The organism is Hallella faecis (assembly GCF_018789675.1).
Taxonomy (GTDB): domain Bacteria; phylum Bacteroidota; class Bacteroidia; order Bacteroidales; family Bacteroidaceae; genus Prevotella; species Prevotella faecis.
This window is the reverse complement of the sequence record NZ_JAHKBE010000001.1, coordinates 57672-115342: the sequence shown is the minus strand read 5'-3', so window position 1 is coordinate 115342 and position 57671 is coordinate 57672. Positions and strand designations below refer to the sequence as shown.

Genomic DNA, 57671 nt, shown 5'->3' with positions numbered 1-57671 from the left:
TACGAGTTGTACATCAGCACCTTCTTGTAGAGATTGGCGGCCTCGCGATAGTTGTGCATATTAAAGAGCAACTCCGCCTTATTGCGATAATAGATGATCGAGTCCACCAAGGCCAGGTTCTCATTGTTTTCTATCGTATCGACGTCGCTACACTCGGTAGCCACTTCAAACTGTATGCGCGCCTCGTTGTAGTTCATCTTCTTCAGTTCCTCCAAGCCTCTGTTTCGGTGTCCACGGTAGCATCCAGCGTCCACCATGCTATTTGGGTCGACAGCCAAGAGCGTCACCGCCTGCTTTGGCTTGAGGTCTTCGAGGCTTATGGTCACGGTGTTGTAGCCTGGCGATTTGATGCTGAGTTGGCGTCCACGATAACGCGAGCCCGTGGGAAACTCGATGTAATAGATGGAGTCGTTACCCTCGGCGAGGGTATTGTACGGATTGGCTGTCTTGTCCATGGTCGACTCGAGTATCGGTTGTCGGCCAGCACATTCATCAACAGGTTGACGGCGCTCTCCATGGGGAAGCGCTTGCTGAAGATGGGCTTGCGTGTAGCGGCGTCGATGAAAACATCCGAACGCAGCGCGTCGATTTGGAACGATGTTCCCCGCAACAACATGACGCCCTCCTCGCGGGTTGGCGAGAGCAGGCTGTCAGGCACCGTCAGCGGTGGAACTATGAGTTGTCCGCCCGAGTAGGCGGCAAGCTGCCGAAACACCTGTTGGTCGGCCTCTGCCTTGTCGGCAGTCACCGTCTGCATGGCTACTGGCTTCGTCTGCGCCCGTAAGGTGTGGGTGGCCGACAGGGCCAATGGCAGAAGGGCCACAAGCGCGCTTCTCATTATGTTTGTTTTCATGGGGCTTAATATAATAAGGTGGAAAGTGTCAGTGTTTGGTATTCAGAACGGTGCGTGCCACCCCAACCCTGACGCGCGCTCCATCGGCCTTCCCTGCCGTGATGGCGTTCATCAGAATGCTGAAGTTGACTGGCGTTTCGGTGGCCACAAGCACAAAGGCGTCGGTCGACGGCGTGTCGGAGGTGATAAACGGGTCGGCCTTGAAACCCACGGTGGCATTGGCCGGAACGAGCAGGTTGGCACATGTGGCGTCCTCATCCATGGGAAGCACCATGTATTTGTTGCCTTGGGCATCGATGTTCAGCACGTTGACATACAGGGGTTCCGAGGTGTTGTTCTTTACGCGCACATAACATGCTGTGTTAGGCGCCACATGGGCGCCAACGGGACGCCCGGTCTGCACGTCCACCAACTCAAACTGCACGTCCAAGTCAGAGGCAATAAGATTGGAGCTACTGAACAGTTGCTGCTCCGTGGTGCCCTCCGGCGCCGTTCCTTCAGCGGCTATCCGCACCACACGCGCCGCCATAAGCGAGTCGGTTGCCTCGGCGCGGTAGCTGGTTCCCGTAACCTGCATGTAGGCGTCAGGATGAAGCATCTTCTTTCCGTTGCTATTAAACAATTGTTTCACCAAGTAGCTCATGTATTGCTTCGTCAGGCTTTTGGTGCGTTTGGAGGATAGGTCGATGAGGCTCCCCACGGTATTAACGCCCGGTCGTGTGAAGGAGAACATCTTCAGCTTGGCTTCGTCGATGATGGTAACAGCGCTCTCCTCGGTTATCTTCAGCCTACTTTTGGGAGTGAGATACCTACGCGCAGCGATGGGCTCAAATCTCTCTCCATGCTGCACATAAGCCTTGCCCACCACCGAATAAACCACGTATTTCTGGGCCCGGGCTGTCGTCGCGCCCATTGCCATACAGACCGCTACGACCAGTGTGAGCACGAATCCTGTGTGTAAGTGCTTATTTCTCATAATTGAAATGGTTGAAATGTTCTATGCCGTTAGGATTGATAAAGATGGGGGTCTGCTTGTAATTGGTTATCTTGCGCACCTCCTTATAGAGGAAATGTTCCAATTCCTGCGTCGAAAGTCCCTCGGCATGATCTTCGCGCGCAGCTCCGTTGATGGCCTCCACCAAAGCCTTGGTGAAAGCTCCGTTGCCCCACGACTCATCCTCCTGCGACTTGGTGTCGCTCGAACTTGAGGCGTAGAGCAGCATGCCGTTCTTCGACCGCTTCAGCTGCTCAATGAAGTGGGCCGTGGCTGCCGAGCGTGTTCCGCCAAACAAGGCGCCCGAATAGCAAGCGTCGACGAAGGCTATAAACTTGCCGTTGATGTCTTCCGCCTCGTTACGGAAGTCGGAAGCCGAGAAGCAGTCGTAGAGCTTGTCTGAGGAACATCCGTGGGGAATAAAATAGAAGCGGTCTTTCTCATCGCGAAGGCCATGGCCTGCGTAGAAGAACACGCACACATCGTTGGGCGACGACTCCTGCTTAAGCCATTCCATGGCCTCGAAGATATCGGCGCGCGTGGCCTCACCATCGCAAAGCACCTTCACCTGAACATCCTCATAAGGCAACCCTTTCTTGGTGGCGATGGCACGCGCAAAGTCCTGCGCATCCTTGGTGGTGAGCTTCAACTTGGGCAACTTGGGGTCCTGATAGTCGCCCACGCCAATGGCCACAACGAAAAGTTTGGGCAATTCGAACGAGGTCGACTCGCGTATGAGACGTATCGTGGATGGCTCACTGTTGCCATATTTGTTCTGTGCATACATCATCACCGTGCAGTCGTGACGGGGCAGGTCCACATCGATGGTGTTGGCGGCACGCACGGCGCGTGTCTGTGGCTGGCGCTGGCCGTCGACGGTCACCACCACGCGGGTACTGTCGGCTGCATTGCCTGCTATGAGTTGATACTTCACCTTCACCTGATCGGTGTGGAACATCGACTGATCCTCGGGATACAGGATGCGAAGAACGGGAGTGGTTGTGGGGTGCACAGAGGCGGCCTGCGCCTGTTCGGCGGCTTTTAATTGCTTGGGACCCAATATTACATTGGGCTTCGTGGCCTCCGTCGGCGTTGCATCGGCCACATTTTCTTGCCTCGCCTTGGGTTCCGCTTCTGCGACAACAGTCTCGCCTTCCTCGCCAGGCAATGTGACATCAATGGAGAAATCGCCCTCCAATGTCTCCTTTTGGCTAATGGCTTTCTGAGCGTTGACTGCCGCTTTAATCACGTTGGAAGGTGCCGTTGCAGGCTTATGGGCTATGGGGTGTTGTGCTTTCGCCTGTGCTTTGGCAGGAATTGCGTGGCCCACAGGCTGCTCACCTTTAGTGTCACCCACATTTGCCTTTTCTTTTTCCGCCACTGGGGACACGGCTGGTCTTACGCCTTGGTTGTCCTCGGCACGCAGTTTCCAACGCCCACTCTCAGCCTCGTCCTGTTCCACAAGGATGCCCTTGGCGTAGCAGTCGGCCAAGGTCAACTGGGCCCGCTTATAATTGTTCTCAGCAGAGCTATGCAACAGGTCAGACGCCTTGTCGTAATCGCGTGGCACTCCACGCCCATTCATGTAGCAATAAGCCAAATTATACTGGGCTTTGGCAAACTGCTGACGCGCCGCACGCTTAAACCACATGGCGGCCGATGTATAGTCGCGGTCGGTGCCTTCACCATTATAACAAGCGTATCCCATGTCAAACTGAGCCTCTGCATTGCCCAGCTGAGCCGCCTGCAGATAAACAGGCACCGCCTTTTCAAAATAACCCAATCGGTAAAGTGAGTCGGCTTTTGCCAAGAGAGCCTTGCCCTCGTCGTCGACAGGGGCTCCTTTAGCCAACAAAGAGGGCGTAACCAACGCTAACATGAGCGCAAATATGAGCGCAAACTTATGGTTCGACATAATATATTGACTTTTTGATGAATTTCCAGTGAGTGTGTTTCGACAGCATCATCACTATCCATTTGTACTGCAAACGCGATGTCTCGACCAATGCCAAGCCCACCAGCGGCAGCAATAGGCTGATGTAATAATTGAAGCGAGAGAAAAGCAAGAAGCTGGCTCCAACCAAGAACGCCGTCATGGCAAAATAGTAAACCTTAATCCAATAGATATAAGTGAAGGGATAACGGCGCATCAATTCAACGCCCACCCATGCGGAGAAATAACACACCAAGATTGTCAGCAATAGGCTAATGGCACCGCTTGCTGCCAACACGCGGTGATGAGCCATGCTCGAAAGCATGGCAAACGCCTGTATCTTCATGCCTGGCATCTTGCCCAAAGGGGTGATATGGGTGTCGGCCTCCTCATTGATGGTACCAAGGATTACGATTTTATCTTTAATGACATTGCGGTATTTCATCACGTCGCGGTGCGAGATCGTGAAGAAATCGGTATGCGAATATTCAATGTTACGCTGCTTGGGCGTCTGCTCAGTGGGTTGCACACCCGTATAACGGCATACTGCCAAATAAGGCAACGAGTAGACGGTGGTGCCCATAAGATGCTCGTTCTGAGAGTATTTGCGTATACATCCATAGCCCTCTCCTGAGATAACGTTGCTGAATCCCCAACTAAACCCAGCGTCTTCCATACCCTCAAAGAACGAGCGTCGCGCACCTCTGAATGCATCATTCTTGCTGTCATAATTGATGAGTTTGCACGACACGATGCCATTCTTTATCTCCGAAACAGCATTGATGAGGCACTCGTTCTCCTCCTCGTCATAGCTGGGGCGTTCAAAAATGAGGTCTATCACAAACACCTTAGGCTGGCAACTTGCGATATCGCGAATGCTTTGGGCGATCTTGCGGCGATCATACAGTTCTGTCATGTCAACCAAAACAATGTCGTTATTGAACTCTTTCACGCCACTACTATTCTGTATCTCATAGAAGATGTCGGTCATGGAAAAGTCGGCAAAAGCCTTCTTGACGGGATTGAAAACCGTGAGGTTAATGGAAGCAAACGCCAACAACCACCCCAGGAATAACACCAAAAGGGTGACTATCAGGTGGTCGACATTAACCCACCCGGCCAACTTACGAAAAGACATGGCACGAAGTTTCTTCACTTGTGTGTCAATTTTAATATGTTTCAACGCAAAAATGCTTATAGTAAAAAGTTCCCCCTGTCAGCACACAGCATAGGTTTATAGTCTGCAATGAACATCAAGGCCCGTGAAGGAAATACAAAATTTTCTTAATGTTTGCAACATTTAACAATAACATACGTATTGACGGCAGTAAAAGTGTTGCAAAAATGAGACACCACAACGTTTTTGCCGTGAAACGAATTGATAGGAAGAAAAACACCTCCAATCCGACATCAAACCGCAACAAGCTAAATAGCCAAAGACCTATTGTCGCCTCTTACTCTTTTAGGCGTTTCGTTCAACCTCTCGTTTCCGCCCTCATTTCGCCATAGAACGCCACATCTTCAACACATTATCAGCAGTAGCGTCCCGTTCCTTCTTGCCTCGTTCTGTCATAGCACGCTATGTCTTCATTGCAGGCCTCGCAAGCATCACAACACAAACAAGAAGGGAAAATGAAGCCCCATGCCCATTAGAAGATCGCGGAAACTATTGCAAAACGCACCACCAATTAGGAAAAACAATAGAGGGTGAAAGCATTGAGAAAACAGAGACAACCCTAATATGGCAACAACAGATAACAAGAAGCCATGTTACAAAAGCAGAAGATAGCGTCGGAGCAGCTCCAAGATAGTAACAACATAAAGAAAAGGCACCATGAAACAGAAACGGAGAAAATATCGAAGCAACATAAAAAGAAGCATACGCAGGCCATTCCATTCCGCCTATTCACCCCTATCGGGTTCGGCAGCCATGCTTCCGCCCCACTCTTCCTCAAGTCGGCGATAACCAACGGCATGGTCGCGGAGATAGAGATGGTTAAGCGTGAAGGCCAAGTCTTTTAGCGTTTGGTCTCTCATTGGTTTCTTCAACTGGCACTCCCACACCGTAATGCAATGCCAGCCCATGGTTGCCAATCGTTGTTGCACTTCCTTGTCGCGCTGCTTATTGCGCTCTATCTTGCTTCTCCAAAAGTCGACACGTGTCTTGGGGAGGCGAAAAGCGCCACAATCATGGCCATGCCAGAAGCAACCATTCACAAAGATACAGGTGCGGTATTTTCGCAACACAATGTCGGGATGACCAGGCAACCGACCAAGATTGACCCGATATCGAAATCCCTGGCGCCACAGGTAATGCCTCACAAGGATTTCAGGCCGCGTACCATTCGATCGTATCGCAGCCATGATTCGCGTTCGTTGTTCCTTGGAAAAGTGGTCCATCGCATCATTGGTTTTCATCCTTCGTTTTCTCGTCAAGCCAAAGCTAAGACAAGCTTCGTTCCGCTCATTTGCCTTTACGAGAACGTTCCTTTGCAGCAAAAGTACAAACAATCCATCAAACCACCATCAACAACCGCCAACTTTTACTATTCATCGACACAACAAACATCAGAATGGGCTTGTTCAACCCTCATCTGAAAGAACAGGGTTACACCCGCACACCCCCAACAAACAAGCGTTTTCCCACAAACAACCACTACTACCGAGCCTGATGATTGCAAGCTCATCTACTATATAATAAGGTAAAGATCTCGCCCAACTATCACAACCGAGCCTGATGATTGCAAGTCCATCTACTATATAATAAGGTAAAGATCTCGGGCAATCGACAATGCGGAGTTTGGCTTTTGCGGGTTTTCAACTCCTCGATCCTTACTCTGTGGTTGACTAACTGCCATTGCCGAAATAAGGGTAAGGCGCATACTAAACTTAAAACCCTCACAGATGAATATCTGCGAGGGGTTTTAAGGGTGGATGGTGGGACTCGAACCCACGACATTCAGAACCACAATCTGACGCTCTAACCAACTGAACTACACCCACCGTGTATCGATTGCTTGGTGTTTCAAAGCGAGTGCAAAGGTAAGGGATTTATTCGAATCCACCAAATAAATCCCTAACTTTTTTCACCTTTCGCTTTAATTTTGCGGAGCCTGAGGCTGAGCGGGGGCATTCTGAGCGCCCTCAGCACCCTTCTGAGCACCTTGAGCGGGAGCCTTCTGCTGCTGTCCAGCCTGGAATCCTTGTGTATTGGTCGGGTTTGTTGTCTGCGTCTCGGTAGCAGCCTGCTCAAGCACACTCTGGCTTGTTGACGACTGGGGTGCAGTGTAAGCGCAAATCACGCTGACGATAACCATGATAGCAGCGAGCCCCCACGTAGCCTTCTCAATGAAGTCAGTGGTCTTGCGCACACCCATGATAGCATTGGATGAAGAGAAGTTGCTTGCGAGACCGCCTCCCTTCGACTCCTGGATAAGCACGACGAATATCATCAGCACCGACACCAGGACGATGAAAACTACAAATAATGTGTACATAATTCTTTACTTATTGTTTTTATTGTTTAATATCAACTTTTGCAAAAAGCGTATTTGATCTGCAAAGTAAGCATTTTTTTTCGGATAATTCAAATATAATCGCTGAATAATTTCAAGTGCTTTACCATATCGGCCTTGTTTGATGTAAATCTTTGCCAACGTCTCCGTAAAATAGCTTTCTTCTCCGTTTTTTCCTTCATTTGAGCCTGTTTGCTCATCTTCGGGCTTAAATTCCACATCGGCCTTCAATTTGATCTTTCCGCTTTCATTGTTTATGAAATTATCTATCAAATCTTGGCCTTTCAGTTGTGGTGCATCCTTCTTGTCGGCTTTGTTATCCTCTTCGTTCTCAACCTCCAACAGATACGACACATAATCGACAGCGGCGTCGGCCGGTGTGGGCTTTCGTTTGGGCTTTTTCTCCTCCTCCTCTTTCTCTTCAGGTATTGACTCGAGGAAGGTATCGATGAGCGATATGGTGCGATTGGAGGTAGGTTTCTGCTTATTTTCCTGTGGCTTGGCTACCGAATGCCTCATTTGGTAGTGAGCAGCCTCCACCAGATTGAATATCACCTTACGGTCGGTAATGTAGATGGCGGCTCTCCGCAGTTCCTCGTCGAAGGTAGGATCATGCAGCAAGTAGAGGTTTTGCAGCAATAACAAGCGCGCTGTTTGATAATACGGATACAGCGCCAGCAGACTGCGGAGATCGTAAAGTGTCTCGCGGTCGAGCAGTTCCGGCTGTTTGATGAGTTGCGCTATGTCCATATTTTATTGTTGTAATGGATTAATTATTACCTTGTTTCTATTGTCACCAGATGCTCGACCGCCCACGTTCTGAACACAACGGGGCATCCATGCACCTTGCTTTTGTTGTCTTTCAGAAGTCGATTGCTCCACGTTTAGCTCCCAGTTGGCCACCATCGACCACTCGTTAGCCTCCTATAGACAGGCCACTGGCTACTACATGAGATCCAGCGGCTCGCTACATGAGCTCCCGTTGGCTTCCATAAGACTTTCCACTGGCTGCTATAAGAGCACCAAGTGGCTGACCCAAGGTTACCCGCGGGCATCTGTAAGACTTACCAGTTGGCTACCGTAGCGTTGAAGATTTGGTCTGTGAGATCCTTACACATCTGCGTCACGAGTTCCTCTTGCACGCTGTTCAGGCTCTTCGTAGTCTCATAGCTCTTCGATGCGGTAAACGTTCTCTCGAAGTCCTCGTTGTGGTTCTTGTTATTGGTGAACCTCACGTTAACCGTTATCGAGAGTTCCGTTTGTGCCGAATAGCCCTCGCTCGACACCGACTTGTTGCGTTGCGAATATTGCGTAATCTCACCCTCGATGACCAGGTCGCCATTACGTTTCACCTGCTGCAAGCGTGTGTGATTGGCAAAGACATCCTTCAGCTGGTTGTTGAAGATGGGCCCCATGGGACCCCACACATAACTGCTTCGTATGGGGAAGTCGGCAATTTGTATGGTCTTGGTCGTCGTATAGTCAATGCTGGCACCATTGAACTTATAGCTCACGCTGCACGCTGTGAGTAGCACAAGCGTTACAATGGCAAGATATGACAGTATTCGTTTCATTTCACTTTCTTCGTTATTTATTTCTTATCCAGGCCATATTGCTTAATTCGTCGATAGAGCGTACGGTCGGAAATACCCAGTTCCTGTGCGGCTTTCTTTCTGCTTCCATCGTTTCGCTCAAGGGCTTTCTCCACCATTTGTCGCCCCAGGTCGTTGAGATTGAGGCTCTCCGGCTCGGTTTCAATCTCCTCGGCCTCTGCGTCCTCTGCCGATGGTGTGTACGTGGCGATCGGACTCTTACGAGGAGACACCATCGGCACGTTCGTCTTTCCTGTGCTGATGATGCTCGTTTGCAAGCTACTGGCAGCCTCCTGCAAGTTGCGCGACTCATCCAACTGCTTGCGCAGGTTCATCATGTCGCGCCTGAGGTCGGTAATGTTTCCCCGCAACTCATAGAGGATCTTATAGAGAATCTCTCTCTCGCTCTCGTAAGAGTGCTGGCCTGGCTGGCCTACCGTGGTGAGCTCCATGCTTTCAGGGTCTTGCGGAATGAATTGTCTCAGGGTTTCGGCCCCAATTTCCCGTTTCTCGCTCAGCACCGACATCTGCTCCGTGATGTTCTTCAACTGACGGACGTTGCCCGGCCATTTATATTGCAGCATCATGCGCTTGGCCTCATCGGTCAGCGTGATCTTTGGCAACCGATACTTGTCGGCCATCTGCATGGCGAAGAGTCGGAACAACAAGAGGATGTCCTCTCCCCTGTCGCGCAACGGCGGCATTTGTATGGGAATGGTGTTCAAGCGGTAATAGAGATCTTCGCGGAATCGTCCTTCCGATATGGCTTTTCGCATGTTTACGTTGGTAGCGGCCACGATGCGCACATCGGTCTTGCGAATTTCCTGGCCTCCCACCCGGATATACTCACCCGTTTCGAGCACCCTCAAGAGTCGGGCCTGCGTAGCAATCGGTAACTCACCCACCTCATCGAGGAAGATTGTACCCTTGTTGGCCACGCCAAAATAGCCTTCGCTTTCGCCCACGGCTCCTGTGAAGGCGCCCTTCTCGTGTCCGAACAGCTCACTGTCGATGGTTCCCTCAGGAATCGATCCACAGTTGATGGCAAAGTATCGTTCTCTCCTTCGTGGCGAGTTATCGTGAATAACCCTGGGCACAATTTCCTTGCCCACGCCACTCTCTCCGACGATGAGCACGCTCAAGTCGGTGGGAGCCACCTGCAAGGCCACATCGAGGGCACGGTTGAGCCCATCGCTATTGCCCACGATATTATACCGTTGTTTTATTTTTTGCAGTTCAGACGTATTCATTGGATGACAAAATTACATATTTTTCGAGAAATCTGCAACATTGCGCGCCATTTTATTCTTTCTCTTTCTTTCCAAGCTTAATGAGCAACAGACCGATACCAGTCCACACCAGTTCCCTCATGCGCACAATGAGCGCGACGAAGATACCTGCGCTGGCGCTGATTCCCAACGATGTGGTCGACATGAGAAATCCGCCCTCGCGCCCTCCGAGTTGCAACGGCATGAAGAACAGCAGGTTGGCGAAGAGCGACGTAAAGGCGAGCACCAAGATACAGTTGAGATAGTTGACACTGGGCATGAGCACCAGCAAGACGAAGAATATCTCTAACGCCGAGCAGATGCGGCAGCCCAACTCCAGGACCACAGCCCCAATGAAGTTGTGTGGGTTCTGACTGTGGAGCGCCGCTATTTGCTTGTCGATATCGTCGAGTTGCTCCCGATGGCGCTCCACAAACGGCTTTGCCCATTTCTTCACAAACGGCACATGCCTCAAGAGGTTCATCACTCTGTTGGCCAGTCCCTTGCGGTATCCGGCAATGAAAAACCAGATGCCCAGCAGGCAGAAGGCCGCGATGGCCGCCATGAGCACCCCCTCAAACAGGCTGATATGCTGTGTGCAGAGGAAGAGCACCACCGACACGAGCCAGAACCAGAAGTGGCTGAAAATGTGGGTCATGGCGTAGAGGATGACCGACGACGAGGCCCTTTCGGTGCCAATCTTCGGTGCCAGTTCCATGATACGGTAGGGTTCGCCTCCCATGAGACCACCCGGGGTGGCATAGTTGAGCGCAAAGCCCGACACGGTAACCTTATATAGCCAAAAGAACGATATTTTCTTAGGAGCCTTGCCGCCACCATCCTTTCCACCGCCAACCTGCTGACTGCACACTCCCTTGATGATGAGATACCACGCAGCCGTGTTGAAGATGTAGAGGAAGGCCCACAACCCGATAACCGCCCCAAACCAATAGCCCGCATGGCAAAGTCCTTGCCACACCTGAGCGAAGTCGAGTTGGGTTATCATGACGATGAGCACCAACAAGCCGAAGACGAAGAAACCGTTCTGATATTTTTTCTTCATTCGCTGAGTATGTTCGTAAACACTTGATGCAGAGCAACCTGCGTTGCCCCCATCATTTACTTATGCTGTTCCTTGGCGCCAGCCTCGCGCTTCTTAGGGATGGCAAATCGCACCTTCTCACTCTCGTCCTTGCGCTCATGATAGAGCTTGGGCAGCGGATGAGCCATGGGCTCATCATAGTTGATGCGGTCGCGGAAGGCGTCGATGGCCTGCCAGATGGCATGTCGGAAAGCGGTGGCGTCGGCCTTACCCTTGCCCGCAATGGCATACTCGGTGCCCTGACAAGAGGCCGCACACACCAACGGCAGTCCGCCGAGGTAGTGGATGCTGTCTTGCGGCAACAGCGCGTTGAAGGGCGCTATGCCTTGGTCGTGATACATGGCGAGGATGCCGTCGAATGCGGCAAAGTCGCCATTGCCAAAGAACTCATCGGCGCGATATGGGCCAAACACACAGATATCCTCCTCGGCCGTCTGCTTGATGGCGGGAATGATGGCCTCAGCCTCTTCCTTGCCAGGATGGGCAGCGCTATGGTTCGGGTTGAGCGCCAACACGGCGATGCGAGGACTTGAGATGCGGAAATCGCGACGCAGCGTCTCGGCAAACGTTCTGATACGACAGGCCACAGCCTCCAGCGTAATGGCCGAAGCCACATCCTTCAGGGCTACCTCGTCGGTCATGAGCGCCACGCGCAGGTCGCCGTTCACCATGATATCGAGAGCTTTCTGACCCTCACTGATGCATTGCTCTATAAACTTGTCGCTGTTTGGGAACGCGAATCCGTCGATGTGCATGTTGTCCTTGTTGATGGGACAGGTCACCAACACGTCGAACAGTCCGTCCTTGTAATCGGTGATGGCCCTATCGAGCGCCTTCACAGCCGTACGGCTTGCCTCCTGCGAGGGCACGCCAAACTCCACCTTCACCTCCTCGTCGAACACTGGCAGCAGGTTGACCTTGCCGTCCTGCGCATCGTCGGCGCTGCTGATGATGGTGAAATTGCTGTTGATGCTGAGTGCCTTGGCATGGTATGTGGCAATCTTGGGCGACCCATATATAATAGGTGTGCACATGTCGAGCATCTCGGGCTCTTCGAAAGCCTTGAAGATGAGTTCATATCCAATGCCATTGGTGTCGCCGTGGGTAATGGCCACGCGTATTTTCTTGTTGTCCATTTATGGGTTATTCTTGATGTTTATATTCTTGTTAATTGTTTCTTTTCCTGGTTGGGTGCCCTTGATGGGCTTGCTTTCTTAGTGTTCGCTCCATCGCAGGGTGTAGAGCACAGCCTCGAGTCGGTGCATGGCGTTGCGCTTTTTCTGGCCTGGCGCAAACACGAAACCTTCCACCACAACGGCCTTCCCGTCGGCTTTCGTCGCCCTTGCCGAGTCGATTGGCAGCAGGACCCTACTGACAAACGGCCCACCCATGTCGTCGCCGCGCATTTCCCACAGACCTCGGTAGATCGTCATGGGAGCGTGCTGCAGACTCTTTTGGTTCAGCCAAAGGCTGCGGTCGTCGGCGTTTTTGAACACCAGTCGCCTGTCGACCGTCGGCTCCACGGTGGTCATCCACATAGAGTCGGTTTCGCCCTTGATGGCCCGTCCGAGCACCTCATTGCGCTGGGCCACGAAGCGAGCCACCTCGGCATTGACGGCCGAAACCGTCGGCGACAGGGTCGGCACCCGGTAAACCACGATGTTCTGCATCGCTGCCGTGGCATTGTTGCTCAGCCACACAAAGTTGTCGCCCTGCTTGCTGGCCACCATGTCGACCGGTATCCAGAGGTCGACGCCAAACCGCTGCCGGATGGCTTGTTCGGCCTTGGTGTTTCGTTTGTGGCGCATCATGGCGAGCGTCTTGTTGATCTCGGCGCGATTGAGCAAGGCGCGCAACGCCGAGGCGATGGCTGGCGCGTTCCGCCTCAGTTGGCTGAGCGACGGCGCTCCTACCCGAATCACCATCTGGGGCTTGGCCCACACGTTCTTCTCGTAGCCCACATGGGGCTTGGTGTAGACGGTGGGGTCGACGTTCACCATGACAATGTTGCGCGAGAGGCGCAGTGAGGCGTCAAACCGGGCGCTGTCGACAACCGACACATCAAACGAGGGCTCGCTCTGAGGCAGCCCCTCCACATCGGCCGTGAGCATCTGCCTGACCAGGCCTTCGTGGTCGCCCACGAGCAACACCTCGTAGAGCCTACCGCCCGAAGGGGGCAACACGCCATTGCTACCCGTGCAGGCCACGAGCAGCCAGCAACCCAACAGCCAGGCGGCTACCCTTGTCATCGCTCCTCCTTGTGCCTGATGGCGCCAATCTTCTTCGAGGTGCTGAGCAGTCCGCAAGCGGCGAAGATGTCTTGTCCGCGCGAGGCGCGTATGGTGGTGAATATGCCATGGGCCGTCAGATAGTCGCGCAGCTCCTCCATCTTCCGCTCGTCGGTGCCATGCAGGGGCACGTCGGGTATCTGGTGGAAACGAATGAGGTTGATGCGGCAGTCGAGGCCCTTGAGCAGCTTAACGATCTGGCGGGCGTGGGCTGGTGTGTCGTTGACTCCTCCAAACACGATATACTCGAACGACAATCGGCGCTGATGGGCGAAGTCGTAGTTGCGCAACAGCTCCACAATGTCCTCGATGGGCATGCCTTTCTCGGCCGGCATGAGCTCAGCGCGCAACTCGTGGTTGGGTGCGTGCAGACTGATGGCCACATGGCAATCGCTCTCCTCGATAAACCGCTTGAGCTTGTCCTTGATGCCCACCGAACTGACGGTGATGCGCTTAGGGCTCCAGGCCCACCCGTAGTCGGCGGTGAGGATCTCCGTGGAGCGCAGCACGTTGTCGAGGTTGTCCATCGGCTCGCCTTGGCCCATATACACCACGTTGGTCAGCTTGTCCACCTCGGGCAGGCTGTATATCTGGTTAAGTATGTCGGCTGCGGTGAGATAGCCCTCAAAGCCCTGCTTGCCGGTTTGGCAGAACAGGCAGTTCATCTTACATCCCACCTCACACGACACGCAGAGCGTGGCGCGGTCGTCGTCGGGGATGTAAACCGTCTCAACAAACTTCACGGGCTGGCTGTCATCGGGGCGTGTGGTCTGCACGGGGAAGAGATACTTGATGGTGCCGTCTTTCGAGTGCTGCGCGTCGATGGGGGCGGTGCAACCCACCTCGTAACTCTCAGCGAGGCGTGCGCGGTTGGCCTTCGAGATGTTGGTCATCTCGTCGATGGTGCGCACATGGTTTCCGTATATCCATTTGGCCATCTGCCCTCCTGTGAAAGCGGGCATTCCCAATGAGGTGGCCACGTCTTTCAGTTCGGCGAGCGTCATGCCGAGTAACGATTTCTTCTTCATATTGTGCAAAGATACGAATTTTTTGAAAAAGGCGTGTCGATTGTGCCCTAAAATCTTATTTCTTCGCGCACACGAGGGGTGCCGCTACTGTTCGACGTATCGGCATGAGGCCCCAAAAGCGCCATCCAGCGCGGAACGAGGGTGGCATGCGGTGGTGGTGGGGAGGAATGGCAGACGGCTGCGATGAGGACCATTTGTTTGGTTTATTCTGAAAAAACAGGTGTCTCCAAATGGCGCCTTTTAGGAGACGAAAATGTGATTCTTATGGATTTTTGGCAGCGCTAACAAGCCTCGCAGTTGCGAAAGGGCGCGTTTCGAGTTGCCGAAAGGCATGTTTCGCAACGCGGTTTGGTAGGTATCGAGTTGTAAAAAGGCATCTTTCGCATTACGAAAAGGCATCTTTCGCAACGCAGCCTGTGGAACGCTGAGCAGAAAAAGCCAACCCAAGAATATAAGATATTGATTATCAATATTTTGCAAAAATGCGTCGAGAATCGCGTATTTGCGCCAAATATTTGTTTCGTGGAAAAGAAGTGTGTAGATTTCACTATAGGTTGTTGTTATTTTTACATACCAAATATGAGCGCACAAGGAGCGACGCGCAGAATGGCTTGGGGTGGACGGCCTGGCTTGTGGCGTGCCATTTGGATAGGTTTTTACTTTATCGATGAACGATTTTCAACTTTATGTTGTATCTTTGCATAAGATAGGCTGCGCTCGGCCAAACGAATGCAGTATCCTCATTTCCCATACGATCATGAAGCATCATCCTACAAACTCAAGCATACGCACCTCAGAGGCCAGCCCCTTGGCCACCAACCAACAGGAGCCCAACGTCACGGTGGGCATCGTCAGCGGCGAACGGATAGCCTTCTCCCTCAACCATCCGTATGAGGTGGAGGGCCAACAGGCCACGGGCGACCAATGGGTGGAACTGGCCAACGGAGCCATCCTCTGGAACGGCAACCGCTACAGCGAGCTGGTTTTCAGGCCCACCGACGAGGGAGCGTCGTTCTCGCTGAAGGATGTAACCATCGGAGTCAACTTCCATTGGGAGCGCAAGGAGACGCAGACCTTCCTGGGCATACTGCGACTGGTGATAGACGGCAACAAGGTTCTGGCCATCAACGAGTTGCCTGTAGAGCGATACCTGGAAAGCGTCATATCGAGCGAGATGAGCGCCACGTCGAGTCTGCAACTGCTCAAGGCGCACGCCGTGATATCGCGGTCGTGGCTATTGGCGCAGATGGAGCGGCGTAAGGCGGAACCCGAAACGGTGGCCCACCGACCGGAGTTTGTGAAAACCAACGACACGCTCATCCGTTGGTACGACCGTGAGGACCATACGCGCTTCGATGTTTGTGCCGACGACCACTGTCAGCGCTACCAAGGCATCACAAAAGAGACGAGCCATCATGTGGCCGAGGCCATCAGCCAAACGCGCGGCCAGATTCTGACGGCCGACGGTGAGATATGCGACGCGCGTTTCTCGAAATGTTGCGGAGGAGCCGTTGAGGAGTTCCAATATTGTTGGGAGAACACGCCCAAGACGTATCTGAGCGCCGTGCGCGACCTACTGCCGCCCCGAGTGGCCCAACGGGCAGCCGTCCATCACGTCACCGTCGACCTGCCCGACCTCACCGACGAGGCGCAAGCGGAGCGATGGATCAGGACGCGCCCCGACAGCTTCTGCAACACCAACGACCGCGGCATCCTATCGCAGGTGCTCAACGACTACGATCAGGAGACCACCGATTTCTACCGGTGGCAGGTGGATTACACGCAAGAGCAACTGGCGGCGCTCATCAGCAGCAAGTTGCAAGTGGACCTCGGGGAGATCGTAGACCTGGTGCCCATGGAGCGTGGCAAGAGCGGACGCATCGTAACGCTGAAGATGGTGGGAACGAAACGCACGCTCACCGTGGGCAAGGAACTGGAGATTAGGCGCGCGCTGAGCAAGAGCCACCTGTATAGCTCGGCCTTCGTGGTCGACCGATATGACATCGACAGCCATGGCGTGCCACAACGATTTAGGCTCACGGGAGCCGGATGGGGCCACGGCGTGGGCCTCTGCCAGATAGGCGCAGCCGTGATGGGCGAACAGGGATTTGCCTACGACGAGATTCTCGCCCACTATTATCCCGGGGCCGACATCACAACATTGTATCAGTAAGGACTATCATCAATATGAAAATATTCAAACGATCACCATGGCTATGGGTGCCGACGCTGGCCTTCAGCGACGGATTTCCACTCGTGGCCGTCATGACCCTCTCTGTTATTCTCTACAAGCAGCTCGGACTGAGCAATGCTGCCATCACCTTCTACACCTCGTGGCTCTACCTGCCATGGGTGCTGAAACCGGTGTGGAGCCCCTTTGTCGACCTCATCAAGACCAAACGGTGGTGGGTGCTCACAATGGAGGTGCTGGTGGGAGCGGCCCTCGGAGGCATCGCCTTCACCATACCCACGGTGTTCTGGTTGCAAGGCACGCTGTTCTTCTTCTGGCTGCTGGCGTTTGCGGGAGCATGCCATTGCATTGCGGCCGACGGATTCTACATGCTGGGGCTCGACGGGCACCAGCAGGCATGGTTTATGGGGATCAGGTCGGTGTTCGACCGATTGGCCACTATCTTCGGACAAGGAGTGCTGGTGATGGTGGCGGGAAACCTGCAGTTGGTGTTCCGAAACAGCATCCCCTACTCGTGGAGCCTCATGTTCTATGGCGTTACGGGATTGTTCCTGGCCTTGTGGCTATGGCATAGCTACGCCCTGCCCCGCCCCACGGAGGATGTGGTGAGGCCGGGCATCAACACCCATACAATATGGCGAGAGATAGCAAACACGTTCCGCACATTTGTGAGAAAGGAGCAAGTGGTGGCCGCCCTGATGTTCATCTTGCTGTTCCGACTGCCAGAGGGACTTCTGTCGAAGGTGTCGGCGCTCTTCCTCATCGACTCCGGGCACAACGGCGGACTGGGACTGTCGCCGCAGGAATACGGACTGGTGCAAGGCACGGTGGGCGCCATTGGCGTGGCCTTAGGTGGCATATTCGGAGGCATTGCGGCCAGCCATGGCGGACTGCGCAAGTGGCTTTGGCCCATGGCGTTCGCCTTCACATTGCCCAGCTTGGTTTACGTCTTCCTGAGTTATGCGTTGCCATCGAGCCTGCTCGCCATCAACCTATGTGTGTTCCTGGAGCAGTTTGGCTATGGTTTCGGACTGACGGCATACATGCTTTACCTCATTTACTTTAGTCGTGGGGAGTTTAGGACGAGCCATTATGCCCTGGCCTCGGCGCTGATGTCGCTATCGATGATGCTGCTCGGACTCTTTGCCGGCGCATTGCAAGAGACGATGGGCTACCGACATTATTTTATCCTCGTCATTCTGTGTTGCACGGTGACCTACCTCGTGACGGCCTTTCTGAAGATCGACCCGCAGTTCGGAAAGAGGGAAGATGATGAAACCGAATAAGTATTACGCCATCTGCGACTGCGATAGTTGTTACTGCTCATGCGAGAGGGTGTTCAGGCCCGACCTCAATGGCAAGCCCGTGGTAGTGCTGAGCAACAACGACGGCTGTGTGGTGGCACGCTCCAAAGAGGCCAAGCAACTGGGCATACCAATGGGCATACCCTATTATCAGTTGGCAGAACGCTTTCCCGGAAAGGAAATCGGCGTGTTCTCGAGCAATTATGAGCTCTATGGCGACATCACCCAGCGCGTCATGGAGATCATACGGGACGCATGCCCCGAATTTTACCGATACAGCATCGACGAGGCGTTTTGCGTGCTCGACAACCTTCCCTACGACGCATTGAAGACATGGGGTGAGGAGCTATGCCTGAAAACCAGGCAGTGGGTAGACATGCCCATCAGCATCGGCATAGCCCCCACGAAGACGCTGGCTAAGTGTGCCGACCGGTTTGCCAAGGATTATCCGGCGTTTAAGCATTGCTGCGTGATCGACACGGAGGAGCGACGCATCAAAGCGCTCAAGCTGTTCCCGCTGAAAGAGGTGTGGGGAATAGGTCGGAGATACCTCGAACGGTTAGAATCGTACGGCATCAGGACGGCCTACGACTTTGCCATGAAGCCGCGGGCGTGGGTGAGAAAGGAGCTGCACGTAACGGGCGAACGCACATGGATGGAGCTCAACGGCATCGACTGCATACCCACCGAGCAGCTCGCCACGAAGAAGAGCATCTGCACAAGTCGCTCATTTCCTGGCATGATAGAAGATCTGTTGGGCCTGCGGACGCAAGTGAGCAACTATGCGGCACGGTGTGCGGAGAAATTGAGAAGGCAGCATACCGTATGCGCCAACATCATGGTGTTTATCGATACAAACCGCTTTCGCGACGACCTGCCGCAATATAGCAACTCGGCCATGGAGGTGCTGCTCACGCCAGTAAACTCCACACAGGAGGTGGTGGATGCGGCCCTGAGGGCGCTGAAGCGTATCTTCATTCAGGGATACAAGTATAAACGGGCCGGCGTCATCGTGTCGGCCATCAGCGATGAGGGAAAGGTGCAAACCAATTTCCTCGACTTCAACCCAGAGAAACACGAGAAACTGAAAAGACTGACGGCATCCATCGATAAGATCAACAAGCTGAATGGGGCCGAAACGGTGGTGTTGGGCAGCCAGCAATACACTGCCAAGCATGGGAAAGGAAAGGCCGGCTCGTTCCGCGACGCTATCAAGCACGATTTCCGCAGCCACAATTTCACCACCCGATGGGAGGATATCATTCGGGTGAAATAACCTTCAATCGGTCATGAGAACGAAACGGGAAAATAATTAGGAGGTTATACCTTCTTTTCAAAACACAACAAGGATAATAACAAAACAACAGGGCTCACACCGCACCACGAACCTCATCATGGATGCAATGTGAGCCCTGTTAACGCTCTGTTAGCACCTTTCCCTACATCGAAACGCCACAAACGGACGTTTCAGGCGAGCAGCCTCGAAAAGCAGCAGGCTACGCATTGCGCTTTGGGAGGCCGCCAACAATATCGGGCAAGAAGCCAAATGTTACTTCGCCTTGCGGCGTGCCTCGCGGGCTTTCTCGGCAGCAATCTTGCGGGCAGCAAGCTCTTTCTCCGACGGAGCGACGTAATGGATGCGGCGCATGAACTCGTCGACCGTGTCCTCGCCATCAAATTCGTTGAAGAAGGTCTCCAGAAGGGCTTGCGTGATAGCACGGGCCGAAAGGCGCTTGTGGTACTTCTCGCTGATCTCCTGCAAACGGTTCACCAAATCGCTCGACACGTAAATGGGCTTGCCCTTCTCCGAACTCTTGTCGTAACGCAGGTAATTGTTGATGAGCTGGTCGGCAAAAGCCTTCGAAACGGTGTGGCCAGCCTTGCTCGGGCGCTTAGGGGCCTTCGGCTTGGGGGCTGCAACAGAGGCTTCGGCGTCATCGGCAACAGCAGTGGCGCCAGCGTCTGCGGTATCGTTGGTGATGCTTCTCACGATGTTGGTGATGTCCATGTCTTCCAATGGATTCTCCACCAAGGGTCTCTTGTTTGCCATATCTTATTCTCCTTATATTACATGATTGCCTTCATGATGGCGTCGAAGGTCGTCGCCACAATTTTCTTCTGCTTGCTCTCCAACGAATAGATCGTGGAATAGCGCTTGATGGCCACACCCTGCTTGATGCGCGGAACCACCGTTCCCACGAGCTCCAGAATGTTAACGGTCTGCGCGCGCTGCTTGCGTTCCTCGGCCTTACCCTCGTGGTCGTTGATGCGGTTGGGAACGAAAACCATGCTGCAATTAGAGATGCTCTTCAGCGCTTTGAGGAAGATACCCGTAGCATCGACCGTGTCGGGATCGAACGACATGGGAATGACGGCTACATCAGCAGCGGCATAAACGGCCGCCAGGCTCTTATCGTTGAGGTTACCCGGACAGTCGATAAGCACGTTACCTGGCACCTTCTTCAGCTCCTTCATCACCTTGTTCACCTTCTTAATGTCCGAGGTGTCGAGCGGGGTGACCTGCCAAGGCATCTTCTGCTCAGGATCGGCCTTCTCCTCACGCACACGGTGACGATACAACGACTGCTGCAAGTCGGCGTCGAGAACCGCTACAGGCATGCCGTTTTCGGCCAGATAAGTTGCAAAAAGACTGCAAAGGGTGGTCTTTCCAACACCACCTTTGATATTCGAAAAGATGATAATCTTGTTCTTCTGTTCCATTGTTTCCTTCTCTATTTTAACAATGCAAAGGTATGCAACAATTGGCAATTCAGCAAACTTTTAGCTATATTATAAGATATTTTAGCACTTCGCTCATAACACAACGCATAATGTATTGTGTAGCTATGTTATATTATATAACGTAACAGTCTATTCGACCAACCACTTGACCCATTCGCAACCCGCTGATTTACAGTCGGCCGAAAGCACAAGCCCTTCCTCCACACACCTTCTCTTCCATCCCTTTCCTACTTAGGCATAACGCTCCCAAACCTCCCCCACCCTTCTCGGTATCCACACACCGCAAGCCTCATAGGTCCCTATGGCGTTCCACAAGCCATCCGCACACCAAAGCCTTGGCACAACTCCAACGAGCGGCTGTTCGCCAACTCCCTCCCCGTAGGATATTTGTTATAACACAAGGTGGCAAAAATTATTTTGTTAAAAAGCCTAAAATCACTTGCAAGAAAGAACAAAACGCCTTAACTTTGCATCAGAAATATTTTTGGAATAATTACAATTAAAATACAAAACATTATGAAGGAGTTAAAAGGAACCAAGACTGAGAAGAACTTGCAAGAGGCTTTCGCAGGTGAGAGCCAGGCACGCAACAAGTACACCTATTTCGCCTCTAAGGCTCGCAAGGATGGCTACGAGCAGATTGCGGCCATCTTCGAGGAGACGGCCAACAACGAGAAGGAGCACGCCAAGTTGTGGTTTAAGCTACTTGAAGGTGGCGCTGTTCGCTCAACACGAGAGAACCTGAAGGCTGCCGCAGAAGGCGAGAACTACGAGTGGACCGACATGTACGACCGCATGGCCCAGGAAGCCGAGGAAGAGGGATTCCACGAAATCGCCGAGAAGTTCCGTGGCGTAGGCGCCATCGAGAAGCGCCACGAGGAGCGCTACCGCAAGTTGCTGCAGAACATTGAGGATGCCATTGTCTTCAGTCGTGAGGGAGACGCCATCTGGGTGTGCCGCAACTGCGGTCATGTGGTGGTAGGCAAACAGGCACCTAAGGTGTGCCCCGTGTGCGCTCATCCCCAGAGCTACTTCGAGTTGCAAGCCAACAATTTCTAACTTGCAACCACGACCAGCCGCCCCACAAAGGCCCTAAATACGCAAAGCCCGCCAAGACAAGAGTCTTGGTGGGCTTTGCTTTTAAGCTTAGCGAGCTTCGCAAACGTTGCACTAACGCCCCGTGAAGCACTGCTTGCATACTTAGTGGAGCTGGCGGGAGTCGAACCCGCGTCCAAACAGGGAAACCATACGCTTTCTACACGCTTATTCTGGCCTTCGATTTTCGAGCGACAGCAAGACCCAGACCACCAACTGTCGCCTTATCCTCTAAATCTTCACCAGCGGCTCGAGGCCGCCACTGGCTATTTCCGACTTGATCTGCACCGCTTGATCAGGATGGTTCGGAAAAAGAGCTCCTGAGCGATGTCTCGTCCCATCACCTAGTGACGGGATTAAGCCAGTAATCTACTGTACTTCGATTAGGCAGCGAGAGCGTAGTTGTTTTCGCCAATTAAAATTTTGATCACTCAGATTTAGGAGCTAGCCATCGAGGCTCCGCGTGCTTACGTACCATCTCGTCTGCTGTCAAATCCAGTCAACCCCGAGATGTTGTACCACACTGAAATTCAGTGCTTTGCGTACTAAGAAACCCCATCGTGTGGACAATGTGTGGACATAAATCCTTGATTATCATCCTCATTTCAAGCGATTTCCTATTGCAAAATTAGTACAAATGGTTGAAACCACAAAATAAAACAGCAATATTTTGCATGTGTGTGGACAAAGTGTGGACAACTTTTTTTATCGCGGTTCTTTATGGAAAGTGTATCTATCTTGGTTTTTATCTTCCATACCGAGCTTGCTCGATGCCTTATAACAACGATTTACAAAATCGGTAAGCCTAATTACCGGTTTTGAAAAATCGGTCGGCACACCACTCCTATTGGAGTCCTTCGGGGAGCAAGCTCGGTGAGATTTTTTATCTGTTTTGATATCTGACCACATAAATCTATTCTTTAGCGTTACGTTTCATAAAAGTAAATCTTGTCTTGAGGCATGGACGCAACGACAGGTCGTATGTTCCCATTTGGAAGAAATTCCTGCTATCCTTGTTTGGATTCAGATTCTGATAGAAATGAAGTCCGCGTCCAAGTGTAATATCCCAGTTATTGCTTGTACGGATATATCGGTCATGCGAGTTTTCATCGAACTCATACTCGAAAGTCATAGAAACATCGTCCATGTCATCAAGAGTATTCTTTAATCTTTGGAGACTGTCGCTTATAAGAGTCGATTCTTCTGGAGTTTCGCCAGGTTTTGTAACAAGGCGGAAAACCTTACAATCACCAATTTTCACAAGGAGTTCCACAAAACGAACAAGATTAGTCATCTGGAAACCATGAGTCAAATATGGTTCCTCCAACATAACGATGGAAGCCCCTTTAAGGTATTCTGCGAAAAGGTCATCATATCCATATCCAGTATCACCATACTGAACATCAACCGTTTTTTCCTTTAGACTTCCGTCTTCAACCGTATCACTTGCAGGAACAATATCCGACAGAGCATGATTTGAAATTATCTCAGGTTCAACATTAGCCGTTACAGGATTTGTAACAACGTTATCATGGGCAGGTTCTGTGAGAACAGGTACATTAGCATCCTTACGAGGATTTTGTGTTGCTATGCTATACTTGCTTTCCGGACAATACACAACCACCTTCTGTCCATCCTTATTGATATAGGACATATTGATACGAGCGTATTCCTCATCCGGTTTACGCTTATTCAACTGCTCCTTTACACGACGGCGACCTTCAATAGCATATTCTACAATTTCATCGAACTCTTCATCTGTTGGTTGTCCTGTAGGGAACAACAACTTGATAAAGCCAGATATGGTTTTCTGAAGAGCACGGTTATCGCGTCCTTCAATGTTGTCACCCTTTTTTAGTCTTGAATTTACAACACCAACATAGTCACTGTCGTGTACAAACAGATAATGAAGAGCTTCCGACATGTAGTCCGTAATCAAACCAAAGTTATTGTTGTAAGCACTATCATCAATCTTTGGAATCTCCCAACCTGGAATGTAGTTGTAGATACGGTCAATTACTGCAAGGTCGAAAGCCTCAGGCAAAGTAACAAGCAAGTCATGATCGTAACTGTTGACAATGCGAGGAATGTTCAAATCGAAGTTGCCGACAAATGAGAAACTGGCATAACCGGTCACCTCGCGTCCACGAGAGAAACGACCATTAGCCATATAGTCCTTCATGATTTGTACAGTATCCGCATCCTTGATTTTCATTTTGGCAACTTCATCGAAAGCCACATTATCCCAGAAGCCGACAGCTCCCACCTGCTTTCTCTGATTGTTGTACAGCAAAGTAGCGGTAGAAGCCTGGCCGCCAGACAACAAAGTCGAATATGGCGAGAATTCTGAATAGAAGTAAGATTTACCCGTACTTCGTCCACCCAGCTCTATACTATTGTAGTTACTCTGAACCAATGGCAAGAAGCGAGAAAGGATGTGGAACTTAAGTCTGCGTCCATTCTTGTCTCCGTTAAGTTTGCGAGAACGTTCCGCCAACCAATTAGGATCAATACCGATGCTTCGAATCAGAACATCAATCCATTCATCAGTCGTAAACCTCTCACGTCCACGGAAGAACTTCTGCTCATCGAAATGAGCAATCTGAATTGGACGTAAATCTTCAATAAAGAATGCATAATCATCCTCCTCGACCTCGTTGTAGGCCAAGGTTACTTCTGCCCAAATTCCACTTTCGAGAAGCTTCTCATTCTGTTGATAGAAATTTGAGTTGATAGCTATGCGCTTAGAGGCAAAGTTTTCCATCTCAGCCCAGTATCTCTTTTCGCGTTCAACGTACTTAACATGGATTTTATCGATGAATTTGTGACGTTTTTTCTGTTCAACAATTGCCTGAGCCTTGTTCGACTCATCTGGACGAACATAGCACTTCTCGATGGTTTGCAGCACAGCCTTCTTTCCCTCCTCAATTTCTTCCGGATCTTCACTTGCACAGTAACGAGACAAAAGGAATTCCAAAACAAAAGAAGGCACATTGACTGCACGCTTGATTTCATGCAGGAGGTCTTTTCTGACAACTTTGCCAGGAAAGGCTTCATTGAGTTTTATATCTAATGCATTCATTGCTTATTCACTTTCAAAATTAAGTCTTAGAACAGATAATGTTGCGTTTGTTTCCGCATCGAAAGCTGTCACCGTAATGGTGTGACCATTGTAGTCATCGTCAATACTGATAGGTTGACGAATCTTGGCTGCATCTGCAGGTATATCCACAAGCTCCGTTACGTCGTTATAGAATTTTCCTTCAGGCCGACCAATAGAACTACCATCGTCGCCAACTACTGTAATTCGGATATTTACATCATCGGCAAACAAATCTGAGAAAGCTGTATTGACGTCAATAATGGGGCGATGCATATAAACAGTGCCTTCGGTCTTATCTTTATAGGTAAGAGAAACACGATACTGTTGTCTCTGCTTTTCTTCCTGCAGCTTGACAGTTATTATAGGAACAATATTTTCCTGCAGCGACAGTCCTTCATGATAATACACTTCTCCACGACGGAACACGGTGTAATCTTTAGCATATACGAGCTTCATAGCGCTAATATTTGCTCCGAATTGTGCCGGTGTAAAGGAAAGGGTATCTGGAGAATCATTCAGATTACCAGCAAGCATTCTTGATTCTTCGAGAACAATGTCGTTACCAGCAGGCTTCTGAATCTGATCACTAACACGGAATGCCGGTTGAAGCATGAAACCATGATCAGCCACAATGACAGCCATATCAAATTTGAGTCGTTTGCAATCTTCAATAAGACGTGCCAGGCGAATCATTTCACGTTCCATTGCAGCCAGACCATTCAACTTGTCATTTTCGCCGGCTGTATCAATTCCTACACTACGGACTATAAGCAATCGTGTACTGTCGCTTACAACAGAAGCATTCCAGTCTTCCAGACGGACATCCTGAATCTCAACACCGGTTTTATTGCGCAGATAATCCACTCTGTCCTCTGGCGTGATTATTGCATCAACTCCGATTGAAGGCTGCAGTTTTCCTGACTTTTCTACAAGAACAATATCGTCAAGATGGTTTGCCATGCAAAAACGGGTCACAGAAGGCAGGTATGAAATACGCGGAGAAAAATCCACTCGTTCGCGGTAGCTACGCTCAATCTGCTCCGAGAAATTCTTTCCCATCTCAAAACGGAACGCATCAACCATTACAAATACGACCTTCTTGCCTTCCTCTAATGCAGGATATACTTTTTGTAAGCATCCTTGATTCTTGAGTACGGGGAAATCCTTCAGTTGTGTGATTGACCGCTGATAAATCTTCACAGCCCGTTCGGTAAACTCATGGTAGCGAGAGTTCACTATCCCGGTGAGTTCTTTTACCTGCTTTGGCATGTTGATTGCACCAAGCAAATCTGTGTGATACCTACGGAATGCGTAGTCAGCCATACAACCACTTTCGGCATACCAATCCACCAGTTCCTTCAGTGTACCGTCGGATTTGATGCCCTGATGAATGCATGCCAATAGCGTTAGCGTATGCTCAGCTAACTTCCAGAACGTAGCGACCTCCAAATCTTCCTGACACCAAACATCCGAGAGATTCTTTTTGCATAATACAGTTGCATCGTCTTGTTTTCCTTCTTTTAGGTAGGAAATGAAGCGGTCATACTCTACGCTATTTTCAAAACAGAATGTCACGCGATCGCCTAAATGCTTTGACTTTGCAAATACCTCCTGAAGGTTCAACTGCTCTGCAATTTTATTAGCCATGCGGACATAAGTTTCCCTGAGGTTTATCTGGTTTCTGAGTTTATCACAAATCAGATATACCTTCTCCTTCATTTGTTCGGGTGCCATTGCTACACTTGTCAGATTATCGGGTAATTCCTCCGGCAAGTCAAACACAAACTCACTGAAGAGCAGATATGCCCACAATTTGAGTTGCACATCCTTTAGGCTTACTCCATTTGAGTCCAACCCAGGATATTGAGCAGTAGCAAAAACTTTCCATTCCTTGAGCCACTTCATATCAGCGCACTGGGTCTGAGACAGTAAGCCAACTGTCATCTCTGCGAAGCTTTTGCCTGATGTCAAGTGCTCAAGCTCAGGATATGCAGCACCATCGAGCAAGGCATTGATCATGTTGAATGATGTTGAACCTTGTTTGAACAGCTGGTCCAGTTCCTTCTGCTTGGCAGGAAGGAATGTCCTGCAAATGTTTTCATAACCATCCTGTGGACCGTAAGGAAATACCTGTCCACTCTTGAAAAATGACATAAAAGGCTCTTCCACCCAATCTCTGTTATTGGTTGGCATTGAACGCTTACGATATATTATCATTCTCGAATCCTTGTTCAATGAGAGCTCATTGCACCAGAAACGAGATGCTGACAATCTTGCGTTTAGCAGTCCCTTTGTGGTATCAATCACCTTAATGCCCTTCTCCTTTGCCAAAGGCAGCAGGTCGTAATAGATACCATCCTTGTCATATATTGTTAACACCGGTGACTCTGGCTTCATCTTGGCCAGCCAGTGATCGAGTATGTATCCTTGTATGTCCATTGTATATTAAATATTAAACAGGATCTATCGTATTTTTCGGATTTCTTGGAATTGGCTCATAGTTATTAGCAGAATCGAAGCATTCCTTAGCTGTTCCTGGAAACTGTTCTATCAATTCTTTGCGAACCTCAGGATGTTCTTTGAATATTGTAAACCAGATAGACCAACAGCCGTGACCTTTGACTAAATCTATTATTGTTTCTATATCAACCTTTTTGCTTTCGTATTTGTATAGGTAACGCATGGCAAGATCCCATTTCTCTGTTCTTACAAACCAACGTCTATCTTTGGACTTCGAATCCATCGGACCTTTATTTAGTCCGACTAATTTTCGAAGAGCCTCTGCATTAGCAAGAGATTTGCCTGTTAGATTTGGGTTCACATTTACTACTCCTCCTGCCTTATATTGAAAAGAGAGGAAAGTATTATTAAGATGTGGTAAATGGCATTCGCCGTAAACTACATTTTTGTCACCCTTATTATCACGTCCGTTACAGGTCGCACATGATAGCAGAAAGTTTTCCCATTTAGTCTCCAAGGCTGCATATGGATAATTACCATTTTCGTCCTTGTACCTCTTGGCTTGAATATGCTCAACGGCAAGTTCTCTTTCGTCATCAAATGCCTTTTCACAGTATGAGCACATGCAGCCTAAGTTAAAGATCAAATGTGGTTTTGCATCTCTATAATTAGGATGATAGTCTGTTTTAATAGTCAACGAATCATCTCCACAGGGATACTTGCCTGGAGCGAGTTTTACGACTGGTCTCATTGTGAATTCCTTTCTGCTTTAAGTAGTGCAACGTATGCAGGATCATCGGAAAATTCTGCTTCAATGGCATCCAATTCCTTCTTTACATTTATCGCTTCCTCAGACTTTTCTTTATCCTCCTTTACAAGCTGATAGTATCTTTCTGCCATATCCAGCATTTTCTTGTACTTGGGGAATCTATCTGTGTCCATATTCATTTCTGTCACAGCAATGTCTTCGATACTTCTCATTTGCGGATTAGAACCTTTTTCACCATCAAGGGTAATGACGCTTTGGCTATTCACACTCTGCACGATAAACGGAGAGTGGGTTGTTACGATGAATTGCATCCTTGGGAAGGCATTCTGTAAATCCTGAAGCACGTGCTGCTGCCAGTGCGGATGAAGGAAAAGATCAATCTCGTCAATCATAATGATACCAGGAGTACTCCTAACCGCTTCTACCCCAATGAATCCATTGAGCTGAATACAACGATAGGCAATCTCTGCACAGATATTGATCATAGCCTTAAAACCGTCGCTCATCATGTCATAGGTCAACCAATAAGGTTCCGGATCTTTTGTCATTTGAACTCTGGCTGCGAGTTCATTATTCTTCGTATCAACTCTAAACCCTTTGATTGCAGGTATAGCATGTTCAATTGCTTCAAAAAAGGCTTGGTCTGTTCCTTCGAACTCTGCTCCTTTTTTGAGGCTAAAATTGTATTTATAAATCCAATTAAACGCGCTCTTAAAATCTACCTGCTGGCCATCAAGCGAACATTTATACGCCTTTTCAAGTCTTGATTCACGTGCACGCGTTTTCTGCGCCTTACGATAATTCTTCTCAAGACGATTGCTTCCAAAAGCTAAGAAAAGAGGAAATACTGAATTCTTATGGGTTGTATCTGCCGATATTCTTTCCTGCTCCATAGCCGTCACCTCTAACATCAACTCATTAGCGCTTCTCTTGGATATACTGTTACTCGAACGTGTCCATGAAATTGAATGGACTTGATCGTCATGACTATAATCATCAAGATTATACACAGTAGCAAAGAAATCAGCGTTTACAGAAATCTCAGGTTTACCCGTATCCTGTATGAAATCCTTATTTGCCTCACTATATCTCTTCACATAGTCAGTTGATAAGAAATTTCTACTGAATGCCTTACCTCCAGGAATAATCTTCAATGCCTGTAGATATGCTCCGAGAGCAATCTGCACGGCATGAAGCAGAGATGTCTTACCAGTTGTGTTATCACCCAGGATAACATTCATTTTAGAGTCAAACTCAAAGCGCCTCTCCTCTATGAAGCCTCTGAAGTTTTTTATGGTTATATCATTTATTCTCATGATGACAATATATTTTCAAGTTAATCAAAATTCATTTCAGTCTGTATGGCATCGGCCTTTTTCTTCCTTGTCTTCTTTTCCTTTGGCTTGTTCTCACAGATATGCTCCAAGCCGTGGGTGAGTGCCATGCACCAGTCTTTCTTTGCCTTTTGAGCGACTCGGGCTGGATACATGTTCATGGCAAGGTGGCTCCAGTCGTAGTCGCCTTTCGCCAACAGCTCCATGTTCTTCTCACATTCTGCTCGCCATAAACGACTGGCGGCAAGATGCTGCAAGGGGGCTGCCGTCACGGGCACGCCGTCGTCGTGGTTAGGCACATAGCCTGCTTCAATGATGCTGTTCAGCTTTTCCATCATGCCTTCCACCTGTTCTTGCTCTGCGCGCACCTGCGTTTCTTGCGTCTTGTTGTGGGCGGCAAGAGCTGCGTTCAGACGTGTGCGCAACTGCTCTCCCTTCTCACGCAGCTGGATGATGAGCTGTGGCAAAGTGTTCTTGCTGAGCTTGGGATAATATACCCAGTAATCCATCGTGCCGTCTTCCGATGCAAGGAGCCAGTAGATAGGTGCCTTGCGGCGGCTCTTGGTGTATCGCTTGAAGTGGTAGTCGAAGAAGCCAGTTGGCGATGAGAGGTAGGCTTGCAGACTCTTGCAGCCTATCAGCTGGCAAAGCTCATACTCCATATCGTCGGCACGGTCGCCCCACAGCCAGGCCATCACCTCACGCACATGGCTTGCCAGACAGAGCGGACTCTCCTCCTCATTGGTCATGATGCCGTCGGATGGCACGGCGAGCTGAGCTGGGCATGGCTCTTCGCCTTGGCTTACCACAGGCATGAATGGCAGGGCATCGAACACGTCGCCAAACGCAGGGATTGCCTTTTCTCCCTTGGCGAATGCCGTGTTCCATCTGCCGAAAGCCATGCCTACCAATTCCATCACCATCTCCTGTGCCATCGTTTTCTTGTCTATCACATTCAGATTGCTGGCTCCGTCTATCGACAACAGCTCCTCGTATGGACGGCGAGCTTTATAGTCGTTCAAGGTCTGTCGGAATTCGCTGCCTCGGTCGATGTCAGCCAAGTCCATCCACAGGTCATCGTTCTCCTTGACGAGTTCCACATATCGGGCGTAATCATCTGTCAACAGCTCTTGCATCTTATCAAGACCTGCCTCGATGCCGCTCTTCAACTCCATCTGTGCTATCAAACCATGATATTCCAGGTTGGTCTCGTCCAAGCTGAACCATTTGCGCTTGATGTCAATGATAGCGTTGACGATACGCTCAATATCTGACTGGCGAGTGGCGTAGTCGGGCATGGGTATTTGATTTACATATGTCGTCATTTTGTGCCCACCTGAATATAGATTTAATATGTATTGTGATAGAATTGAATTTATAAATGCAAGACATGAAAAGCCATGTATTTTATTGTAAGCAGGTATTCCTATATACCCTTGTGTCGTAAACATATTTGGCTTCAATATTTGAGCATCCAAGACTTCACCTCTTTCTCCATAGTAAACCCCAATAGTTTTTTGAGCCTCGGGATTCCTTATAAGATTCATAGCTTTTACACGAATACCATTATCTTTCCACTCTGCCATATCTCTATATGTTGCATAAAAGTGAGAAAACTTTCCGTTTCCTGCAACAGGCTCAAATATTTTAGATTTCTCCACCTCGTAAAATAATCGAACAAACAATTGAACATGAAACTTATTTCCTCCCTTAGCTTCAAATCCGTACTGAACAATTGAGCGATGCTTAAAATAATCAATAATATCCTTATCAAAATAATAGCCTATAACAGAATTAGGCAGCGCCATAAAGTCTAAAGATTTCGCCATATATATATATGGTGAAACTTCTTGGTTCTTTACATTTAATATATCAAATAACTTTTTCCCTTTTATAGTAGGATCCTCATCATAAACATTGATGAATATTCCTTGTTTATTAGTTTGCTCGCTATCAACTATTAAAACAGCTGTTTCTACATTAGCATCGAGCACACCCCATCCTGTATCTGCACAATACTTAATAGTACCACATAAATTATGCTTTCTAAAATCTACATATATAGATTTAATAAGAACAGTGCGATCAAAAATTGCTCCAACTAATCCACCATCATCCATCATCTCCTGCATACGGTCGAAGAAGGCGCAAACCAAGTTTTTGCTCCAAGCAGGATAGTTGTCGTTAAGATATTGCGAGGTATGCTCGCTTCCCTCACCGAACGGTGGGTTCATGACGATGCAATCGAATCGCTTCTGGCACAATTCGATAAAGGCAAAGCCACGGGTGGCATCCTCCGAGAAGAGCGCATTCTCGTAGCCTTCCTCCTCGCTCAGTCGTGAAGAAAGCTCCTGCAAGGCATTCTGCAAACGCTCCGTAATTTCCTCAAAGAACTCATCCTTATGGTGGCGCAAAGCTCGGCGAGCCTCGTTGGCTGCCATAACCTCAGCACGGCGCTCCTCAGAATCAAAGATATTTGCATTACGGTTTTGGTTCACCTTGCTCCAGTTCTTGCGCAGATATTCTATGTCGTCGCTGATTTCCTTCTCCATCTTAAAGAGCAGACCAGCCTCGCCCACAAACTTCATCTTGTCCCAGATGGTGGTGAGCAGACGCTGCATAGGCTTGTCAAGCTCGTCCATCAAGCCCTTGAGCAGACGCTTGTTGCCCGGCATAGCCTCTGCCAAAACCAGGTTGCTCTTGCGGATGAGAGGACGCTCACCGGCAGGAATGCCCATCTCGCCATAGCTACGTTGGGCACGAAGCCAGAGGCTAAGCGCAGCAAGCTGAAGGGCACGAGGGTCAATCTCGCAACCAAAGATATTATTCTCAAGAATCAGTCTTGGCACTTCGCGATGGAACGATTCCCGGGTATGTATCTCGCGATACGGAATCAGCAGCTCAGGATGATTGTCCCAAGTATCCATATAGATATACTCATACACCTCGTAGAGATAGAGGCCAAAGTGCATGGAGCCACATGTAGGATCGAGAGAGAGAATCTCGGTCGGCTCCTTGATGGCACGTTCCTCGATGGTCTCGTCTGGACGACGCACCATGTAGTGACATTTCTCCTCACCTATTCGGCTCTGTCCTTTGGTCATCTCGTACCAAATTCGGCCAAGAGAGTTGTCGGTCAGGAATCGGACGATGTACTCCGGCGTAAAGAACTGGTTGCGCACAGCCATCTCACGGCTGTTGCGTGGCTTGTTGCTTTCCTCGCGCATCTTGCGACGCTCCTCCAGAGAGTTGTAGTCCTGGAACATCCAGCCTAAAGTCTCATCCTCCATCCAGAAGTTGACAGTAATGCCATTCTGCTCGTCATACCACTCGCTGAGCTGGGTGTCGTTGATGAGGTCGAGCAGTTTTAGCAATGTGTTCTCGTCGGGGAATACCAACCCATAAGGCGAGAAACGATCAAAGACGGCAGGAAGTTCAATGCTAAGTTCGTCAAAGATGCTATGCAGATACCACTTGTAGCGATTGTATTTTGGCATAGCCGTTTGCTGGGCAATAGCATCATAGCTCTGAAAACCTACAGAATCATAGCCGGCTCTAACGCTCTCAAGAATCAGGTCACGTTCCTCACACATGCGAAGGGCGCAGAAGCGGTTAAGTTGGGTAAATGCCTGTTCTGCTATAAGCTGGCCCACAGCAAGGCGCTCCTTGTTCGCCTCTGTTTCCGGGAGGGCTGCAAGGAGGTGTTTCATACGTTCGCGAAGCATACGCGCCGTATGGACAATGTCGGTATCTTGATTAGCAAGTTGTTCCACTGGAATGGTGTGGCCATCAGCCCATATGCCATAGTACTGTTGAAGCAGCTCTGTTACGTTCTGCATCAACAGGTTCTTGGCTGAACTGACGAACCGTTCCAGCACTTTCTTTGCATTTTGAGAAATCATAACTGTCTCGTGAATTTGATTATTCGTTTATATTGAGAACCACAGGGTTGTTGTCATCAACCGTTGCCAGGAGTTTGGTCAACTCATCAATGATAGCCTGAAGGTCAGCCTTTGTCGTAATTCTCTTTTTGAACTTAACTTGACTTGCCTTAATGCCAGATTCATGTGCAGCGCTACCGCCTTCACCATGTCCAGGCTCTTCTCCACCAGGAGTGAAATGTGGTTCAGGATCGGCAGGAGGAGTCACAACCACGGCTGGTGCATTTGACTTGGCCTGATTGCGCACACGATTCTTAATGGCATCCACATTGTTCATCTTGTAGCTGACAAAGGTATTAACCATCTCGCGCAATCCTTCAATAGTGTTGCTTCTGCAATCTATATTTAGGTTGTCCAACTGAGTGTCGATCTGAATCTTCTGAGAATCCGTAAGCTGGGGATATTCCGCCATTGCCTTAACCTCGTCACGGCAGTCGCCAAGAATACTATTGCCCTGTGTCTGGAATTCAACACAAGCCTGAGTGAGGTAACTGTCTATCTGGTTACGCAAGTCAGTAATCTCGGAAACAATTGAAGGAAGGTCTGCATTACCAATGTAGTCATTATAAACTTGTCCGACCTCCGTTACATGCTTTTTGAAGTCACTTAGCTGGGTAAGTTCTGGCAGTGTAGAGGCTTGATTGGAAAGGAGGTTGATATGCTTGAGCTGATCGATAAGCCCGGCCTGCTTGTTGCACTTCATAAAGTCCATTGCATACTTGAATGACTTAACGCAATCTTCATCCTTACCCAACAGATAAGCAGCTTCGCCGCCCTCACTATCCAGGATACGCTGGCCATAATTAACTGCCAGTTGCATGTTCTGTAGACCTGCTAAATGAAGATTGGCAAAGTCTGGGATAAGATTATTAAACCTTGGCTGGTAATACTTTATCTTGGCATAAGCTTCCTTAGCAATCTGATCCTTGACGGGAGCGATACGTGAGCTGTTGAAGAAACTGGTAAGATTCTGAGCCGCTTTGAGCAATTCAGGTATTGTCAACGCTCCTTCCGTATTCAACGAAATGCTAACCTTGTTGAAACTATTGTTTGTGGACATTGCATCAACCGCAGAATCACCGAATACAGTTATGTTTTTTCCTGCTACACGAATCTGAATGATACTTGCCTTAAGCATCAGAGCGACGATATAACGAATGGTATCCTTTGACCATCCGTAAGGATCACGTTCAAAGTGATTTACCACGTCTTGGCCAGTAGCCTCATTACGTAGAGCAATGAAATCCTTTATCTCAGCGATAGCAGCATTTGAGGTGTCTATAGTTCCCTTGCTCGTATTGATAATGCCGAAAGGATTGAGTGCTGCAGGGATGGTGGTAATGTCGCTATATGAGGCCAACTTATTCACACAGTCGCTCTTCATGTTGGTAGATGCTAAAGGATATTTTTCGAATACCTTTTCTGCAATCTGCTTTAGGGCAACAGTCTTATAAGTTTCCTCGTTCACCTGCTGAGGAGAACCCCGGAAGATAATTTCACTATTTGCCATAGCTTCACGTAGAATCTGTGTGAGCTGACGCTTCTTTTCCTCAGCGTTATCTGACTGTGCACGAAGATAAGCTTGAATCTCCTTGTTGGTCTCGTTTTGATGACGATTCTTGATATTCTGACTACGTACGATTTCCTGTAGGATAGCCTCCTTGTCTTTGCTTAGAGTACAGAGCCAGTACAATATACGAGAATTCTCCTGACGGGTACTCTCTGTCAGAAGATACTGGTGGGTTTCATTGTATGATGCTCCATCCACGAATCTGACATTAATCTTCAGGCTTGTTGCCGCATGAATATTGTATGGACGGTTGCGCTCTGTCAGTTCAACGCCTGCAGTGATTGTTTTGCTCGAATATACATTTACCGAAGGTGCAGGAGAAAGCATATCTTGCAATTGCTTCTGGAGCACATTTGCCTTTTCGCTATCACGGGGGATAATCTTATTTCTTTCCTCACGGATGCCAAGGATAGCATTAGTCATGAATTGGTACTTACCATCAATCTCCTGAAGTGTGAGCCCGTCAGACTGCATGATTTCATCAAGAATATCACGCACCTTGCTCTTATCAAAATTACTTCCTACAAAATTGTAAAGGAGGGCACACAAATTGTCGAATGAGAGATTGAAATCATCCAAAAGCTGCATTACAGCAATGGTCTTACAGATTCTCACAGCAAGGGCATTGCCATTGAACATCTGTATGGCCTTATCGGCTGCAATAACAATCTCTTTGGATGAGTTCTTCTCCATGTCGGTACGCAACACGTCATAGAAGTGCTCTGGGCCAGCCATCTGACCGATGGTAGCATCAGCAAGATGGTTGTCTACCAGGATGTCACGGATCAGTCTGATGACAGAACGCAAGCCTACACCTCCAGTCCTGCTTGCCAGTTTCTGAAGCAAAGACAAAAGAATGTCAATATGAACCGGCAGGAATGGATAAAGATTGGCAAACGTCTCTTCAGTCAGCACCTGATTGTATATGCTACGTTCCTGCAGGGTGAGATGTATGCTGTTCTTGAGTACACCCTCATTGTTAGAGAAGAGCTTCTTGAGGTATGACTGGCCCTCCTGCGATTTACCCAAGAGTCGTTTTGTGATAATTTCCTTTATATCATTGGCCTCGATATCGACCTTAACTGGGAAACGAGCAGCCAGGCGGAAGAGCTCATTTGAATTGAGCTGGGCATCATGATTGTCCTCCGTAAGTGTTTGCTGTGCAGTAGCAATTACCCATACGTCACCACGGAATTCATCCTTGAAGATCTGCATCATGCCCTGTACATTCAAGATAAGGTCAACATTTGAAGCAACATACTGTCCTACCTCATCCAGCACAAAGATGATTTTGTCCTTACCGGTCTTCTCCTTGACAAGATTGTATAGACGGGTAAATCGTTCCTTCTCGTTAAGGGCGCTATTCAAATTTATATCCTTAAAGCTTGCGCTGTCAGGGAAGTAGGCTGGCAGCACACGTGGAGCCAGACTTGCAGCGATGAGATTTGCTGCAAGGTCATTAGATTCAACAGATTCCCATGTCTTATGTTTTTCTGTTTCTACCAACTTGCAGAATTCTTCATATTTGCCTTCGCTGTGCAACATGTCAATGAAGCACATCACCTTCTGGTCGGTAGATTTAGTGATACCAAGCAATTTCAGCGTTTCGTAGTAAACAATATCACTGACATTTGCTATCTTACCAGCTACGGACTGCGTACTGAGGTCAATCATCACCACCTGAGGATTGTGACGCGCGATGATAGTCTTGTACATAGCCGTAATAGCCGTATCCTGAATACGACTCATCAAACGGTCACCAAAAACGACACCATCTATCAATAGGCTTCTGTCAAAAGAAAGACCTAAGTATTTGGCGAAAGAACTCTTACCTGATCCATAAAAACCAGACACCCAAATGCCCACTTCCTTACTTGAATTGTCGAAGGCTTCCTGTAGATCCAGAATGACATCTTCATAGTTCTTATGAAGTTTTTCAGTCACTACATACTCACGGATTTCAGAGCTAAGGTCTTGTTCGGTCTTGGCTCCGAAAGTGACAACACTCTCAATGGCACGATTGAGTCTTTTAGAAGGATCAAATAAGTCCTGTATTTTATGCATAGCTCTGAATTTTAGAAGTTAATAGAACGATAATTGCCGTCTTGATTATATACGCCAAGAAAAGATCGGGCTGTGCCTTGAGTCTCTCCTGGATATAAAACAAGCGTAGGAACCTGAATCTTATTGTAGATTTTGTTCTCTATTACACCCATCATATAGAATGGATGAAGCATTTCTACATCACGAAGTACAAGCAAAGATTGTGAATCTGAACTCAATTTGTTCTGAATATCAATAATGGCTTTTTCGAAATACTCATCATTGACTATTTCTTGCTTTATACTGTTATACATTTCAGCTTCATCAACAGAAGGATCTGTCCAGATGTCGCGATAATCGTGATTGTTTATGAACTTATCAATCAAATCGCCCATTGATACACTATGAACATTGAACCCATAGTAATCGGCTTTAGGACGAAGGAATGTATCTACGATGTTACGCAAAATAATTGCATCCTCTGGCTGATATACCAGATAGACGATAGGTGCACTTCCTCGTGCGTCTGTTTTGCTCGGCTGTTTCAGATATTGAAGCGCCTTTTCTATTTTATCTTCATAACGTTCCATTGATAAATTCCTCCATTGAATTATATTTCCACGAAATAGTCATTAAATCACCTGTACATTGAGCAATATAGCCTCCCTTCAAATTGAGTTCCATTATTCGTTCTCCAACCTGATATTTATCAAGACCAAACAATTGCCAATCCTCATGATTCCAAACGGCAACGTCGGACAGGCCCTCGAAGTGAAGTTCATGCATAAGGTACAGAATGGTAAAATCTGCAACTTCATAAGGCAGAATGTCTCCTCTGCGGTTTACAAAGTCGAAATCTACGAGTACAGCCTTTATATAACTTGAATTTCGAGTCTTTACCGAGTCACTCCATTTAGCCAGACCTTTATCTACCAAGTCGTCTACAAATTGCTTAATACAACCTGCAGGAAGAGTTGTTTTATTCGTGGCTTTGTATTCATTAAGATATTGGACTATGAAATCATACATCACAGCATTTTCCCTTGCGCAATAAATCATAAGAAGCTGCTTAAACTGTGGTAGCATCAGCCCTTTTCCTCGGATTGCTCTAAGCCAAAGAGCAACGTTCTTGTTTGACTTCATGAACCGAGGCCAGAACACAAGCTTCACGATATCCATGCTACGTCTGTCCGTACATCTTGCAAGATAATTGTTATCATGCACATATGCAGCCAAAGACTCCTTTGTCGTATCTGCATTACATATTGACAGAAGCGACAAAGTCTCGTCTACAAGACCACAACCTTTTCCAAGTTGAATGCTGTAATTGGTATTTCTCATCATGCAAAGTATGGATAACTATTTACTTTATTTTGGAAAGCGTACCTATAGTGAGATGCACAAAGTCTCAGAATTATGTCAATCTCATTGGCATTGAAATCACCTATATTTACAGATGTAAAACAATGATCAGTAACTATTGTGTCCATTGATTCCAAATAGGCACAACAATCATCGACAACATTCGAGAAATCAAACTCGCCCTTTTTCAAATATTCTATAATTTCCTTTTCTACCTGAACAGGCATCTTAAACAAAGAATATACACCACCGGTGAACATATTATGTTCTTTTCGCATCAATTCAAGCACTAGATTATAATATGCAATATCTCCTGACTTTGGGAAAATATATGCCATCATATCAGATGCACCGGACTGATCTATATCTGCCCAACAGCCAGCGTTTGCACCTGCCTTGTAAACAGAGTATCGCATTTTGAGAATTTCCTCAATATTTTGTCGTGTCATAAAAGTGTTCTAATTTTAACGCACTAAATATGTTCCTGCAAAAGACACATCGTCTGTTTCAACTCATGCGTATCTTCTTGCGCTTTCTGTTATTTTCCCTCAATGCCAGGTAAAGCTTCGAATCTTACGAGGTCATTTAAGTCTACTTCGAGTACTTTCGCAATCAACATCATGGTTTCGAGTGTAGGTTGAGCAGCATTAGTGCACCACTTGCTTACTGTAGCAGGGTCTTTCCTCACCTGCTCGGATAACCACTTGTTGGTTTTGCCTTTCTCTGCAAGCATCACTTTAATGCGATTGATTTTTCTTTCCATGTTTATACATATTAATCGATTTGCAAATATACAAAGAATCCACTATAATCATGGCATAATTCATTAAAATCCTTAATAATGCGTTGTTTTTATTGCGTTTTTTGCAAGTTATTTACATCTGTTCCGGAATAAGAAAACAGCCATTGCCGTATCAGAGCCACAGTAAAATAGCGCAAAACTGTTACTTTCTCAAACTGGAGCCTTTGAAATAAACGACATTAGTAATGGCCCTAAGACGATCAACCACACGCTCACCGTATTTTACTCTTAGTTCATCCACAGTTAGGTTTGTTGTAAGAATCAGTAGCGTGCCCTTTTTCTCAGCCAAATCAACAAGTTCGGCAAATGGCACACGATGCTCACCATATTTAACGTATTCACCTTCTGTACCAATATCATCTATACACACGATACGGTTCTTCAATATCTTGTCAATAAGATTATTCAAATCAGTTGCATCGTATATGTTCGTAATGAGATTACAGCTATCGATAATAATTGGAGGAATAATCTTGGTGCAGATGATAGTCTTGCCACGACCTAGATGTCCGATACATAAAAGACCACGACCGTGATTGTTAGTCAGCCAGCTTACTATCTCCTCATATTCGGGCAACCATTGATGAGCGCCAATGAAGAATCTGAGTCCATTTTGCAAGTTGACTTTTGCATCGGATATTTGGATATACACTCTTTCTGGTCTCAGCCGAAAACCGAAATCTTTCAAGCGTTCAGCTGCATGTCTAAAATCTATTATTGCCATAATTTACCACTTTTCTTGATTGTCATACTTGGAGAGTGAGTTGTCTTTCAACGTGACTCCAGCCTCCATTCTTTTACTTATAGAACCTTTGAATTGGTTAGAAGTCGGAATCGGATACAAGCCTCGCCATCCTCTACTGATACAGTAATTCACAATAGCGTCAGCCTTTGAAGGATCACCTCCACTCAAAGCCTGCAATTTCTTATAGCAAGCCTCAATAGTAGAAAGTGATTGTTCCCGATGGTATAGTTCGCACAAATATCCAGACCATTTATTCAAAGCTGGTATAAATTGTTCGTCGAAGACCAACATACCTTCTTTCTCTTCTTTGTTCTTCTCTTTCTTTATAGTAATATTATTACTTGTAGTATTAGTAGATAAAGAAGAAATACAGTTGGTATTGTTTTGGTATTGACTTGGTGTTGATTTAGCTGCATTGCGATTATTCTTAGGAGCACCGCCACGATGATGAGTCTCTGGTTTGGAGCATCCGTTACGATATAGCTTCCAGCTTTTATCTAATTCTACCTTGGCTTGCAGAAACAGTTCGAATGCTCTACCGTGCAATTCATTCTCAATACCATCAAGGCCATATGCGATGAAAGCCTCAATGAGCGCCAGCTTGTCCTCCACGGGGCACGACTCAATCAGATGATTGAGCGTGCGTGTGAATGGGAATTTCTTACGTACAAACTCCATAACCTACTTATGATTAAATGATGAAGTAAGGTATGCTCTCTCTGCTTCTTCCTGAAGCTGTACCATGCTCTTAACGGGTTTTTGACGAAGCCAACAGTCAAGTTCTTTTCTCTCGAAGAATATCAACTTTCCATGAGGCTTATAATACGGAATCTCATGTGCAGAGGTCATCTTATATAATGTACTCTTAGAAATCCCCGTATACTCGCTGCCCTCCTCAAAGGTCAAGATTTCTTTTAGAGCCAACTGCTTTGACTCTAACTGGCGGATACGTTTTTCCTGTTCGTCACTCTTTTTCTTGAAGAGTGCCAACTGTTCATGCTGCTCCTGGCACTTTGCCTGAATTTCAGCATAGCTTTCAGATAAGTCTATGTATGACATTTTTATCTTTGCATTAATATGTTTATAAATAGGAGCTGGCCAGCATCCGTTACTGATATCGGTGCAAAGATAGACTAAAAGAAAAGGGAGAATAAAAAAGTAAAATAATAGTGGACTAATAATAGATTAAGTCCATTAATAGTCCACTATTACACGATAAAAGCCTGATTTCCTATTTGTTATGTGTGGCTAAGGTGATAATCAGATTATCGATAGATTTACTACCTACTGGTAAGGTAGTCATAGCTTTGTTCTTAGCTACTTTCAAATCATTGTGATTCACAGGAGCTGATGTGCTTTGCTTCAATAGCTTGTCAGAAAAACAAGCCGTCCAGTCGTGTGACACAAAAGACTTTGCTGCCAGCATATTCATCAAATACGCAAAAGCGGTGTTGGCATTCAAAGTCAGCATAGCCTCATTATCAACTGATGCGCAATAGAAAAGATCTAGTATCTGTTTCTCATTCACGTCCCTATTATTGTACTTCAACAGACCAGTGACCTTACGTCCATTTCCAACTTGCGCAACTGTATTGTTCACCGTAGACGTAATCTCTGTGATAAAGAACGATAAATTCTTATAACAAACTCCTAAAGGATTGGATGGAGAAACAATTCCATCACAAGGATAATTGCTCATTTCGTTAGGTGAAATGTTCTCTGCAGAGCCAAGTGTTCTATCTTCAATATCTTCATTTTGTTCACCGGCTATCAACTGATGGAACACCTGCATGGTCAACTCTCTGCTTGATTCTGCTTTGAATAGTTTCGCGACAAGATTCGAATGAGACTCAAGAACAGACACGACTCTATTGTAAGAACGCCAGTTTTCGTCCTTACGGTCTTCCGCATCATATTTGTAGTTTTTTGTGTCAGGATTATGATCATCCTTAAAGCGACTGATAAACGCACGATAATCAACATCTGTCTTGACTCCCATACGCTTATACTTCAGGAATGCCTGGTTCATGTATAGATACTCACCTTGGCTGTATTGGGGATATTTCTTGGTCCAAAGATGATAAGATAAAAGTATGGTAAGGAGATATAAAATCAGAGCGGCTATCCAATAGCCACCTGATATACGAAAAACAAAAAATAATGTAAATACAAACAGCAATAATGCTGAAGAAGCCAAAAATGGCCATGATCGTTTACTAGGCCTGCGGAATATAATAAAGCTCATTTGGTGAAATATTTCAAGCAAAGTTAATATATATTCCCAACATAAACGAACATGGCCATATTTTTTAAGTCCATTTAAACAACTCGTCCATCTTATTTGCAGCACCTACCTGAGCTTCATCCATGATTTTAGCGTAGATTTCTGTTGTCTGAATCTTCAAATGTCCCAACTGCTTTGCTACAACAGCAATAGGAATGCCGCTACTAAGCAACACGGTTGCATTGGAATGGCGTGCACAATGATAGGTTATCTTTTTCTTTATACCAGCATCCTTTATCCAGAGAGCCAATCGCTCATTGGCATAATCATTCTTGGGAAGGCAGAACAGAGGAGTGTTATTGTCAACCGCATGAGGGAGCAGATTCAAAGCAACTTGAGGTACATACACCTTAAGATGCTGCTTGGTCTTAACCATTATAATGTCAATATACTTACCATTTGCATCTGAATGAATGTCATTCCTTGTTATCGCCTTCAAGTCACTCCATCGAAGTCCGGTATAGCAGCTGAACAAGAAGGAAGGCTTGATGTCATACTTACCATGAGTGAATGGAGTATTAATCAGCATATTGATCTCTTTATGAGACAGGAACTCTCTTGTGCCTTTCTTTGCAGGAACCTTCTCTTTCGAATTCAATTCGTTCATTGGGTTGTGAGCAATCAACGATTCTCTTACCGCCGTATTCAGCGCGTTGTTGAGAGTTGCAATAAGTCGGTTCTGAGAATTCTGTCCTATAAGTACCTCTTTACGTTTATTCGGGTCTTTGGATCTCTGAAAATTCAGATTCAACGCCTTGTGTTTGAGATAATCAATAAAGAGAAGACACCATTTCTTGTCAATATCTCCAAGCTGACTATGTGGACGGAATAGTTCTGCATGCTGAGCAAGTGAGTTCATGGATGAATAGGTACTATGCCTATTACCTGTTTCCTTCAACGACCGTTCTGCCAATTCCTTTGCATAATCAGACAACAAGACCTTTGTCTTTGGCAATGGTTTGAAGTCTGCTTCCTCACGCTCCAGGTCTGCATTTAGCGTATCGCATACCACTTGCTGTAATCTAAGTTTCTCTTGATTCTCGAGTTTGACTGATTGATCCTTTTCTATGCATAGGATTACTCCAGTTGTTTCGCGCTCTCGCACACGGAATTTTCCACTGCCACTACTGTGATAACGCACCAATGATACATTGCCCGTTTTCAATGGTCTGCCGACGAGGTAAACCTTACGATGCACCTTGCTTGAAGTCAAGGAATAGCCGGCGATGATTTCATCCGCTGTCTTGTACAATTTCTTTTTGCCCATAATCAATATTTTAATGTTATGACGCAAAGTTAAGAACTTCGGATGTGTGGACAACGTGTGGACAAAAGTCGGAAAATAAAAGAAAAATACTCAGAAAATGGAAAGATGCAAAAGTCGCTGTAATCTTCCAAAACCCCGATAAATACTTGGCTTTTAATTGATTTCATTGGATTTTCTTTCTGATTGTTTACCATGAGAAAACCTCAAATCCAGTCAACCCCATTTTTCAATCAGTCAACCTGACGGCATAATGCCTTGTGGCACACTGCACAACCCACGTCCTCCGACAATGGGTTGATAAGTAGATGCAAAGATAGGTAATCTTTTCCAATCGCCAAACATATTTGACATTATTTATATAAAAACCAGTGATTGATAGTCGCCAAACGAATATTTTTTCGTAATTTTGTTGCCTCTGAAATAACAAAAACTAAATATGAAGCATTTTTTACTTGCCAGCCTAACCGCAATCGCTTTGTTTGCGGCGGTTGTTCCATCCTCAGCCGCCAAGCATTGGATCGACGTTACTGAGTCGACCCTCGTCAACCCAGGCTTCGACGACGGCACTCTCAATGGTTGGACACGCGAAGGAGTCCACGGTGGACGTGGCGTAGCCTGCGGCGCCATGGAGTTTTGGAATGGCACCTTCGACTTCCACCAAACGGCCAAAGGTCTTCCACAGGGTCACTACCGCCTGAGTGTCAGTGCCTACTTCCGTTGCCAAGACAACGAGAACGGTTATCAATCGTACCTTAATGGCACCGAGGACATCACCGGATTTCTTTATGCTGGCAGCCACAAACAGAAGCTCGTAAGCGTCTACTCGTGGTCGTCGACGACAAATTTCGGCAGCGACACATGGTCACCCTGGTGGGTGGAGCCCCAAGTGTGGTTTGCCAACTCCATGGAAAGCGGCGCCGAAGCGTTCAAGCGTGGGGCCTACCTAAACGAGATGGAGTTTGACCACGAGGGTGGCGATCTCTCCATTGGCTTGAAAAACAGCAACTTCACATCCAACAACTGGTGCATGTGCGACAACTTCAAGTTGGAGTATTACGGCGAGGTAACGCCCATCAGCCATATCGATCTCACACCCTCAGAGTGCTCACTCATTGTGGGCGAGAGCCAGCAGTTGGCAGTAACCATCGCGCCTTCCAACGCCACCATCAAGAAGTTGGAATGGCTGAGCAGCAACACCGACGTGGCCACGGTCGACGCCAACGGTGTGGTAACGGCTGTGGATGAGGGCGAGGCCACCATCTACGCCCAGGCCACCGACGGATCGGATGTGAGCGGCGAGGCCATCATCACCGTGGAGCGCAATCAGCCCAAGGCCGGATCCCTCGTCATCAATGAGGTGATGGCCTCCAACATCGACGAATTTGTGTCGCCCGCCTTCAACTTCGACGGATGGGTGGAACTATACAACCCCACCGACAAGGCCGTGGAGCTGAGCGGACTCTACTTCACCGACAACGCCGCCAACCTACGCCAATGGTACACGCCAAGCACGCTTGGCGTGGTCCCCGCACACGGTTTCAAGACGGTTTGGTTCGACAGCAACAACATCAACACCAACCAATCGATATTTAAGCTCAACGTGAGCGGCGGCATCCTCATCATCAGCAACGCCGATGGCGAGGTGGTGGCCGAAGTGAACTATCCCGAGAGCATGGACCGCGTGAGTTACGCCCGCACCACCGATGGTGGCGACACATGGGGCATGACCGCCACTCCCACGCCGGGTGCCAGCAACGCCACGGCCGTATTCTCGGCAGAGCAGCTTGCCGCTCCTGTGGTCGACACCGACTCGCGCCTGTTCACCTTGCCCTTCACGATACATGTGGGTATCCCTGCTGGCGCCACCCTTCGTTACACGCTGGATGGCACATTGCCCACGCTCTCAAATGGCGAGACCTCAACCGACGGCTCTTTCGAGGTGAGCAAAACCAGCAGTTACCGCTTCCGCTTGTTTGAAAGCGGCAAGTTGGCAAGCGCCGTCACCACACGCTCCTATATATATAAGGATAAGGACTACGGCCTTCCCATCGTCAGTGTGGTGATGGACTCCCTCTTCCTTTACGACGACAGCCTTGGCGTTTACGTGCGCGGCACCAACGGCCGACCCGGCAACGGCCAGTCGACAGCTTGCAACTGGAACATGGATTGGGAGCGTCCGGCCAACCTGTCATGGATCACCACCAACAACGAGATGGGTATCAACCAAGATGTCTACTTCGAGATGTGTGGCGGGTGGAGCCGCGCCTACACGCCCCACTCCTTCAAGTTGAAGGGCAACAAGAAGTTGGGGGGCAACAAGAACCTTAATTATCCGTTCTTTGCAGCGAAGCCTTTCATACGCAACCGCACCCTGCAGATTCGCAATGGTGGCAACGACACCCGTTGCCGTTTCAAAGACCCCGCACTGCAAACCATCATCCAATCGTCGGGCATCGACATCGACGGCCAGAGCTACCAACCAGTCCATGAGTTTATCAATGGCAAGTATATTGGCGTGCTCAACGTGCGCGAGCCCAACAACAAGCACTATGTTTACGCCAACTACGGTTGGGACGAAGAGGAGATCGATCAGTTTGAGATGAATCCCGACTCGGGCTACGTACAGAAATGTGGCACCGACGAGGCGTTCAACACATGGTATGCGCTCTCGGCCAACGCTGCCGACGAGGCCACCTACGAGGAGATCAAGAAACTCGTCGATATCGACGAATACACCAACTACATGGCCATGGAGTTTTATCTCGGTGGCGCCGATTGGCCTCAAAACAACATCAAGGGGTTCAGACGCAGCGTCGACGGCCGTTTCCGCTTCGTTACGTTCGACCTTGATGGCGCTTTTGGCAGCAACGACCCCTTCAATAACTTCATGGGTAGGCAGACATATACCTTCGACCCACTCTATGGTTGCGAGGTGAACCGCATCACCGCTGAGATCAAACTGGTTACCATCTTCAAAAACATGCTGCAGAATGCCACGTTCAAGAAGCGTGTCATCGACGTTTACAGCCTCATGGGCGGTAGCGTGTTCGAACCCACACGCTGCACGGCCATCATCGATTCGCTCAAGGCGCTTGTCGGTCCACAGATGGCGCTCAACAACGAGAGTCCCTACGAAACAGCGGAGATCATCAAGAGCAGCCTCAACAGTCGGCTCTCAACAGCCACCCGGGCGCTCTGCAATTACGCCCCCATGGGGCTCACCGTGGCCGACGCTCAAGAGGCCACCCTCAGCAGTTCCACACCGGGCGCCAGCCTGTATGTCAATGGCATAGAGGTTCCCACAGGTCGCTTCAACGGCCACCTCTTCGCTCCCGTCACCCTGCGGGCAGAGGCGCCAGCGGGCTACACTTTCCGTGGTTGGAAAAGCGTCAACGCCAACTTGAGGTCCATCTTCAAATGGGGAGCCACATGGCACTACTACGACCAGGGCAGTCTCGACGGAACGGCATGGGCCCACACCAGCTACAATCCCACCAGCAACGGGTGGCATAGCGGCTACGGCCCATTGGGATATGGCAAGGATGGCCTGAAGACCACAATCGATTATGGCGACGACAGCCGCAACAAGCGTCCCACCTACTATTTCCGCCGCAACATCTATCTTTCGTCGGCTCCTACAGCGGCCGATGTGTTCAAACTCGACTACAAGGTCGACGACGGATTCATCGTTTACGTGAATGGCGTGGAAGCCACACGCCACAACATGAGCCAGAGCGGCTACAACGCCTATAGCGACACCTACGCCCCTGGCAACCCCGACGCGGGATCGGTGAACCTCAGCGCCGCCCTCTTCAACAAGGGCACCAACGTGATTGCCGTGGAGGTTCACAACAATAGCGCATCGAGCAGCGATATCTATTGGGACGCAACCCTCTACACCACGATCGGCGCCTCGCCATCTACCAACTACTACGCTACCGAGGCTGAGATAGCGATGCCCAAGGGCAACTTCAGTCTCATTGCCGACTATGAGCCCATCGCCAACGCCTTGGAGGAGGGATTCACACCCGTTCGCATCAATGAGGTGAGCGCCACCAACGATGTCTTCATCAACGAGTATGGCAAGAAGAGCGATTGGGTAGAGCTCTACAACACCACTTCAGAGCCTCAGGATGTGGAGGGAATGTTCCTTACCGATAACCTCGCCCAGATGCAGAAATGCCAGCTTACCAAGGGTGCCTCAATGGCCGCCACGGTCATCCCCGCCCACGGCTATCTCGTAGTGTGGTGCGACAAGCGCGACAGCCAGCGCCACCTGCACGCCTCGTTCAAGCTCAACGACGGCGGTGGCGTTATAGCGCTCTCGGCTGCCGACATGAGTTGGACCGACAGTCTGTCCTACCCCGCCCACGACGGCTACCACTCCGTGGGACGCTATACCGACGGCGGTCGCGACATCTACCTGATGAGCCAGCCCACCATTGGCAAGAAGAACATCCTCACGAGCTACAACACCCACCTTGCCCACCAGACGCCCACTGACATCCAGACCATCGCCACTACAGCCCCAGCCAAGTTGACACTGAGCTACGCCTCAAAGCAACTCTTTGTTCGCGGAGAGGGACAGCTGGCCACCGTGGAGATCTTTACGCTCCATGGACAGAAAGTGGCCACCGTGGTGGTCAATCTCCATGGCGGCTTCGGCGTGGTGAGCGCCACCTCACTCCCAGCAGGTTGCTATGTGGCCAAGGCACACGATGAGAGCGGTCACACCGCCGTTTGCAAGTTTGTGAAGTAAACCATCAGAGGCACGCCCCTATAATCACTAACAGCCCTGGTTCCCGTAAGGAAGTCTGGGCTGTTGCTTTATGCGTTGACAAGAGGGCGCCAACGCCTTCTCCCTCAGCAAACAAAACCATTTTGGTGGCCGAAACAAACCCAAATAGGCCATTAGAAATCAATTCTTCTCAGTGTTTGAGAAGAGCAGGGTGCAACAGGCGCATTGAAAGCATAACGGGCCATGACAAAATGCGAATGGAAGCAAAATGCCGAAAGAAGTGTTAGTAATCTGAAGGACAAAGCATTAGGATGCGTTGCATGACATAGTTATTAGCTTCGAGTTCAGCTACGCTTAAAGGGTGTGTCGGAAGTCGGCTATTACGACTTGCTGACACACCCTTTATGATGCTTTCCCAACGGGCGCAAAACGATATGCGACTTAGCCCATTGGGAGTATAGGAGAATGGGGTTTAGAAAACCTTTCCGAAGATGATGTTGATGAAAGTTTTCACCAAGATCTTGGCGTCGAACCACCAACTGCGGTGCTCCAGGTAGAAAAGATCAAGGTCGAGCCTACGCAGCATCTTCTCCATGGTGTCGGTGTAACCATTGTAGAGAGTGGCGTAGGATGTTACGCCTGGCCTGATCTGATAGAGATAAACGTAACGCGGGTCGTGCTGAACAATTTGGTCAATGTAGTATTTGCGTTCGGGCCGCGGGCCTATGAAGGCCATGTCGCCCTTCATGACGTTCCACAATTGTGGCAGCTCGTCGAGATGGTGGTCGCGAAGGAATCGTCCCACCTTCGTCATGCGGCTGTCCTTTTCGTGGCCGAAGAGCTGTGGACCGTCTTTCTCGGCGTCGATGCGCATGCTTCGGAACTTATAGATGGTGAACGGACGGCCAAACCGGCCAATGCGCTCCTGCTTGAAGATGGCAGGACCGCCATCCTCGCGCTTCACCAGGATATAGCAAATGAGAAACAGGGGCGAGAACACGATGATGCTCACCAGGGCCACCAAGAAATCGACGATTCGCTTGGTGACACGCTCCACCTCATTCATACCATCGGGTATGAACCGTGGATTGTTCACGTCATCGTTCCACTTGATGTATGGGGGTATGTGTCTTTCCTGTTGCTGCATGTTGGATTTGTTGGTTTTGTGTGGACGGTAAAGGTTAGTCGGCTAAGTATTTCCGACTATCCCAACGAGTCTTCAGTCTTTTGAAAATGTAGTTGGGCATGAAGACGAAACAGAATTTAAGCACCGACTTAACTTTTGAGAATCCTAATACCTGCTCATAAATAGCGAGGTTATACTTGATGAGCGACATCTTGTTGCGCGAAACCGAACCCTTTCTAACCATGTAGAGCGTTAACGGCTCCCTCAACCCTAAGGCGAAATGGCAGTCACGCAAGATTGTGAGCGTCAGGCCCCAGTCTTGCCGTTTGCGAAGCAAGGGCATGTAATACTTCCTACCTAACAGTTCGATATCGTAGATAGCAGTGGACAGACCGATCTTGTTATCCATCTGCAACTTGCCAAATGTCATTCGTTCAGGAGCAATGACAATGGCCACCTTTTCACCCGAGGGCTTCACGCGTAGGTATGAGGTATAGGAAAGAGCCACATGGTTCTCGTTCATAAAGCGTATCTGCCGCTCCAGTTTGTTTGGCTCCCATCGGTCGTCGCTATCACAAAAGGCTATGTAGCGCCCACGTGCCTCCCGGATAGAATTGTTACGGGCACACCCAGGCCCGAGGTTCTCCTTTTGAAAGAACACTCTAATCCTACCATCTTGCTTAGCCATATCGCTGAGCAATTGCAGGGTGGCTGGATCTGTTGAACCATCGTCGGTAACCAAGAGCTCCAGGTCGCCGTAAGTTTGGCCAAGTATGCTCCCAATGCTTCCAGCAGCGCTTTCACCACTGTTGTATGTGGACATAATTACAGATACCAGTGCTCCCATTTCTTAGTCATGTGTGATTATACAAAGTGTTATTTAATAATATTAACGCCTAACAAATGCTAATATTTTGTAAAGTACCCATTAATATTGCGTTATTATTGATTTTTTCTTCAAATACCCTTAACTTTGTATGTAACAGAAACAATATATGTAATGAAAAGAACACATTTTTTAATAATAATGGCTTGCCTGATGTTCGTCATTGGGCTATCAGCGGCCATTGCTGGACAAGCCTCAGCGCGCCAAACCGATGAACAACGCACCTATCGCTTGGTGTGGGAAGACCAGTTTAATGGTTCCAAACTCGACACGACCCATTGGGAACGCATCGACCGCAACATACCGGCGTGGCGCCGCTACATGACCACTCACGACAAGCTCTACCGTCAGCGGGGTGGGTACTTGCGCCTTTACTGCAAGCGCAACAAGAATATCGACCCTACCGACACGGCCACAGTACTCACTGGTGGCATACAGACACAAAACCATTTCCACTTTAGCGGTTATGGAAAGATGGAAGTAAGGGCCCGAATTCATGGCGCGCAAGGTTGTTGGCCGGCCATTTGGATAACGAGCGTGAAATACCAAAACGATCCCGACTGGGCAGAGATAGATATTATGGAGCATTACAACCACGACAACATCGTGGTGCAAACGGCCCATAACAACTATTCGACCATTCAAAATCGGCAGACCGAGAAGGAGCGCTCTTTCAGACCTTCCGTCAAGGCTGAGGATTGGAATATTTATGGCGTAGAGATTCTACCCGATCGTCTTATTTTCTCGGTCAATGGCAAGGAAACGTACACCTATCATAAGATTAACGACGCGAAAGTGAAGCATCAATTCCCATACGGTGTGGAAAGCTATCTACGCATCGACATGCAATGGAACAATCCATGGCTGAAACCCGACATCAATGATTTTCCCGCCTGGATGGATATCGACTGGGTTCGCTATTACACCCTCAACCAGTCGGGTAAGCAACGCTGAGCAGTTTGCCCGTTTCTTGTCCACCGCTTGGGAGCTACCACCACGTGATCCTTGCGCTGGTTGAGAAATGCACCCCACCATGAAAATGAAGAATTGGCTACAATGTTAGTTTGGCATGCCGTCATCAGGCGCATGTCGAGATGGCTATCGGCCCCTTGGTTCCAATCCACGAACACCACTTGGCAATCTTTCAGCAATGGGCAAAGGTGCTCCTTGCAAGTGGCAATGTCATTGCTGAAAATGGCAACAAGTGTGCCCGGTCGCATACAAGGCGCAATTTGGGCGATGGCTCGCTTGTAATAGTCGACGTCGCAGATACCGCCAAAAGTGGGATGGTTTACGTAGTCGCCACCACGGTAGTGTATCGAAACGCTGTTGCCACTGGCCAATTGCTGGAACAACTCGGCATTCTTACCCGTGAGAGGCTGACGCCATACAAACTCGCGTAAAATGTCGTCTTTCACATCTATTAGATAGCGATGGTCTTGCCAATAGCCATCGTAATAGGTAGCTCGTTGGTCTTCCAGCACATTGGGATTGAAAGCCGTGGCTTGCTTCTCACGATATTCGGTTTTCTTACATGGCATGCAGTGCTTGTAGATGCGGCTAAGATTGTAATGGCCAACAAGGAGACGGAACGCGTTCCTCACCTCTCGCTTGGATGCGACTGGCAGTGTGGCGTGAAATATCTTATCGATCTCGTAATGGTTGTGGAGTGGATAGCCTCGAAAGAAGCAAGTGTCTACGGCGACCTCATTGCCGTAGCGCTTCCTTAAAGCCAATGCGAGTGAGTATTGGAACATCTGATTGCCCAGTCCTCCTATGATTTGTACTATTTTCATTTAGATGTAAGTCTTTTGTAAAGTGCTACGACGGCTTGGTTTAGATGGTCAAAATCGAGTTTGGCGCGTTGCCTCTCCCTGGTGTTGTCAGTGTAGGGCTTGCTCACTACTTCACTTATTTTTTGTGCAGCCAGCTTTGGATCTCTACTGATGATAGCCGAATTGGCCAGTCCTTCCAACTGTTTTGCAGCATCACCCACGTTTACACTAAACACTGGTTTGTTCATCACTAAACATTCTCGTATGATGTTGGGCGATCCCTCCTCGTCGGACGTAAGAAGAAGGAATGAGGCGGCGCTGATGTAAAGAGGCACCAACTCAGGCTTAACGTGGGTCATTCGTAGCAATGCCACCTCTCCGTTCATCTGAGAAACGATAGCCTCAGCAATGTCGCGGCGTTTAATATTTGTGCCGCTAACATCAGAAAAGAGGGCGTATGGGCGATTCGGGATGCCTAATCGTTGGCATGCCTCTGCATGCGTTACGGGTGTGAAGAGCGAATAGTCGACACCCAGTCGTTGCACGAAAAACTTGCTTTGTTGCCACTGTCTGAGGGCTCTAGGCACGTAGTGCGTCATCTCCGTAGTGACAAAGCCACATGAGGAGAAAAGAGGAATGCTCAGAAACGACGCCCATTGGTTCACCTTTATTTTCAATTTCTTAGCAATGCCATGAGCCGTTTTGATGCTCTTAGCGTGGATGTCTGTTCCGTGAAAAGTGATGACCATGGGTTTGTTGATGCCTATGAGCGCAAGACGCAGGAGCAGGGCATACAATCCACCAAAGTGTATATGGACCACATCGTAACAACTGGCCACTTGGCGTATGTCGCGAAAACACCCCAAACGGTTAGTAAAAGGCATAAAACGCACCTCACCAACGTCTGGCAATGTGGCCATGGAGCGCTCCATGCGGTACATGATAGGGTTGCCCACGCCATCTTTGTTCAGGCATTGGTTGGATAGTAGAAGTATCTTCATCATTCCAGTATTTTCTGAATGGCTTTCCGTGTGAAGGCCAATGCATGCTTTAAAGAGTTTCCCTGATCGCCTTTCCACTTATCTGCATAGTGTTTGAATGCGCTGTCGCCCGTGATGAGAAACATGGCCTCCATCTGAGCAATGTGCAGGTTGTGGTAGAAGGGACTGGCTATTTTTCCACCCAAATCATAAAGGCTCCAGTAGGAGTTGGAAAAACGTGGAAGCAATTCCCGCATTCCCCTCAACGACTGTTGCAAGAATTTGTCATATGTGTGGGAGTCATCAACAAGCGAATAGTCGTAGAGCCCCCACCAGGCAAAAACGAAACCGTTGAGCACAACAGGCAGGTGGGTGTACTCGTGCAGGCAGATCGCTCCATGGGCATAGGAAGAAGTGCCACCCTCACAGATGGGGCGGAGCATGAAGTCGATGGCCATTCGGGCTGCATCTTTATAGCGTTTGTCGTGGGTTTGGGCATAAGCCCTTAGTAGTAACGATGCCCCTTCGCCTTGCGCCATGGCTCCATAAGGCGCTGACGGGTACACGTAGAAGAAATTGTTCCATGCGCCATTGTCTTGCTGGTGACTCATTGCCCATTCGCCACATTGCATGAACTTACGGAGATAAGTCTTATCGCCTGTTTGCAGATACAGGTCGTAGGCTCCCAAGCCATACTGGAAGATGGCTACGGGGAAGAACACATCTTCGCCTTTCTCGGTGTGAAGCGTAGGTAGCCCATCTGTTTGAAGCAGTTCGGGGAGCATAGTGACCTTCTCGGTCAGGTTATTGTAATAGCCCGTTAGTTGGCCAACTGCAAACGTCTTGCCCAAGTTTTGGTTGACGTGAAGCACGCTCTTTCCCGTCAGCATACGGTACCATTTTTTTATGTTGTATATGGTTAGTGCCATGAAGTTATCATTTGTTGTTAACGGCATCGCGGATGGCGTCAAGCCAACCATGTCCAAAGGTTTGGTCGGGTTCCACGTAATCGCCTTCTCCCCATTCGTTCCACGCCTTCAAGAACAGTATTTGGTGTTGTGGAGTTTTATCCTTTATATGGTTCATGGCATCAAGTATGGTTTCCTTGAACCGTTGTGGTGTGGCTTGAATTAAAACTTCCGCCTTCTCGCCAGCCCTTGGCGTTCTGTCCCATTGTGGCAGAAGGGTGGGATAAACGTTCTCCCATGCATCCTCAGGAACATAGTAATTGCGCATGAAACGCTGGTAATCCATACGGGTGGCGGTGGAGAATGCGGTTCTAACACGTAACATATGCCACATCATGGAGAGGCGTCCCTGATAGAGTCCCACTGCACGGCGAAAGCCCGACGACATGACGGCGTCGAACCCCAAGTCGAGAACCGACTGGTAATAGCTGCCTGCCCTGTCTGCCGAATAGTAGTTTTTCTTCTCTCCTTGCAAGCCTTTTCCCGTGTTGTCAGTCTGTCCCACGAAATGGATTCCTGGAAATCCGTTATCTATGGCCAGTTGTTGCCAAGTGTCGACAAACTGCTTACAGGCAGGAATGCTTCTTGGTGCCCATACAGCAAACAAGGGTTTTCCGTCGACTTTGATGTAACGTTCATCTTTGAAAGCGGGCAAAAGTGCGTGGAAATGCCTCACGGCATCTTCCGCCGAATAAGTCATCCGCATCAACATAGAATCGCGTTTGAGACTGCTTCCCCTCTTCCAGGTCTTGTTGGTCCAGTCGTGATTGGCCCAACACAGGCAGAAGGGAAAGTCGGGCTTCCCACTCTCCAGCACCTCTTGGAAGGGGCGCTCAAGAAGTTGCTTACCATTGCCAAACCAGTAATGGTAATAGCAGAATCCCTCAATGCCAGCCTCGCGTGCCAGGTCAGCCTGCTGCTGACGAACCTCAGGCACTCGCAAGTCATAAAAGCCCAGGTCAGCAGGCAGGTGTGGTTGGCTGTGTCCTTTAAACAAAGGTTTGGCCTTTACCACATTGTTCCATTCTGTAAATCCCTTGCCCCACCACTCATCGTTCTCGGGTATGGGGTGGTATTGCGGCAGGTATAGAGCTATTATTCTTGGTTTCATTTTTTTCTCTTTGTATGATTTGGTTGTAAAAGTCAAACACTCGTTGAACATTGCGTTTCTGATCGTAGATCTCACTGCATACGGTTCGGTAGGCACGTTCCCTATAGAGGTCGTAATGATTGGGGGTGTGTTTGGTCACATCAATCATGATCGATGCCAACTGGCTGGTTGTTTGGAACGCCAGAGCTATGTCGGTTCCCTCCAGTTCCTTCCCGTTGTCCATTTGCTCCTTCACGCCAGTAGTATATCTTCCTATGATGAGACATCCCTTTCTTGCAGCCTCCATAAACGTCAGTCCAAAGCCTTCATAAGGCGAGGTGAGGATAAGCGCTACAGCTCGTTGCATGAGTTGGTCCACATCGCGCCGTTGCCCCATAAAGTTCACTGATTCATCGAGGTCATGAGCCCGAACAAAGGCTATTAAACGATGGTAGTAATGGGCATCGGCTATGCCGCCTGCGATATACAAGGGGTATGGCCTCTGGATTTGGGCATGATAACTAGCGTAAGCCTCCAGGAGCAGTTCTAGGCCCTTTGCTTGCTGCACTCGTCCCACCAAAAGGAAGAAAGGCTCCTTCTTGTTATGAGGCATGGGCTCTTGCTGCGTGTCACCTCCATCGTATGAAACCACCGATCGGTTGTTGTCGCTCAAACGGTAGTAGGCTTGCAGGTCTCGCGATATGCAGATAGCGTAGCTATGTGGAGCGCCGAGCTGCGACACCAGCGTGTGCTGGCTAGGGATGATATGCAAGCCTATCTTGTCGGCGTATTCACGTATGTGGTAAACGTGGGGTACGCTTAAGCGTTTGGCCACATGGTATCCGATGGACAGCACGCTGGTATTGGTGTGAACCATATCGACATGGCACTCTTTGGCTTGACGCGTTATATTTCGAATGGCTTGGTGTGTGAGTATCAGGCGGGCGATGAGACGAGGCAGGAAAAGCACCTTGTTCTTCATGCCTTTCAGATACGGGAAGGTACTCATCCTGTATCGAGAGCAGATAATCTCGACGCCTTGGCGTTTCAATTCATGGTATATTCCCTCCTGATCGGGCAAGACCACAACTGGCGTTACCCCCAAGGGAATCAGCCCTTGGAGCATGCTCATGAAAGCCACGGAGGCCCCATTGCCCGGATTGGTGGTGTGTAGGACGTATAGGATGGTCATGATGCGGATACGGATAATTCTTGCTGGTCTGTTGTTGGAGGTTCAGAGGTGGCTGTGCAGAACAACGGTATGTATCGACAATACCACACAACGAATCCGTCAACAATAAACACCATGGATGCCACGATCAACGATGATATCTCGGCCCTTCTGTCCTTACCTTTTCTGTAGCTGACAACAAAGAAGCCAATAAGCAATATCAGGCCGACAACCCCATATTGATAAATGTACACTTTGTAGCCCGAGTTTCCAAATTCAGAGTTATCTCTCTGCCTTCCAAAGAGCACGTCAGACGATTGCATGAACGAATCGTATTCCTTGTCGAAGCTCTCTGTCGTACGGTTATTGCCTGCCAATTCTCCATCGTTTATCTCCATTCGCGCGATAATGAGATCTTGCAGCAGGTTATCGCCACCATTATAAAAGAATGAGCCTATGACTATGGTGGAAAGAACGGCTATAGTACCCATTACTTTGCGAATCATTTTCTTACGGTTACACCAAAGGTTGAGGAATATGATGGCAAAGAGATAAGCGTATGCTCCTAATGAGAAACTGATGATAGTTGCAAACAAGAGAATGGAGTTGTACCATTTCTTCCAATGGCCTCGCTGCACTTGCAGTAACAACACACATGCAGTGCCCAACTGAGAGGGTTCTATGAAGATGGACTGGAACCTGGGGAAGAAGGCGAAAAGAGTTCGATCGTCTATGAGAAACAAGTAATAGTTGGTGAAATAATAGAACTCGTCGGGCGACACCAACGATTGATTGGGTAGCGAAAATCCTATGATGTATAAGAAAAAGAACGTGATTGATACGCAGAGAAAAGCCGCCAATCCCTTGCAGATGATCGTAACGATCCTCTGCCTCAACTCCGCCTTGTATCTGAAAAAGGAGAAGAAGATGAAGCAATTACAGAAAGCAGCTATGAAACTCGATACATTTCCGTTTCCTATCATCGTTTGATAAAACACCAACACGAAGAAAGCGACGGTGGGATATATGTAGTTCCCATCGCTGAAGGCACGATTACTTAGTTGGCGATCGATGATCATCGCCAAGGCGATAAAGGCGCTTGAGAACACCATGTATGTGGTGGATAGTCTCCATAGCGGCCATGGGTTCATGGTCGTTAGGAACGCTATGAGGATGCCTATGGTGTAAAGCCATACGACGAGCGTGCTTTTTCGTAGCGTGTAAAGCTTCGACTTGTTGAATGTCAAGTATTTGTCCAGGTTGAAAGTCATCTCTTTAACTTTAACAATCGAAGTACATAAGTTCTCTCATCCTTGCTAAGCGTGAATGTGAAAAGCGATATTATGCCAATG

45 protein-coding genes, 1 tRNA gene and 1 other RNA gene (2 of these 47 cut by a window edge) are annotated in these 57671 nt (G+C 48.6%); 6 read left to right on the top strand and 41 right to left on the bottom strand.

Annotation, left to right across the window (positions count from 1 at the left end; genetic code table 11):
* The 14 genes from KM934_RS00470 to rlmN form a co-directional block, all read right to left on the bottom strand.
* Positions 1–455, bottom strand: the beginning of a protein-coding gene (locus KM934_RS00470; protein ID WP_215758590.1) for a tetratricopeptide repeat protein. It extends 763 nt beyond the left edge of the window; 455 of the gene's 1218 nt are visible here — the first part of the coding sequence; its start codon is at positions 453–455; its stop codon lies beyond the left edge, outside the window.
* Positions 456–881: 426 nt separating this feature from the next.
* A complete protein-coding gene (locus KM934_RS00465) occupies positions 882–1829 on the bottom strand; it encodes a DUF4384 domain-containing protein (protein WP_215758588.1) in 948 nt (315 codons plus the stop codon).
* A complete protein-coding gene (locus tag KM934_RS00460) occupies positions 1819–3762 on the bottom strand; it encodes a caspase family protein (protein ID WP_215758587.1) in 1944 nt (647 codons plus the stop codon). The genes KM934_RS00465 and KM934_RS00460 overlap by 11 nt, the downstream gene beginning before the upstream one ends.
* The gene (locus KM934_RS00455) at positions 3749–4918 is read right to left on the bottom strand and encodes a CHASE2 domain-containing protein (RefSeq protein WP_215758585.1); all 1170 of its coding nucleotides are present in this window, start codon (positions 4916–4918) and stop codon (positions 3749–3751) included. The genes KM934_RS00460 and KM934_RS00455 overlap by 14 nt, the downstream gene beginning before the upstream one ends.
* Before the next feature lie 764 nt (positions 4919–5682).
* Entirely contained in the window at positions 5683–6180 is a 498-nt protein-coding gene (locus KM934_RS00450) for a very short patch repair endonuclease (protein WP_215758584.1), read from the bottom strand.
* Positions 6181–6709: 529 nt separating this feature from the next.
* Positions 6710–6783 (bottom strand) — tRNA-His (locus KM934_RS00445).
* Positions 6784–6878: 95 nt separating this feature from the next.
* A complete protein-coding gene (secG, locus tag KM934_RS00440) occupies positions 6879–7277 on the bottom strand; it encodes a preprotein translocase subunit SecG (protein ID WP_215758582.1) in 399 nt (132 codons plus the stop codon).
* Positions 7278–7283: 6 nt separating this feature from the next.
* Complete coding sequence (locus KM934_RS00435) at positions 7284–8045, bottom strand: tetratricopeptide repeat protein (protein WP_215758581.1); 762 nt, start codon at positions 8043–8045, stop codon at positions 7284–7286.
* 314 nt (positions 8046–8359) lie between these two features.
* The gene (gene lptE / locus KM934_RS00430; protein WP_215758580.1) at positions 8360–8869 is read right to left on the bottom strand and encodes an LPS assembly lipoprotein LptE; all 510 of its coding nucleotides are present in this window, start codon (positions 8867–8869) and stop codon (positions 8360–8362) included.
* Positions 8870–8886: 17 nt separating this feature from the next.
* The gene (locus KM934_RS00425) at positions 8887–10137 is read right to left on the bottom strand and encodes a sigma-54 interaction domain-containing protein (RefSeq protein WP_215758578.1); all 1251 of its coding nucleotides are present in this window, start codon (positions 10135–10137) and stop codon (positions 8887–8889) included.
* 52 nt (positions 10138–10189) lie between these two features.
* Positions 10190–11218 (bottom strand): lysylphosphatidylglycerol synthase transmembrane domain-containing protein, encoded by a 1029-nt coding sequence (locus tag KM934_RS00420; RefSeq protein ID WP_215758577.1) that lies wholly within the window; start codon positions 11216–11218, stop codon positions 10190–10192.
* 56 nt (positions 11219–11274) lie between these two features.
* The gene (locus KM934_RS00415; protein ID WP_215758576.1) at positions 11275–12393 is read right to left on the bottom strand and encodes a PdxA family dehydrogenase; all 1119 of its coding nucleotides are present in this window, start codon (positions 12391–12393) and stop codon (positions 11275–11277) included.
* 78 nt (positions 12394–12471) lie between these two features.
* Positions 12472–13506, bottom strand: a complete 1035-nt coding sequence (locus KM934_RS00410) for a DUF4837 family protein (RefSeq protein WP_215758575.1) — start codon at positions 13504–13506, stop codon at positions 12472–12474.
* Positions 13503–14573: a 23S rRNA (adenine(2503)-C(2))-methyltransferase RlmN gene (gene rlmN, locus KM934_RS00405; protein WP_215758573.1), complete on the bottom strand. Its 1071-nt coding sequence runs from the start codon at positions 14571–14573 to the stop codon at positions 13503–13505. The genes KM934_RS00410 and rlmN overlap by 4 nt, the downstream gene beginning before the upstream one ends.
* Before the next feature lie 757 nt (positions 14574–15330).
* Here rlmN and KM934_RS00400 point away from each other — a divergent pair.
* The 3 genes from KM934_RS00400 to KM934_RS00390 are packed head-to-tail and all read left to right on the top strand — an operon-like array spanning position 15331 to position 19344.
* Entirely contained in the window at positions 15331–16746 is a 1416-nt protein-coding gene (locus KM934_RS00400; protein WP_252344821.1) for a SpoIID/LytB domain-containing protein, read from the top strand.
* Positions 16747–16760: 14 nt separating this feature from the next.
* On the top strand, positions 16761–18050 hold the full coding sequence (locus KM934_RS00395; protein ID WP_215758570.1) for an MFS transporter: 1290 nt from the start codon (positions 16761–16763) through the stop codon (positions 18048–18050).
* A complete protein-coding gene (locus KM934_RS00390; RefSeq protein WP_252344820.1) occupies positions 18034–19344 on the top strand; it encodes a Y-family DNA polymerase in 1311 nt (436 codons plus the stop codon). The genes KM934_RS00395 and KM934_RS00390 overlap by 17 nt, the downstream gene beginning before the upstream one ends.
* A gap of 273 nt (positions 19345–19617) precedes the next feature.
* On the opposite strand, the gene KM934_RS00385 is transcribed toward KM934_RS00390, so the two are convergent.
* On the bottom strand, positions 19618–20118 hold the full coding sequence (locus tag KM934_RS00385) for a hypothetical protein (RefSeq protein WP_215758569.1): 501 nt from the start codon (positions 20116–20118) through the stop codon (positions 19618–19620).
* A gap of 17 nt (positions 20119–20135) precedes the next feature.
* A complete protein-coding gene (locus tag KM934_RS00380) occupies positions 20136–20789 on the bottom strand; it encodes a ParA family protein (RefSeq protein WP_215758567.1) in 654 nt (217 codons plus the stop codon).
* A gap of 537 nt (positions 20790–21326) precedes the next feature.
* On the opposite strand from KM934_RS00380, the gene rbr reads away from it, so the two are divergent.
* A complete protein-coding gene (gene rbr / locus KM934_RS00375; protein ID WP_215758565.1) occupies positions 21327–21869 on the top strand; it encodes a rubrerythrin in 543 nt (180 codons plus the stop codon).
* Positions 21870–22011: 142 nt separating this feature from the next.
* Here the strand turns inward: rbr and ssrA are convergent.
* From ssrA to KM934_RS00295, 16 genes are all read right to left on the bottom strand, one after another.
* Positions 22012–22412: a transfer-messenger RNA gene (ssrA, locus tag KM934_RS00370) on the bottom strand.
* Between the two features lie 406 nt (positions 22413–22818).
* The gene (gene brxL, locus KM934_RS00365; protein WP_044064713.1) at positions 22819–24987 is read right to left on the bottom strand and encodes a BREX system Lon protease-like protein BrxL; all 2169 of its coding nucleotides are present in this window, start codon (positions 24985–24987) and stop codon (positions 22819–22821) included.
* Positions 24988–24990: 3 nt separating this feature from the next.
* The gene (locus KM934_RS00360; protein ID WP_215758564.1) at positions 24991–27447 is read right to left on the bottom strand and encodes a PglZ domain-containing protein; all 2457 of its coding nucleotides are present in this window, start codon (positions 27445–27447) and stop codon (positions 24991–24993) included.
* A gap of 13 nt (positions 27448–27460) precedes the next feature.
* A complete protein-coding gene (locus tag KM934_RS00355) occupies positions 27461–28219 on the bottom strand; it encodes an HNH endonuclease (RefSeq protein ID WP_215758562.1) in 759 nt (252 codons plus the stop codon).
* Positions 28216–29553 carry an AAA family ATPase gene (locus KM934_RS00350; RefSeq protein WP_215758561.1) on the bottom strand — a complete coding sequence of 446 codons (1338 nt, stop codon included), beginning with the start codon at positions 29551–29553 and terminating at the stop codon, positions 28216–28218. The genes KM934_RS00355 and KM934_RS00350 overlap by 4 nt, the downstream gene beginning before the upstream one ends.
* Positions 29554–29573: 20 nt before the next feature.
* Entirely contained in the window at positions 29574–33473 is a 3900-nt protein-coding gene (pglX, locus tag KM934_RS00345) for a BREX-1 system adenine-specific DNA-methyltransferase PglX (RefSeq protein ID WP_215758560.1), read from the bottom strand.
* A 19-nt stretch (positions 33474–33492) separates the two neighbouring features.
* Positions 33493–37146: a BREX system P-loop protein BrxC gene (gene brxC, locus KM934_RS00340; RefSeq protein WP_215758559.1), complete on the bottom strand. Its 3654-nt coding sequence runs from the start codon at positions 37144–37146 to the stop codon at positions 33493–33495.
* Between the two features lie 11 nt (positions 37147–37157).
* A complete protein-coding gene (locus KM934_RS00335) occupies positions 37158–37715 on the bottom strand; it encodes a BREX protein BrxB domain-containing protein (RefSeq protein ID WP_044064721.1) in 558 nt (185 codons plus the stop codon).
* On the bottom strand, positions 37702–38469 hold the full coding sequence (locus tag KM934_RS00330; RefSeq protein ID WP_231565995.1) for a BrxA family protein: 768 nt from the start codon (positions 38467–38469) through the stop codon (positions 37702–37704). The genes KM934_RS00335 and KM934_RS00330 overlap by 14 nt, the downstream gene beginning before the upstream one ends.
* A complete protein-coding gene (locus tag KM934_RS00325; protein ID WP_044064722.1) occupies positions 38466–38936 on the bottom strand; it encodes a BrxE family protein in 471 nt (156 codons plus the stop codon). Before KM934_RS00325 ends, KM934_RS00330 begins: the two co-directional genes overlap by 4 nt.
* A gap of 89 nt (positions 38937–39025) precedes the next feature.
* Positions 39026–39250, bottom strand: coding sequence for a helix-turn-helix transcriptional regulator (locus KM934_RS00320; protein WP_215758558.1), 225 nt, complete (start codon positions 39248–39250; stop codon positions 39026–39028).
* Between the two features lie 181 nt (positions 39251–39431).
* Positions 39432–40013, bottom strand: coding sequence for a P-loop NTPase family protein (locus KM934_RS00315; RefSeq protein WP_215758556.1), 582 nt, complete (start codon positions 40011–40013; stop codon positions 39432–39434).
* A gap of 3 nt (positions 40014–40016) precedes the next feature.
* Complete coding sequence (locus KM934_RS00310; RefSeq protein ID WP_215758555.1) at positions 40017–40712, bottom strand: DUF6291 domain-containing protein; 696 nt, start codon at positions 40710–40712, stop codon at positions 40017–40019.
* 3 nt (positions 40713–40715) lie between these two features.
* Positions 40716–41093 carry a helix-turn-helix domain-containing protein gene (locus KM934_RS00305; RefSeq protein WP_024988781.1) on the bottom strand — a complete coding sequence of 126 codons (378 nt, stop codon included), beginning with the start codon at positions 41091–41093 and terminating at the stop codon, positions 40716–40718.
* A 172-nt stretch (positions 41094–41265) separates the two neighbouring features.
* Positions 41266–42231 carry a hypothetical protein gene (locus tag KM934_RS00300; RefSeq protein ID WP_215758554.1) on the bottom strand — a complete coding sequence of 322 codons (966 nt, stop codon included), beginning with the start codon at positions 42229–42231 and terminating at the stop codon, positions 41266–41268.
* 112 nt (positions 42232–42343) lie between these two features.
* Positions 42344–43585, bottom strand: coding sequence for a site-specific integrase (locus KM934_RS00295; RefSeq protein ID WP_044064729.1), 1242 nt, complete (start codon positions 43583–43585; stop codon positions 42344–42346).
* Between the two features lie 436 nt (positions 43586–44021).
* Between KM934_RS00295 and KM934_RS00290 the strand changes: the two genes are divergently transcribed.
* Positions 44022–48344 (top strand): CotH kinase family protein, encoded by a 4323-nt coding sequence (locus KM934_RS00290; protein ID WP_215758552.1) that lies wholly within the window; start codon positions 44022–44024, stop codon positions 48342–48344.
* A 451-nt stretch (positions 48345–48795) separates the two neighbouring features.
* Here the strand turns inward: KM934_RS00290 and KM934_RS00285 are convergent, their stop codons facing one another.
* Together KM934_RS00285 and KM934_RS00280 are read right to left on the bottom strand one after the other, a co-directional pair.
* The gene (locus KM934_RS00285; protein ID WP_252344825.1) at positions 48796–49389 is read right to left on the bottom strand and encodes a sugar transferase; all 594 of its coding nucleotides are present in this window, start codon (positions 49387–49389) and stop codon (positions 48796–48798) included.
* A gap of 115 nt (positions 49390–49504) precedes the next feature.
* Positions 49505–50272 (bottom strand): glycosyltransferase family 2 protein, encoded by a 768-nt coding sequence (locus KM934_RS00280; protein ID WP_252344819.1) that lies wholly within the window; start codon positions 50270–50272, stop codon positions 49505–49507.
* A gap of 177 nt (positions 50273–50449) precedes the next feature.
* Between KM934_RS00280 and KM934_RS00275 the strand changes: the two genes are divergently transcribed.
* Positions 50450–51289: a glycoside hydrolase family 16 protein gene (locus tag KM934_RS00275; protein ID WP_215758549.1), complete on the top strand. Its 840-nt coding sequence runs from the start codon at positions 50450–50452 to the stop codon at positions 51287–51289.
* Here KM934_RS00275 and KM934_RS00270 read toward each other — a convergent pair.
* The 7 genes in view from KM934_RS00270 to KM934_RS00240 are tightly spaced (at most 7 nt apart) and all read right to left on the bottom strand, a layout consistent with a single transcriptional unit that may run on beyond the window.
* Positions 51256–52131, bottom strand: a complete 876-nt coding sequence (locus tag KM934_RS00270; RefSeq protein ID WP_215758548.1) for an alpha-1,2-fucosyltransferase — start codon at positions 52129–52131, stop codon at positions 51256–51258. The genes KM934_RS00275 and KM934_RS00270 overlap by 34 nt on opposite strands.
* Positions 52128–53114, bottom strand: coding sequence for a glycosyltransferase (locus KM934_RS00265; protein ID WP_215758547.1), 987 nt, complete (start codon positions 53112–53114; stop codon positions 52128–52130). Before KM934_RS00265 ends, KM934_RS00270 begins: the two co-directional genes overlap by 4 nt.
* Complete coding sequence (locus tag KM934_RS00260; protein ID WP_215758545.1) at positions 53111–54019, bottom strand: D-glucuronyl C5-epimerase family protein; 909 nt, start codon at positions 54017–54019, stop codon at positions 53111–53113. Before KM934_RS00260 ends, KM934_RS00265 begins: the two co-directional genes overlap by 4 nt.
* A gap of 7 nt (positions 54020–54026) precedes the next feature.
* Positions 54027–55169 carry a glycoside hydrolase family 99-like domain-containing protein gene (locus KM934_RS00255; RefSeq protein ID WP_215758544.1) on the bottom strand — a complete coding sequence of 381 codons (1143 nt, stop codon included), beginning with the start codon at positions 55167–55169 and terminating at the stop codon, positions 54027–54029.
* Positions 55108–56340, bottom strand: coding sequence for a glycosyltransferase family 4 protein (locus tag KM934_RS00250; protein ID WP_215758542.1), 1233 nt, complete (start codon positions 56338–56340; stop codon positions 55108–55110). The genes KM934_RS00255 and KM934_RS00250 overlap by 62 nt, the downstream gene beginning before the upstream one ends.
* Positions 56337–57590, bottom strand: coding sequence for a hypothetical protein (locus tag KM934_RS00245; RefSeq protein ID WP_215758541.1), 1254 nt, complete (start codon positions 57588–57590; stop codon positions 56337–56339). Before KM934_RS00245 ends, KM934_RS00250 begins: the two co-directional genes overlap by 4 nt.
* Positions 57587–57671 carry the 3' end of a lipopolysaccharide biosynthesis protein gene (locus KM934_RS00240; protein WP_215758540.1) on the bottom strand. It continues 1430 nt past the right edge of the window, so only the last 85 of its 1515 coding nucleotides appear in the window; its start codon lies beyond the right edge, outside the window; its stop codon occupies positions 57587–57589. The genes KM934_RS00245 and KM934_RS00240 overlap by 4 nt, the downstream gene beginning before the upstream one ends.

Excerpts from the sequence above, each read along its gene's own strand:
- KM934_RS00450 (WP_215758584.1), bottom strand. The coding sequence starts at position 6,180 with ATGGACCACTTTTCCAAGGAACAACGAACGCGAATCATGGCTGCGATA.
- KM934_RS00350 (WP_215758561.1), bottom strand. The coding sequence starts at position 29,553 with ATGAGAATAAATGATATAACCATAAAAAACTTCAGAGGCTTCATAGAG.
- KM934_RS00265 (WP_215758547.1), bottom strand. The coding sequence starts at position 53,114 with ATGATGAAGATACTTCTACTATCCAACCAATGCCTGAACAAAGATGGC.
- KM934_RS00420 (WP_215758577.1), bottom strand. The coding sequence starts at position 11,218 with ATGAAGAAAAAATATCAGAACGGTTTCTTCGTCTTCGGCTTGTTGGTG.
- KM934_RS00315 (WP_215758556.1), bottom strand. The coding sequence starts at position 40,013 with ATGGCAATAATAGATTTTAGACATGCAGCTGAACGCTTGAAAGATTTC.
- KM934_RS00280 (WP_252344819.1), bottom strand. The coding sequence starts at position 50,272 with ATGTCCACATACAACAGTGGTGAAAGCGCTGCTGGAAGCATTGGGAGC.
- KM934_RS00260 (WP_215758545.1), bottom strand. The coding sequence starts at position 54,019 with ATGGCACTAACCATATACAACATAAAAAAATGGTACCGTATGCTGACG.
- KM934_RS00295 (WP_044064729.1), bottom strand. The coding sequence starts at position 43,585 with ATGGGCAAAAAGAAATTGTACAAGACAGCGGATGAAATCATCGCCGGC.
- KM934_RS00245 (WP_215758541.1), bottom strand. The coding sequence starts at position 57,590 with ATGACTTTCAACCTGGACAAATACTTGACATTCAACAAGTCGAAGCTT.
- brxC (WP_215758559.1), bottom strand. The coding sequence starts at position 37,146 with ATGCATAAAATACAGGACTTATTTGATCCTTCTAAAAGACTCAATCGT.
- KM934_RS00455 (WP_215758585.1), bottom strand. The coding sequence starts at position 4,918 with ATGTCTTTTCGTAAGTTGGCCGGGTGGGTTAATGTCGACCACCTGATA.
- secG (WP_215758582.1), bottom strand. The coding sequence starts at position 7,277 with ATGTACACATTATTTGTAGTTTTCATCGTCCTGGTGTCGGTGCTGATG.
- KM934_RS00395 (WP_215758570.1), top strand. The coding sequence starts at position 16,761 with ATGAAAATATTCAAACGATCACCATGGCTATGGGTGCCGACGCTGGCC.
- KM934_RS00385 (WP_215758569.1), bottom strand. The coding sequence starts at position 20,118 with ATGGCAAACAAGAGACCCTTGGTGGAGAATCCATTGGAAGACATGGAC.
- rbr (WP_215758565.1), top strand. The coding sequence starts at position 21,327 with ATGAAGGAGTTAAAAGGAACCAAGACTGAGAAGAACTTGCAAGAGGCT.
- KM934_RS00270 (WP_215758548.1), bottom strand. The coding sequence starts at position 52,131 with ATGAAAATAGTACAAATCATAGGAGGACTGGGCAATCAGATGTTCCAA.
- KM934_RS00410 (WP_215758575.1), bottom strand. The coding sequence starts at position 13,506 with ATGACAAGGGTAGCCGCCTGGCTGTTGGGTTGCTGGCTGCTCGTGGCC.
- KM934_RS00380 (WP_215758567.1), bottom strand. The coding sequence starts at position 20,789 with ATGGAACAGAAGAACAAGATTATCATCTTTTCGAATATCAAAGGTGGT.
- KM934_RS00415 (WP_215758576.1), bottom strand. The coding sequence starts at position 12,393 with ATGGACAACAAGAAAATACGCGTGGCCATTACCCACGGCGACACCAAT.
- KM934_RS00285 (WP_252344825.1), bottom strand. The coding sequence starts at position 49,389 with ATGAATGAGGTGGAGCGTGTCACCAAGCGAATCGTCGATTTCTTGGTG.
- KM934_RS00360 (WP_215758564.1), bottom strand. The coding sequence starts at position 27,447 with ATGGACATACAAGGATACATACTCGATCACTGGCTGGCCAAGATGAAG.
- KM934_RS00310 (WP_215758555.1), bottom strand. The coding sequence starts at position 40,712 with ATGGAGTTTGTACGTAAGAAATTCCCATTCACACGCACGCTCAATCAT.
- KM934_RS00335 (WP_044064721.1), bottom strand. The coding sequence starts at position 37,715 with ATGGAACGTTATGAAGATAAAATAGAAAAGGCGCTTCAATATCTGAAA.
- KM934_RS00400 (WP_252344821.1), top strand. The coding sequence starts at position 15,331 with ATGAAGCATCATCCTACAAACTCAAGCATACGCACCTCAGAGGCCAGC.
- KM934_RS00305 (WP_024988781.1), bottom strand. The coding sequence starts at position 41,093 with ATGTCATACATAGACTTATCTGAAAGCTATGCTGAAATTCAGGCAAAG.
- pglX (WP_215758560.1), bottom strand. The coding sequence starts at position 33,473 with ATGATTTCTCAAAATGCAAAGAAAGTGCTGGAACGGTTCGTCAGTTCA.
- KM934_RS00275 (WP_215758549.1), top strand. The coding sequence starts at position 50,450 with ATGAAAAGAACACATTTTTTAATAATAATGGCTTGCCTGATGTTCGTC.
- KM934_RS00330 (WP_231565995.1), bottom strand. The coding sequence starts at position 38,469 with ATGATGAGAAATACCAATTACAGCATTCAACTTGGAAAAGGTTGTGGT.
- lptE (WP_215758580.1), bottom strand. The coding sequence starts at position 8,869 with ATGAAACGAATACTGTCATATCTTGCCATTGTAACGCTTGTGCTACTC.
- brxL (WP_044064713.1), bottom strand. The coding sequence starts at position 24,987 with ATGAATGCATTAGATATAAAACTCAATGAAGCCTTTCCTGGCAAAGTT.
- rlmN (WP_215758573.1), bottom strand. The coding sequence starts at position 14,573 with ATGAAGAAGAAATCGTTACTCGGCATGACGCTCGCCGAACTGAAAGAC.
- KM934_RS00460 (WP_215758587.1), bottom strand. The coding sequence starts at position 3,762 with ATGTCGAACCATAAGTTTGCGCTCATATTTGCGCTCATGTTAGCGTTG.
- KM934_RS00320 (WP_215758558.1), bottom strand. The coding sequence starts at position 39,250 with ATGGAAAGAAAAATCAATCGCATTAAAGTGATGCTTGCAGAGAAAGGC.
- KM934_RS00290 (WP_215758552.1), top strand. The coding sequence starts at position 44,022 with ATGAAGCATTTTTTACTTGCCAGCCTAACCGCAATCGCTTTGTTTGCG.
- KM934_RS00435 (WP_215758581.1), bottom strand. The coding sequence starts at position 8,045 with ATGGACATAGCGCAACTCATCAAACAGCCGGAACTGCTCGACCGCGAG.
- KM934_RS00355 (WP_215758562.1), bottom strand. The coding sequence starts at position 28,219 with ATGAGACCAGTCGTAAAACTCGCTCCAGGCAAGTATCCCTGTGGAGAT.
- KM934_RS00325 (WP_044064722.1), bottom strand. The coding sequence starts at position 38,936 with ATGACACGACAAAATATTGAGGAAATTCTCAAAATGCGATACTCTGTT.
- KM934_RS00255 (WP_215758544.1), bottom strand. The coding sequence starts at position 55,169 with ATGAAACCAAGAATAATAGCTCTATACCTGCCGCAATACCACCCCATA.
- KM934_RS00465 (WP_215758588.1), bottom strand. The coding sequence starts at position 1,829 with ATGAGAAATAAGCACTTACACACAGGATTCGTGCTCACACTGGTCGTA.
- KM934_RS00390 (WP_252344820.1), top strand. The coding sequence starts at position 18,034 with ATGATGAAACCGAATAAGTATTACGCCATCTGCGACTGCGATAGTTGT.
- KM934_RS00425 (WP_215758578.1), bottom strand. The coding sequence starts at position 10,137 with ATGAATACGTCTGAACTGCAAAAAATAAAACAACGGTATAATATCGTG.
- KM934_RS00250 (WP_215758542.1), bottom strand. The coding sequence starts at position 56,340 with ATGACCATCCTATACGTCCTACACACCACCAATCCGGGCAATGGGGCC.